We start from the raw sequence: 43,524 nt of genomic DNA, 5'->3' as shown, positions 1-43,524 counted from the left end.
CGAGACGGTGCCCCCCGTGGGGCTCGAACCCACGACCTTCGGATTAAAAGTCCGCGGCTCATGCGTAGTCACCCCTCCGTGGATCGTTGTAATTGCGGGCAAAAGTCCACATCTTCGAGGGTGCGACAGCGGTTGCGGTAGCCGTACGGGTAGCCATTGCATGCGCCGCTCCAAGCGGGCGGGGTAGCCACGCGCCGAGCTCCCGCGCGCGTTGCGCCTCTGCAACAGAGTCGCGCCCCGCCCAGTATGACGGCTCACCCCTTGACTCTGCACCATATGACGTCATATACTAGGGGCATCGGGACGGACCCGATGGGAAGACCAGGAGGACGCGATGATCGCCTACCGCATCCAGAGCCGCAGCCGGGACATCGCCGACCTGCTCGACGCCGAGCAGCAGCTGTCCTTCCCCATGGACGGTGACGACGACCAGGTCCGCCACGGCGTGTCCGGCTGCGAGACCCTCGCCGACCTGGCGGCCTACATCGCCTGCTACGCCATCCAGGCGGGCGACCCCGTCCTCGTCGAGATCGAGGGCCCCGAGTCCGACGACGAGCCCTGCGACGCCGCCGACGGCGAGGTCCTCATCCTCCCGACCCGCGCCTCCATCATCGAGGACGACGAGGCGTTCTTCACCCTCGTGTCCGACCTGGTGGACCTGCACTGAGAGCAGGGGCTGACCTGCTCTGACCTGCGGGACATCGCCGCCGACCGCATCTGACCAACCCCCGGGGAGGGCGATCCACACGCCCACCCCCTCCCACCGACGCCGAGAGGACGCACATGACCGCCACGACGACCGCCTACGAGCACGAGGCCGTGAGCGAGGACATCGGCTGGAGCGTCCTCGTTCTCCGCCAGGCGATCCGCCACTACGACCTCCGAGCCTTCTTCTACGGGCGGCGATTCACCCAGACGGGCGACGCCAGCTACGAGGCCCTCCAGGCGGAGGCCGCGGACACCGCCGACCACTACCGGGTCACGCTCGCCGGCATCATCCGCGAGCGCGGGCCGTGGGCGCCGGTGCTCATCTGACCGAACCCCCGGGAGGGGCGGGCGCGTGGCCCGCCCCTCCCGCCATCACCACGCGCCCCACCGGGGCGCAGGAAGGAGACAGGACATGAACCCCGCATCCAAGGGTGACATCGCGGCTGCTCTGCGGCGCTGCGAGGACGCCCGCGCCGCCCTCGACGCCGCCGCCGCCGAGCACAGGGAGGCCATGATCGACGCCCTCGACGCCGGCGCCCCGAAGTACCGCGTCGCCGACGCGGCGGGGGTGACGCCCCAGACGGTCTACGGGCTCCTGGGATGGAAGCGGACCCGGTCGTGACCGGACGGTAATGCGTCGACCTCTTGCGACCGCACCATATGACGTCATATGCTAGTGGTGTCGGGACGGACCGACACACAATCGAAAGGACCACCAAATGAACCCCACCTACATCACTCGCCAGGACGCCATCGAGCGCGAGATCATCGCGGTCCTCGACGCCGCCGGCGGCGAGACCAGCAGCAGCGACTACGACGTCGAGGCCATCGCCGACGAGGTCCTCGAGGCTGTTGGCCAGGGCGTCAACTACGGCTACACCGTCGCCGTCAGCGAGGACGAGTACTGGGCCGCCGTCGCCCGGCACGCGATCGTGACGGATGAGCAGCCTGCGGAGGCGACCGACAGGACGGCCGCCGCCCTGTCCGACCCCGCCGTCGCCCGGGCCCTTGAGGGCCCGGTCCGCCTCGCGTGGTCGGGTCCCGCCGTGGGTGACACCTACCAGGTCGGTGCGGCCGGCACCGACCGCGACGAGTGGGCTGTCACGCTCGAGGTGGCGGACCCCGACGACACGGACTCCTGGGTTGCCGTCGAGAGCATCAGCTCCATTCCCCCGGGGTGCTTCCCCGGGCACTGGGACGACGTCTTCACCGACGGCTTCACCGGGGCCCAGGGTGACCCCACCACCCCCGAGCTCTACGCGGCGGCTGAGGACCGGCTCCTCGCACGCCTCGGCATCAGCCGTGACCGGCTCTCCGAGACGGTCACCCCGTGGTGAGACACGACAATGAGGCCCCCGCACCACGGATGGTGCGGGGGCCTCACTCGATTGGTGTCACACCCTCAGGGGGAGGACGGTGTTCGGGGCGGAGCAGATCGCGCCGGCAGCGCCGCGCGCCCACCCGGTCTCGACCTGCTCCCGGCTGCCCGGGATGTGCGCGACGACGGGCTTCCCGGTCGCGGTCAGCGCCTGCCACACCTCGGCGGGCGCGTCCCACTCCATCGACAGCACGTCGATATCTGAGTTGGTGAGCATCGCCTGGTACCAGGCCTCACCCGCTGACGCGGCGTAGGCGTACGCCCACGTACGGAAGCCTCGCTCTCGCCACAGGCGGAAGAGCCAGTCGGCGTCGCCGGCGAACTTCAGCAGCACCCGGCCCCGATAGGGGGCGAGCAGCTCGAGGTACTCGTCCAGCCGGTCGCCGGCCCGGTACTTCGGGTCGAACACGACCGTGTGCGTGCCCCCGTAGGTGGCCAGGAGCCAGTCGAGGGTGACCGGCCGCGCCGACTCCGGGAGCGCCGCCTGGACCTGCTCCCAGGTGAGCGTCGCCGGGTCGACGTCGCCGCCACCCAGGCGCGCCATCGTGCGGTCGTGGTGGCCGATCCACACGCCATCCAGCGTGCGGGCCGCCGAGAACTCCAGGGCCGGGCACCCGTGCGCGACGGCCTGGGTGTAGGCGCGGGCGGTGTGCTCGACCCACGACTGTGAGCCGCCACGATGGGCGACCACGAACCGCGGCGCGGCCAGGAGCGCGTCCACAGTAGGTGCTCCGGAGGGCATCACACCGGCGCGGGTCACCGGCACCTCCCGGGCCCCGTCCCACACGGACACCGTCGCACGCTGGCCGTCGACCTCAGCCCACGGCAGCGCCTCCTCGGCTACCAGCCGGACCGCCGCCCACGCCTGCGGCCCCGTCACCCCTACGGGGGCGGCCGACACGATGCCGGCCCGCAGCGACGACCACGACGCCGCCGTCGACGCCTCACCCGCGATGACCACGGGATCGGCCGGCCACTCGGTGAGCGCCGTCGCCGATGTCGCGTGCTGCTGCGAGACCAGCAGGGTCGGGCCGTCAACCGCCGGGACCGCCCCGGCCCACGCGGTGAGCGTGTGCGACACGATCCCGGACAGGATGATGAGAGCGCCCCGCTGGCGGGCCGCGTCGGTGGCGTTGTCGGACCACCACTGCACGCCCTGTGTCTCGGACGGGTCCGTCACGACACGGGAGGCGATGTAGCCCGAGCGGCCGCCGGCCGAGCCGGTGTGCTGCCCGGTCCACCCCTCCGGTGGTCTGGCTGCGGTGTCCCCGAACTGGGAGCACATGACGATCAGGGCCAGGTCACCCGCCTGCGACACCGCCGACAGGGCGTTGAAACTGCCCTCGTTGGCTTTCACGGTCGCCACCGCGTGGGACCGCACCGTCACCGCCACTGGTCACGCCCCCGTACGGATGACGACCGCGCCCGACGGCGTGCCCGCAGGGAGGTCGGCGCCCTCGGGCAGGACCACCATCCCCGCCCCGGACACGGCCGCGGCCGGCCGGGTGTACGGGATACCGAGCACGCCACCGACCAGGGCGGCGTGCTCCTGGTGCCCCGCGACCGTGAAGTGCAGGTCGTCCGTGGCGAGCAGTCCGCCCAGGTCGTTGGTCGGCAGAGACGTGGCCGCATAGTGCTCAGCGGTGTCCGCGAAGACCACACGGTCACCCCTCGAGCTGACGACCTCCCTCATGACCGCCCGGTACTCGGCCCACGAGTGCGCGCGGCCGCGCATCGTGGCCGCCTCCCACGCCGACAGCACGACCACGACCGTCGTCGTGCTCGCGCCCAGGGCCGCGTCCACAGCCCGCGTGAGCCCCCGCCGGTAGACGTCGAGGCTGACACCGGTCAGGCAGTCGTTAACGCCTACCTGGATGGTCACGACATGGGGCTGGAAGCGTGCGGCCAGAGCCACCAGGGGATCCGGGAGGAACGTGCCGGCGGTCGAGCCGCCGAAGCCATGGTTGACCCACTGCACCCCAGTGGCGGCGGGCTGGAGCGTCGTCGACGCCGTGACCGAGTCGGCGGGCATCCGCTGCGCCGGCGAACCGCACGCGGCCCTCGACAGCAGCGACGGCCACGAGTTGACCCCGCCGGTGCCTGCGCTGGTGCCGTCAGTCTGGGAGTCACCCCACGACATGACACGCACCGGCGTCGTGGCCTGCGCCGGCCACAGTGCCGCCACGGACGGCACCGGCTGGAACGGCGGGGTCTGGAAGCGCCATGCGGGGTCGCCCGCGAGCGCGTCGACCGCCACCGGGACCTCCCGGCTCCCGTCCCAGTACGTCAGGTGGTGCGGGCGGTCGACGGCCTCGATGACCGGCGGGACCTCCCCGGGGATGGGGTCGGCCTCCGGCCACTCCAGGGTGATGGACGTGACGGTCCCCTGGGGGAGGCTCATCACGACGAAGAGCTCGATGTTGTCGCCGCCGCCGAACTTGCTCCGGGCGGTCTCCAGATGGGTCGCCGTGATCGGGACCTTGACGTCGAAGGGGCCGGTCTTGAGGGCCGGCCAGCCGAAGACCGTATCGCTGCCGGGGGTCGCGTAGCCCGTGCCGGTGGCGCGGTCGAGGCCGGCGAAGCGGGGGGCGGGGGTCCCGTCCGCCGTCGCCATGTTCTCGCCGACGATCCGCAGGTACGCGGACCCGTCGGTGGGGACCGACGAGAGGGGCACGCCCACGTCGGTCGTGGCGGGCGACCCAGACGTGTCGGACGCCCCCCGGAATGAGCGGATGAACTGGCCCGCCGCCGTCGTGGTGATCGTCGATGTGGCGTCGGCGTCGTAGGTCCACTTCGCCGACGCCTGGGAGGCGTAGCGCCAGCCGGTCGGCCAGGCGATCGCTGTTTTCGTCGCCATCACGCGCCTCCTCGGATGATCAGGCCCGCGGGCGTGCCCTCCGGCACGTCCTCGTCGTCGGCCAGTGTCAGCATCGCGCCCCCTGCGCCGGGCGGACCCGGCTCACCGGGCGGGCCAGCCGGGACGGCTGCGACCGCCCGAGCGATCGCAGCGTCCGTACCAGCCCTCGTGTAGGCGGTCACGCTCACGGAGCATCGCCTCCTGTCGTCTCGATGGTGTAGGTCAGGCCGTCCTCGGACAGGACGGCCATGTCGGTAGTGAAGAGCTCGCCGTCGACGGCGGCGGGCTGCACGTACGTCAGGCCGTCCGCTGAGACGACGACGGCGCCCGTGTGCCCCTGGTCCGTGCTCAGACCGAGCAGCCAGCCCAGCGACACTGTCCCGTCGGCGGGCAGGGTCACGCCGGCCCGCCGGACCACGACGGTCCCCAGGCACGCCGTCACGTCCCAGACCACCCCAGCGGGCGCCAGGACCTCTAGGTCCAGGCGCCCGCCGGCGTCGAGGGCGGCGGTCACCGGCGCGGCCACCACCAGGTCGCCGGCCGACACCGCTACCGGCGGCGACGGCTCCAGCCGCACCCACCCCGGCAGCGGCACCCCAGCAGGGGAGACCACGCTCCCCACGATGCGCGTCATACCTCACCCCTGCTCATCGCTGTCGTCGTCAATGTCAGTGGCCGCGCGCCACCACCGGGGGAGCACGGACTCGATGACCGTCGGCGGCGCACCATGCTCGATCGCGAGCCGGGCCACGGCCGCTAGGGCGATCTGCATATCCGCGATCCTGCGGAGCAGCCGCTCACCCTCGGTCTCCTGGGCGCGCCGCTCACGACGCGCCTCACGTCCTCGCGCGATCAGGGCCTGCGCGAGAGTGGTCGCCAGGGACGACGTCGCCACTGCGATGACGACTGTCACCCATGCTGGCATCACTCGGCTGCCTCCTCTCGCTCGATGGCCCTGGTGATCGCGTCATCTGTCAGGACGACCTCTACGGCGGCCCGCCGCTGCGAGCGCCGTAAAGGCGTGTCCGGCTCATGACCGGGCGTCCACCGCATCGGCCACACCCGCGCCATGCGCACGCACAGCATCAGGCACATCGCGACGGTCAGCAGCGTGGGGTACCCGATCCAGTGGTCTGTGGAGATCACCCGGATCATGTCGACGACGGCGATCGTGCCCAGCCCGACGGCGGACAGGCCGAGTGCCGGCCCCTCCAGCCATGCCGCGCCGGTCCACGCCGCTGGCACACCGAGCACGCCGCCCCCGATGAGGACCACGCACCCGAGGACGACGTCGGGGGGAGTGACCCGTGGGGAGGCCAGGATGGTGCCGCCCATGACCACGAGACACAGGTAGGTGATGATCATGAGCGCGGTCACCACCCGCGGCTCGTGCAGGGTGTCCCACACCCGTCCTGGCCACCCCATGGTGTCAGCCCTCGGTGGCGGTGGCGATCGCGGTATCCGCGTGCCGCGGGTCAGCGACCGAGGTCAGGACCGACAGGACGGCCGCGGTGGCGGTCACGCCGAGGGCCTGCGCCCAGTCGAGCTCCCAGATCACCGCGCCCGGGACGACCAGGGCGGCGAGAGTCTGGGCAGCAGTCTTGAGGGCGCGCTCGGCCGCACCGGCCGCCCAGGTCTTCGTGTACGCGGTCATGTCAGTTCTCCTTGGTGGTGGTGGTGATTCCGGCCGCGCGCGCGGCGCGGGCCTCAGCTGAGAGGGCCTCGACGGCCTTGGTGGCGGCCGTGGCCTCGTTGATGGCGCGGCCCTGGTTCGTGGTGGCCCACGCCACCTCGGTGCGCAGGGACGTGGTGCCCTTGGCACCGCCGGCGCGCGCGATGGGCTCATCGAGAACTGCCTTGGCGGTCGCCGCAGCGACTCCCGCGATGGCGGTGCCGAGGTCGGTAGCCGCCTTCTCGGCGGCCGTGGCCGCGTTGATCCCCCGCCCCTGGTTCGCCGTCATCCAGGCGATCTCCGTGCGGAGCGTGGTCGTCCCCGTCGGGCCTCCCTGGCGCTTGATCGGGGTATCCAGGATGGTGTCTGCGATCTCTCGCGCAGTGGGCATGTCGTCCTCCTCTGTCGTGATGGTGTCTGCCGGCGGCCGCAGGATGTGCGTCCACCGGGAGCTGGCGGTGTCCGGGTGACCCCAGTAGCCGATGATGCGGGTCTCGCCCCCGGTCTGGTCACCTGGCGTCCCGCCGAGGGTCGCCCCCCGCTCGTTGATCCACGCCTCAGCGACCAGAGAGGTACCGATACCGCGGATATCGCCCACGTACATCGCGACGTGACCAGGCTCCTTGAGCAGCACGTCCCCGGCGTGCAGGGATGCCCCCCTCGACCACGGGATGCTCTGGTATCCGGCGGCGGTGAGGATGCCCCTCAGGTTCCCGGTCCAGGCGTCAGGCCGGTAGGCAGGCAGGTAGCCGGCCCGCCACGCGGCGTAGGCGATGCTGGATGAGCAGTCCGCGTCGACCGCGGACCCCGGGGACGTCACGAGACGCGTGATCGAGTGCCGCGCACTCCCCTGGGAATAGCCCACATTCCGGTTGACCATCGCATCAACCATGTAGTTGATGGAATCCTGAATCCGTCCCATCCTCCTCCTTCCATAGGTAAACCCCGCGCCCGAATGGCACGAGGGACGAATGTGATTGTCGGGGCCGGTCAGTAGGCGGCGACGCGCTCCACCGACAAGCCCGCAACCTTGCGGTCGACCGACGTCGCGATATCCTGACGATTCCGCAGCTCTACGGTGTTACCAGCCTGGAGCTCGGTGACAAATGAAAGCGCGAAGCCGACATAGTCTGCGCCCGACGGCGCGGCACCCTCGACCGACCGCCCATCCATCGACCCATTCGTCGCCACACCGACACCGAGGCGGCCGGTCGACGCCGACGGGCACGTCGTCTTGATGAAAGCCTCGATTCGATAGAGCCCCTTATAAGGGACGACGAATCCTGATCCGTTCCATGTCACTCCACCAACACGAATAGGAGAGGCTGTCTGCCACGCGACCGGATACCACGCATTGGCCGCAAGTGCTGCGGTGCCGGCCCACGCGATCTGGCCGGCGACCTGGTCGGGTGCGTAGGCCCATGCGGAGCCGTCCCAGTGGGCGGTCGCTCCGATGTCGGTGCGGCGGACCGTGAGGACGCTGGACGGTGAGGGGGGTATGCCGGCGTCTGTGAGCGCCCGCACGAGCTGGTTGGCGGCGTTGAGTGACCCGGCGGTGGCGACCGACGGGATCGACAGAGACAGGTCGAGGAGTGACTGCCTGGACGCCTGGTCCGTGCCCTCGGGGACGCGATGGCCGCGGGCGTCGGTGATGGTCATGCCGTGTCTCCTGTCTCGGCCGGCACGTCAGCCGGCTCGTCGTCTGTGATGGTTGTCGTCATGTCGGCGATGAGCTCCGCGAGGGTCGACTCGTGCCATGTGGTGTGCAGCCAGATGTCGGCTATGACCGACCCGCATATCGGGCACACGCTCCACCCGCCGGCGCTCATGCGAGCGCCTCATAGGTCAGGGCCAGGGACATCGACGCCCCCGTCCCGTGGACGGCCCCATAGCTGGCACCGACGAGAGCCAGCCCCCGGCCGGCCATCAGCCCGCCCGCGAGCGCGGTGATGTCGACCTGTGCGGTGGCGGTGCCGGTGATGGTGACGCCGGCGGTTGTGCCTGAGGGGGCGGGGCCGGCGGTGGTCTTGTCGGCGCACTGGATGATGGCGGTCCAGCTTCCGCGGTTGGAGCCGTTGCCTGTGAGGGTGAGGGTGGCGCGTGTGATCTTGGATGCTGCCAGGGCGGTGATGCGCTGGCCGTAGGTGGCGAGGCCGGTGCGGGGGATGCCGGCGAGGGCGCCCTGGTAGAGGTCGGTGCGGCCGCCGTAGCGGCCGATGTTGAGTCGGTCCCATCCCTGGCCGGCTGTCCAGGTGCCTGACCACTCGGGGGTGACTGTGGCCGTGCGGACGACGGTCACCGGGTCCTCGCCCTGCGTGGGGGGGGCGGTGGATGCGCTCTCGAGTGGCTTGGTGGCGGGTCCGAGGACGTGGACGGGTCGGCCTGTGCCGGGGTCCATCAGGACGTGTGCTGTGGTGACGCCTGTCCAGACGGAGGCGGTGGCTGGGAGCTGGACGGGGTCGGCTCCGAGGATGGAGACGGAGACCTGGGTGCCGTCGGTGGATACGGCGGTGACCTCGGCGATCATTACCTGGGCTCGGTCGGCTCCGGAGCGTGGGGGCTCGTCCCGGGGGGCGGTGTCGAGGAGGTCGAGGACTCTCGTGCCGGCGGTCATCGTGACGTCACCTCCACGTCGGTGCGGGCGGTGCCCTCGTGGGTGAGGGGGATATCGACGGAGGCGACGACGCCGCGCATCCGTAGCGGGGCGGTGCCGGCGTCGGGGGAGACCCGGAGGTCGACGACCTCGTCGAGGCGTATGGACGGGTCGGGGGTGTGCTCGACCGGGATAGTCCAGGATCGTCGGACTGAGGTCTCGAGCATCGTCACAGCTGCGGACATCGCCGACCGGGGGGACGTGATCAGGGGGGATGAGAAGAACCTCGTGACGACGCCGTAGGGTCCGCTGGTGGCCATGGGGCCGGTCCGCTGGTCGACGACCGCCTGGAAGGTCGGCTGGCCGGAGTCTCCCTGCTGCTGGCCGCGGGCGACGACCCGGTTGTAGACCTTCTCCCGCGACTCGGTTCGCTTGGCGGCGATGACGGTGCCGCCCTCGCCGTCGGTCATCGTGCGGGACGGTGCGGCGCCCTCGTCGACGGGGGGGAGGACGTAGAGGACGCCGTCCCTGCCCTCCCGCAGGCGGGCGGGCCAGGCGTCGGCGATCTCGAAGAGGGCGTCGATGCGGGACTCGCCCCATGTCATCGACGTAGGGCACGCCCGGTCCGTCAGCCTCGGGTCGACGACGAGCCCCATGTGGCCGCCGAGCAGGCGGCGCATCTCCGAGGCCAGCGTCCCGCCGGCGCGCGGCACCGTCGGAGAGGTGAGCCGGTCCTCTTCGACCCGCTGGAGCAGGCTCTTCCCGGACACGGTCACCGTCCCGCGGGACACGTCCGATCCCGTCACCAGGAAGGCTCCGGCCGGCTCGGTGTGCCGCAGGCCCGTGACCAGCGACTCCACCTCGATCGTCACCCTGAGGACCTGTCCGAAGCAGGCCAGTGGGGACTCCGGGGTCGTCGGCGTGAAGTCGCGGGCCGGCTCGTCCTCAGAGACCGACCCCAGGCGGGGGACCGTCAGCGACAGCGTCCCCTGCACCTGCTGCGACGCCGACCACGACACCGACCCCGACACGACCGGCACCCGCCCCAGCCAGCGCGACCCCAGCCAGGAGTCCACGCGGGCGCCGTAGACGAAGCTGTCACTCAGCAGGTTCGCGGGGATCATCCCCCCACCTCCTGCCACAGCACACGATCGAACTCGTCCCAGGACATGCCCATGTCGTCGACCTGGTCCCACGTGCGCTCGGCGGCATCGAGCTGGTCCCACGTCGACGTCGGCACCACACGATCAGGCTCCGGCACCCCCACGACCGCGGCCTTGAGCGTCCACACGCGCTCCGCCGCGTCGAGGCGGTCAGCCCTCGAGTGCGACATGTCCGTGAGGACCAGGACCGTCACCAGCGGCACATCGCACAGGGACCGCGCGCACTGGAAGCACTTGGCAGGGTTGTGGAAGAGGATGTTGACCTGCGGGCGGGCGGCCACCGCCGCCATCGCCCTCGTGTGCTCCCCCTCGGTCCGGGCCGTCAGCGACAGTGTGCCCGCGCCCATCGCCGGCGCCATCACCACCACCGGTGTAGGGCGCCCCGGCACCTCGTGCACCGTCACCCTGCGATCTACCGCCCGGGCGTCCGCTCCCTGCCACAGCAGGTCCACCACGGACCCGCCCGTGACATCCGTGAGCAGCGACCGGCCCGACCAGCGGCGCACCACCGGCGCAGACACCGCGCTGGACGACGCCCCAGGCCCCCACGTCACCCTGTAGGTGACCGGGACGTTGACGGGGGCCAGGGAGTCACCCAGGACCACCTGGCCCCCGTCCGACACGCGCACCCCGGCGCGCACCGTCCACCTCGAGGATCCGGCCTCACCCGACACGGTGAAACGCTCACCGGCCGGGACCGTGCCGGCCTCGACGACGACCTGCACCAGGCGCGCCTGCCCGGCAGGCACAGAAGCGATGAGCCCCATCAGCGACCCCTCCCACGCAGCTGCTCAGCACGCCGGGACACCCCAGCCGCCACGACCTCGATGTGCGCATCGAGGGCCTCGCCGTCACCGATCACCAGCCGCACCTCCGCGCCGTCGAGCAGGTCCGCGGAGTTGACCCCCTGAGCCGCCAGCGACGAGACATCCCGCCACTGACGCGCGGTGAGCACAGCCTCACGGGCGCCGGTCTGGTTGACCGCAGCAGTCACACCCGGCGGCAGCCATCCGCCCCGGTCGTACTTCCTGCCGCCGTAGCGGCCCGCCGTCGGCGTCCCCCAGACCGCGGTCTCACGGACCGTCGTCCCCGGCTTGGGCGCCTCGACCATCCGCCCCAGCCCCGACACGATTGCCACGTGCCATGCCGGCGACCCCCAGAAAAGCAAGTCACCTGGAACCGCCGACCCCACCGACACCGGCGTTGAGCCCGCCTGGTATCCCGCGGCGGTGAGCCGCGGCCACCCAAGCCCGAGCTGCTGGGCCGACCAGTAGACCAGGCCCGAGCAGTCCACCCCCGGAGGGATCGAAGACCCACCCCAGATGTAGGGCACCCCGATGGCCTTCCGGGCGGCACCCACCAGGCCCGATGACGACCCCAGCCCCGACTCCTCGGTCTTGGTCTTGAAGATGTTCTTCAACGACTCAAAGAGAAGCGGCGGGACCGACTTCATGGCCTGAGCCCAGAATGACGACCCCATCTGTCCGAGGAGCGCCTTGGCGGGGGCGATCACCAGCTCAGCGACCGCACCGAGCGGGTCAGAGACGATGTCCGCGACCGCCGACGCCGTCGACGACACCCAGTCAGCCGCCGCCTCGAAAGTGTCCGAGACCGCGCCCCAGATGCCTCCGTCAGCGAAAGCCACCTGGCCGCGCCTGCGACCGAGGTCACCGATGTTCGCCAGGCCCCGCCCGCGCCACGCGTTGACGCGATCCAGCCAAGGCTTGCCACCGAGGGCGCGCAGCGCGTCCGGACGGATGATCCCCTCACCGCCCGACAGCTTCAGCGCACCACCACCATCCGGCGAATAGAAGTGATACACATCCCTGCCCGGGGTGTATCCCGGTGTCATCGTCTGCCACTGGCCGCCGGACGCGTACCCGGCGATCGCCTTCACGTCAGGCAGCCTCAAAGAGAGGCCGACCTTCTCCGCGATCGTGTCAAACGCCTTCTTAATACCGTCTTTATATACGGTATTAATGACGAAGTTGACCGGCTTCGCCGCGTATTCCTTGACCTTATCCATGGCAGCCTTCACGCCGTCACGGAAGTTGTCAAATCCGTTCTTCGCGTTGTCAATCGCCGACTTGATCTTCGGGAAGACCGTGTCCGACAGGAAATTGATCACCGTGGATATCGTCGTCGAAATGCCCTGGAACGCGGGCTGGACGACATTACGCCACAGCCACGTAATCACCGGGCCGATGACGTTCTGGAACATCCACTTCCAGCCCTCGAGGACCGGCTTGATGACGAAGTTCCAGGCGAACGATACGATCGCCCCGATACCCTGGAACGCGGGCTGGACGACATTCCTCCACAGGAACAGGAATATCGGCACCAGGACGCCCGTGATGAACGACCACAGCGCCGACAGCGCCGGGCCGATGATGTTCACCCACGCGGACTGGATGAATCCTGCGATCGCCGTCCACACGGGCTGGACCGTTCCCGTCCAGAAGGCCGACAGAGCGGGCGCCAGCGTCACCGTCACCCACGACCACAGCGCCGACAGCGCCGGGAGGATGTAGCTGTTCCAGGCCTCCGACACCGCCGCCGAGATCGCGGCCCACACGGGCTGGACGGTTCCCGTCCAGAAGGCCGACAGAGCGGGCGCCAGCGTCACCGTCACCCACGACCACAGCGCCGACAGCGCCGGCCAGATGACGTTCACCCAGGCGTCATGGATCGCCGTAGCCACCGTCTGCACGGCCGGCCAGATCACGTTGGACCACGCACTCGACACGCCCGGCGCGAGCACGTTCACGACCCAGTCCCATACCGCAATCGCGGCATCACGGACCCTGAAGAGGATGTCGACGAACGTCGAGTCCTCCTCCAAGCCGAAGATCGGCCCGGTGAAGTCACCCTTGAAGAGAATGTCAATGATCCCCTGGATGCCCGGCATGAGCGTCCCGGAAATCCACCCCCACACCGTCGCGATCGCCGGCTGGATCGTGTCCTCCCAGACCGCCTTCACTGCACGGCCCATCTCCTGGACCTTCAACCGGAAGTCCTCATTACGCTGGTAAAGCAGGATCAACCCCGTCACCAGGGCCGCAATAGCCGTGATGACAATACCAACGATATTCGCCTTCATCGCAGCATTCAGCCCATGCTGCGCAAGCGTGGTCGCCTGAATCCACGCCTTCACCTTCGTGAGGATCGAGAAACCCGTATACGCCGCAACCGCCACAGTCACGCCACCCGCGAGCGCGAGGATTTCCTGCTTGTGCTGCTTGATCCAGGTGAACGCGTTCTCGAAGCCTGTTGCGACCTCACCCATTGCGGTGGTGACGGCGGGCTTGACCCAGTCGATGAACTCCTTGAAGCCGGATACGAGGGTGGCCTGGAGGTTTCCGGCGGCGCCCTCGATGGTCTTCGTGGAGCGTGCTGCGGCTACGGCGGTCTCGTCGGAGCCGAGGCGGAGGACGGCGGCGTTGAACTCCTCGGCGGTGATCTCGCCCTTTTCGAGGGCCTCGCGGAAGTTTCCGGTGTAGGCGCCGGCCTCGAGGAGGGCCTGCTGGAGCTTGCCTGAGGCGCCGGGGATCGCGTCGCTGAGCTGGTTCCAGTTCTCGGTGGTGAGCTTGCCCTGGCCGGCGGTCTGGGTGAGGACCATCCCGACGGAGGAGAAGGTCTCGGCGGACCCGCCGGCTACGGCGTTGAGGTTTCCGGCGGCCTCGGCGAGCTGGTCGAAGCCGTCCACGCCGTTTGCGGCGAGCTGGCTCGTGATGCTCTGGATGTCGGCGAGGTCGTAGACGGTGGCGTCGGCGTACGCCTTCGCGGACTCTGTGAGGCGCTCGATGGTCGCGCCGTCGAGGCCCGCGAACTGCAACGTGGAGACGAACTTATCGGTGGCGTCTGAGGCGGTGATCGCCTCGGACGCGAAGCCGCCGATTCCGACGGCGGCCGCCATGGCGAGGAGCGGGCCGACGGCGGAGCGAACCATGCCGGACATGGCGGATGCGCCCCGGCCGGTGCCGGTCAGGGCGGTGTCGGCTTCCTTGGCCTCGCGCTCGGCCTTGTCGAGGCTGCGGGCGAGGTCGTCGAGGGCGGGGTCGGCCTGGGCGATCTCGCGCTTGGAGCGGCCGGTGGCGCGGGCCAGCTCGGTGACGGCCGTGTCGGCGCCCCGGCTGGCCTCCTCGAGCGTGCCGAGGGCTCGGGAGTGCTGCGCGGCGGCGTCGTCGGCGGCCTGGTTGGCCTTGGTGGAGCGCTCGACGGCGGCCTTGTGGGCGGCCTCAGCGCGGGCGACGTCGGCGGCGGACGTGGCGGAGCTCTGGCGGGCGCGGTTGAGCGTCTCCTCAGCGGAGGCGGCGGCCTTCGCGGCCGTCTCCTCCTCCTTGCGGGCGGCCTCCAGGCGGCCCGCGGCGGCCACGACCTCGTCCTGCGCGGCGGCGAGTGCCTTCCCGGCGGCGCGGGCCTCGGCCTCGAGGCGGGCGGTCGACTTGCCCAGCGGGTCAGCGACCGCGGCGGCGACGTCCTGGCCTGCCGAGCGGGCGGCGCGCGTGAAGCCGGCCGCGAAGCTGCGGCCGGCGTCCGCCCCGGCGGCCGGCATTGACCCCTTGACGTCGTCCGTGACCGCCTTGAAGAACCCCTTCATGGAAGGGACTACGTCAACGAAGACGGTGCCAGCCTTGAAAGCCCCGGCCATGGGGCACCACCACCCTCCCGTGTGCTGGTGCCCCACGACCGGGGCCTATCCGTCGTGTGTCACATGGCCCACGGCGTCATCGCGGCGATGACATCGTGGGCCGCGGCGAGCGTGCGCTCCTCACGGACCCGCTCAACCTCGGCGGCTACCGCCGTGACGGGCCGCGGGTAGCGCTCGTCGCCACCGAGGGCGGAGACGATGAGGTCGAAGATGTCCTGGAGGACCACCACGACGGGCGTCTGCCCGACCAGCGACCCACCCACCTCCGCCTCGTCGTCCTCGGCGTCCTCAGAGGCGATGACCGCCTCAGCGAGCGCCTCGACCCGGGACCGATCCGAGTCGTTGAGGATCGCCGAGACCGTCCGTGAGGACGCCGGCAGCCCATCGATGAGCGCCAGGAGGAACGTCCACCGCCGCTGCCGGAACAGGGCGGGGGCGTCCCACCCCCGGTCTGCGAGGTCCTGGGTGACCTGCCTCTCGTGCCGTGTCAGGCAGTCGCAGAGGCGCCGCCTTCCCCCTGGTCACCCAGGAAGGACCCGTAGTGCTCCTGGACCGTCTTGAGGAGTGCACTGGCCTGGCGGGCGGTGAGGTTCTCGAGCAGGGCCTCGGCGTCGTCCGCGTCCAGCCACCGGCGGAAGATGCCAGAAAGGGACTGCGTGGACTCCAGGTCCGCGGCGAAGGCCTCGAGGTCCTCGACGCGCATCTCCATGGGGTCCGGGAAGCTGATCCGCCGGGAGCCGATCCCGAAGGTGAACGGCTCCGGGGCGGCCGCCGCGTCCATCTTCTCGAGGGCGGCCAGGGTCAGGGTGGGCTTGACATCGCTCATAGTGGTCTCCTGAGTCGTCAGTTGGTGGTTGGTCACGCCTCAGCGGCGGGCTTCGGGGCGGGCTTGGCGGCCGGCTTCGGGGCCGGCGTCTTGTCGACGTCGGCCTTGACGGCAGGGGACGCCTCCGTGGCCTCCTCCCACCCGGAGACGCGCAGGGTGGCGATCTCCGCGGGAGCGTCGGTGACCCGCTCCAGGGTCACCTCCATGCCAGTGGCGTCCCTGATCGTCTTGGTGAATCGGGTCATGTCTGGTCCTCTCATCGCGATGTGTTCGTGGTCTCTGTGCGGTCTCCCATGGGTGGGTGCCGCCCTGGCAGCGGGGAGACCATCCGCTGCCAGGGCGACGTCATCACTCGGCGCGCGTGAAGCCGATGGCGTCCAGGTGCCGGCCCGCGGCCGTGCCACCGAGGTAGTGCCTGCACGGCGTGCCGACCTCGTTGTCCGTGAAAACAGACAGCTCCAGGTCGAATTTCACGGCCTCGTCGGGCTTCCACGCCTCCTCGGGGATCGTGGAGAGCTTCACGCGCGGGAAACCGCGGCCGACGATCCACTCGTCATCGGCCGGCCCGTCGGCCATGACCGCGATGAGGCGGAGCTCCTCGATCGCCGGCAGGGGCGCCTCATCGAAAACGACCTCCGCGGTCGTCTTGTCCGCCTTCAGGGCCGACAGGTCTACCCCGTAGACGAGCTCCTGGAGGTTCTTCCTGAAAGGCTCCAGGACCGTGAACTTGATCGTGCGGGGGGCCTTCACGATGTCGGTGCGGACCGCCTCCAGGTAGCCCAGAGCCTCGACCTCCTCGATCGAGACGTCCGTCGAGACCGTGAAGCCATCCTTGGTCATCATCCCCACCGGCCACCAGCCGGCCGGCAACTCGGTCAGCTGACCGGCACCCTCCGTGATCGCCGTGGGGAGGTCCACCGTCCGGGGCGCCATGAACACAATGACGTTCAGGCCCTTCCGGATGTTGACATCCTTGTTGTGCTTCTTCTTCTGCGCCTCAATAGTCGTCGCAGCCATTCTTTTGTCCTTTCGTTCAGTGTCGAGGTCGATATGTGATGTCGAGGGTGACAGGCACGACCTCGACCGTCTCGAAATAGGGGCGCACGCCGCCCACCTGCGTCACCGTCACGGCGTCGACATACCCCTCCGACGACGCGAGCGGCTTGTCGTCGACGGCGTCGACCAGCAGCTCAGCCAGCGCCTGCGCGCCCGCCTCACCCCGTGCCGACGGCGTCACCGCGTACACGTCGACCGCCACGGTCGACGTCCGGTCGATGTCACCCAGGGCGGACGACACCAGGGACACATGCACCAGAGGCATCGGCCCCGACGTGAAACTGGGGTCGAGGACGCGCGTTGTAGGTACCCCCGTCGCCTCGGTCACGGCCTCACGGACCGCCTCGACAGGGTCAAGCCACCTGCTCACCGGCGCCGCCCCCCTCGAGCGGCCCGAGCCGCCTTCGTCGCCGCCAGCTCACCCAGGACGTGCGCCCCAGGCACAGCACTGCGGACACCCCCCGCGCCAGTGGCCTTCCCGGACATGTGCCCGAACTCGGTCGCCGCCGCGTGCGGCGCGTCCGTTGTCACCCGACCAGACGCCCTCCGGGACGCCCGGCCACGAGCGACGACCGTCGCCACCGTCGACTCCACGGAGAACGAGGACGCCAGCTGGCCGGTGCGCCGCGGTGACCTGCGCGCCGCCTCAGCAGCCACGTCCTGGCCAGCGGCCAGCATCGCCGCCTGCATCGGCTGAGACACCATCAGCGCCTCTACCCCAGCCCGATCAATCTGCACACGGACCGTCACCGGTCACCTCCTCGACAAGGCGGCGACCAGGCCCATCGGCCAGGCCGCCGGCGTCTCCTCGACCATCCACGCGCCCGCCAGCGGGTGCGTGTCCGGCACCTCGACGATGTCCCGGTGCCTGACAGGAGCCCCCGGCGGGGCGTACAGCACCGCTGTGTCCGACGGCGCCTCCGACGTCACCGCGGTCGTCATCCCCAGGGCCGCGCTCGACCCCGGCACGACATGACAGTCCTCGACCGTCACCGGCCCCGAGGTCGGCACCAGCAGACCGTCCGCGTCCCGGTGCACCGGCCCCGTCACCGTGACCGGCGTCCGCCACTCCCTGTGGCTGCGATGACGCGGCCACCGCCCAGGCGGGGACATCCCGTCACCTCCTCGGGCGCATGCTCACGGAGAAAGCCGCCTGCCGGCGGCGCCCCCGGCGGATGCCGAGGAGGTCCTTCTCCGTGTCCGTCACGAAGAGCTGCCCGGGGTCAGCCCCGCCGTAGGTGACCGACGTCGTCAAAGGCCCAGTGGTCTCCGACGTCGACCGGACCCCCTCGGGATTGGACACCACCCGCAGGACCATCGCGACGACGACGTCCTGCACCCGGTCAGCGAGGTCCGGGTCACGAGCCGCACGGTCCCCCAGGGACGGTGACAGGCCCCGCAGGAGCCGCTCAGCACGGCCGATCAGCCCCTGCAGGACACTGTCCTCAGGCAGGTCCTCAGGGTCGAGCAGCCACGCCCCCCGCACCGCCTCAAGCGACGTGAGCGCCACGACCAGCGTCCCCCTCGGCCGCCAGCTCATCGCCGATGATCAGCAGCAAGTCCGCCTTCGTCGTGGCCCGCCCCAGGTCCACGCCATGGGCCTCCGCCCACTCGCGAATCTGAGCCACGGTCCACGCCTCGCTGGGCACCTCACCCGGCGCATCACCCTCGCCGGCCGACTCGTCACCGCCCCCGTCCCCGACGACGCCGTCGTCGACGTACGCCGCGGGGTTGGTGACCAGAGCCGCGTCCTCGTCACCCAGGACCGCCCCGGCCGGGAGCATGACGCTCCCGGCCGGACGGTGGATGACCACGTGACTGGTCAGACGCTTCATCTCACAGGACCTTCGCGGACATCGAGAGGTTGGCGTTGGCCAGGACGGGGAGTGCGATGGCGTCGACGTCGATCGACACCGTCCGCGGGGTGCGTGAGGCGCGGTCGAGGGACGCGACGATGCCGGGCTGCTCGTCGTCCGGAATGCCCATGTCCGCCTCAGAGGCGGCCAGGGTCTGCCCCCACCAGGTCGCACCGAGCGGGGTCGGGGCCCCGGAGAAGGCGTCAACGGGGGCCGGCAGCAGCAGGACCCTGTCCTCGGAGAGGACACGCACCTTCTTCCCGCCCGAGCTGGTACGGCGGTCGTAGATCGTGAGGGTCGGCAGACCCTCACTCTCGAGAACCGAGTTGACGACGTCGAGCGACGCCGCCCGGGTCGATCCGTCCACCGACAGCACTCGGAAGTCGGCGTGCTGGCGCATGGCGCGGGCGATCTTGGAGGAGACCACCAGGGCGCCCGGCCGATCCCCGTTCAGGTCGGCGTAGGCGTCCGCCCAGGCGACCAGGTCGTCCAGAATCTTGGCGCCGGTGCCGGACCAGACGGCCGACGTCGTGACCGTCATCGACGGGTCGCGGCCGAAGTCGTCCTCGACCTTGAAGTTTGCCTGGTCGATGGTTGCCTTGCCGGTCTCCAGGACCGTGCCGCGCATGCGCTCGGTGCGGTCGGAGACACCCTGCACGGATCGCAGGGCCTCACGCAGGACGACGTCGCGCAGGACCTCGTCGGTCGCGTTGCGCGCCCGCAGCTGGGAGTACTCGGACACCGGCTTGACCGACCCGAGGGCCGGCAGCTCGATGATGATCCTGCGCGCCTGCCCGCCTGAGATCACCTCAGGCTCGGCGTCGAAGGCCCGGTACGACGCCTCGTCGACCAGGCCGGCGTCGCCGGCGTAGGTTTTCACGACGATGTCGTGCACCTCCTGGTTGGGTAGGAAGGTGGCCAGGAAGCCCTTCGCACGCTCCGTCGTCTCGTAGGCCTCGCGCACGTAGCCGGTCAGCTCCGCCGGCTCGATCAGGTCAGTCCAGAGTGCCATCGATCAGCCCTCCCTCGGGACGTAGGTGCAGGCGGTCAGGTCGTCGGCGGGCGCCGGGATCGCGAAGCCCGAGTCGGGCAGGAGCGCGACCTTGACGCGGACGCGGTCGACGACCGGGACCGCGAGCTTGCCGGCGTCGGCAGGCTGGTCGGTCAGGATGAAGCCGCTCAGCTTCTCCTCACCCCCAGACCCGCCAGAGACGTAGGGGACCACCTTGCTGCCCTTGGTGGCGACCGCGGTCCCTGAGGGGATGATCTTGTCAACGACCCGCGCCGTGAAGTCGGCGGGGTCGATCGTGACGGTGCGAGCACTGTCGATCCCGTGCAGGGAGCCCAGCCACCGCTGGTCCCCAGGCGAGGAGTGCTCGATCTTGAGCTTGGGCATTGCCCATTCCTTTCGTGTCGGAGTGTGTGTCAGTCGCTCTTGGGGCTGGGGCTCCCGCTGAGCGCCCGGAAAGCGGCTCGGCCAGCGGCCAGACCCCCGCCCTTGACGCCCTCGGTCGAACCACTCCCGCGAGCGCGGCGCGCTCCGGGTCCCAGCGCCCCGGTCTGTCTGCTGGCGGCAGCGGAGTCCCTCCAGGCCAGGAGGGCGTCGGCTGCCTTGTCGGCCTCCTCGCGGGTCGATCCCGTGAGGAACGCGACCGGCACCCCCTTGGTGGCGGCGACCTCGGCGCGCATCGCGGCAGCCTCGGCCTGAGCGGCGCGGGCCTCGGCCTGAGCCAGGCGGTCGGCGGCGCGCTCCTCGGCGCTCTTGGACGCCTCGGCGGCCTCGTCGAAGGCGGCCGCCTTCTTCTTGAGCTCCTTGTAGTCGCCGTACTTGGCCCGCTCACGGGCCAGGCGGTCGCCGATGATCCGGTTGAGCTCGTCCTGCGACGCAGGGGGCGTCCACGCGGGCTTGGAGTCGTCCGTCGTGGTGGCCTCCGTCGTGGACGAGGGCGCCCCCGCGGAAAGGTCCGCGGCCGGCGCGGTCACGAAGCGAGTGAACTTGGGGATGCGGGCTGACGTGCGCTTCATAGTGTCTTCCTCTGATCGAGTGAGTCCGAGCCAATGCCGCGGCTCGTGGTGCGGAAACCTGTCCCCGCCTGAGGGGCGGTGGTATGATGTGAGGTGACACCCAGTGGGCACTCCTGATACTCGGGAGGGACGCCGCTGGGTGGTCTCATGCCGGCTGAAGTGGGATCGCGGTCATCCGCGTTCCGTTGTTCGAGAGCACCAGGAGGTGCTTGAGCCGGTACTTCTGGCGGCCGCGGTTGTATCCGGCCAGCTGCTCGCTCAGCCCGTCCGACAAAGACGCGTCGCCGATGTCCACGATGAACGCGTCCTTCGTGAGCGGGTCCGTGGGGTGCCGCGCTGCTGATGACGAGGCTTTGAGGATTCTGGAACGAATCTTGTCGTAGTCCGCAGGGGCGGACTTGAGCTCGACCTGCACCCGCTCGGACCCGATGTTGAGCCACATGTCGTTGCGTGGGGCGCTTTTCGCTCTTGGAATCCACTCGACGTCTTCTCCCAGGTCCATGACCGCCTCCATAGAGACGACCTCGTGGCCCTTGGCCGGCTCACCGTGGAAGTCGATCCCGTTCACCTGGGCTCTTCGCTCCCAGTAGTCGGCGTCGGTCTCCCCGGGGCGCCTCTTCACGGCGCGCCCCTTAGCCCTGGCGCTGGTCATGGTCGCTGCCTCGCTGCGCCTAGCAGCGGCGTCCGCCCTGCGCTGGCGGGTCTCATACGCGCTCCAGTCGTCGAGGGTGACCATCTTGGTGGGCGACTGTCGCTTCAGGTCGGCCAGGATGCGCTCCATGCCGGCGACGATGGGGGGCACCCCGTGCTTTGGGAGGACCTCCTGGACCATGCAGCCGCAGTTGTCGTGATAGCGGGACCCGGGCGGCCTCTTCCCCCGCTTCCGGCGGCCGCCGCCGACCGTGAGGGCGGCGTCCCGCGACGTGTAGACCGCGCCGCGGGATGCCAGCATGAGGCAGAAGGCGCAGCAGCCGGGGCGTGGGACCCGGCACCATCCGGTGCCGGCGAGCGCGGTCGACAGCTCGACCGTGTCGCGGGAGGAGTTGCGCAGGTGACGGGTGGTCGAGATCGCCGCCCGGCGCAGGACCGCCTCGGGTGTCTCGCCGGCCTGAGCCCACCCCGCGATCGCCTCGGCAACCTCCATGGTGATGGGGTCGATGACCGTGGGCGCCTCGAGGTCGTACTGGCCTGCGGTGGCGCGGGCCATGACCATTGTGTCGGCGGCGTCCTGGGCTGCCAGGGTCCCCCACTCGGTGTTGACGTGCCGGATGATCCACGCGAGCTCTGTGCGGCTCATCGTCGGGTTGTCCAGGACGGCCCGCTCCAGGGCGGTGACCCCCTGGACGGCGATCTGCTCCACCTTGACCCTGTGGTCGTCCCAGATGGCCAGAGGAGACGCGCCTGCCACGCGGGGCCACCTCCCTAGCCGATCGGGGCACCGTCGGCGTCAGTGCGCGCCGTGGCGACCTCCTGCGCCAGCGTGCTGCCCGATGCCGCGGCGCTCGCCAGGGACGACAGCGTCTGCTGTGCCCGCTGCGAGGCCGCGTCGGCCATCAGCCGGGAGATCGTCCCCGCGTCGAAGCCGAGCTGCTCGTAGGTGACCTCGGACTGGGCCGGCAGAACGCCGGCAGCGACGAGGCCCATCACGGACTGCGCCTGAGCTGCCTTCGTCGGGGTCGACGGGTCACGCCACACGGGCCGCAGCCCGGACATGTCGTCCGGTGGCACGGTCGTGTCCCGGGCCGCCTGGACCGCCAGGAGCGCGATCTGCGCCCACGGCCCCGAGAAGTCGGCCTGCGCGTCCTCGACAACGGCGATCAGGTCAGCCTCGGCGGCCTTGATCGCGTCAGCTGATGACGGATTGTCCTGGACGATGCCCAGGAAGTTGAGCGGAATGGACGTCTCGCCGGCGAACATGGCCGCGACCTGCCGCAGCTCGGCGTTGTGAGGCTCCATCGACGCCTGCTGGAACTGGCCCGCGACGGGGTTCGTCTCCGAGACGTGGTCGTTTTCGTCGATCGGGCGGGACGCCACCATCAGGTGGCCGATGACCGCCTCCCAGCCTGGCTTCAGCTCCCCGGTCTCCGGGTCCTCAAACGCCTCCATGTCGGCACCGAGCAGGTACCGCTGCGGAGCGGAGAAGAACTCCGCCGATATTTCGGTGCGCAGCAGCGTGCGGGCTGCGTGATCGGTCAGACGCATCACCGGCCGGGTGATCCGCGACCGACCGAACGGGCGGGCGCCGTCGGCCTGGTAGGGGGCGAGCACTACCGGCACCCGGCCGAAGCCGTGCGGCAGCCGCTCGGCCTGCCAGGACGCGGTGACGGCGTCGCGGAAGACCTCGACCCGGTCCTGCCGGGTCCAGAATGTCATAGCGAGGATCGCCCCGTACTCGCTGCGCTCATCGATAGTGAGCGCGCAGGACAGATCGCGGCGGCGGCGGTCCCACTCACCGGACGCGTCGTGAGCGGAGTAGACGCTGATGACCGCAGGCGGCTCGCCGGCGGCCGTGTCACCGACCGTCACCGACACGAAGGCGCACCCCTCGCACAGGGCCGCCACGGTCGCCTGACGCACCGAGGACCGCAGCCGGTTCAGATCGAGCACCTCGGCGACCTCGTCGTCCATCTGCGCCCGCCCCGGGACCGCGAAGCCCTCGAGCCGGGTCCGGGCGGCCACGACGTTGCACGTCTTGGCCGGCCACCCCAGGACCGGCATGAGGTGCTCGTACTCGGGTGGCACCGCAATCTGGATGTTGCGGGCCTGCTCCTCGCCGTCGTAGTAGCGGCGGCGCAACCGGTTGCGGCGCCCGTGCCTGGCGATCCTGCGCAGGACCGCACGGAACACCTCGAGGTCCTCACCGAGAGCCAGCGCGACCTCGAGGTCACGCGACGGGTCGACCAGCCAGGTCACAGATGTCACCGGAGCACCCCCCCTCGACGACGACGGCGCCTTGACGACGCAGCACCCGGCCGGACGACCTTCCCGGAGTCCAGGGCGATCTTCGCACCCAGGCGGGCCCCGACCATGCACACGGCCAGGTCGACCAGCTTGTCGGAGTCACGATTGACCTTCCCCAGCGTGTGACCCCACTGGTTGGGGCGCCGCTTCGCGTTGTGCGCGTGCACCCGTAGCGTCGGATTCCCGTCATGCGGGAACGGCGTCCCCTGCTCGGGGTCGTCGATGTCCATTGCGGTCCTCATCGCCATGTCAGTGAACTCCTGGTTGCGGCGCACACCGCCCCGGGCGCTCATCCGCATGTCGAAAAGGACTGCCGATCCGCCGGCCCCCGGCGTTGCCCACACGGCCACCTTGTGCCGCAGGTCCCGGTGCCAGCCGTCGATGTACTCACCCCAGTAGAGGGCCTCGCTCGTGTCGTCTTTGGCCGGGGAGGGATCGACCCCGAACCACGCGACCCTGTACCGCTCGAAGGCCTGCCGGACGACGGCGTCGACCTCCTGGCGCGGCGCCAGCCAGTCCTTGCCACGGTGACCGTGAGGCCGCTGCCACACGCCGAGCACGAAGACGTAGCCGTCCTCCAGGCGGCACCCCACCAGCCCGGTGGCGTCCTCACTCTTCGAGCAGTCCAGGAACAGGGCGACCTTGTCGCCCTCGGCCAGCTCGCGCGGCGACGCCATCGCGTCGAACCGCGCCGGATCGATCCAGGAATCCTCAGCGGCCGCCAGCCCGTTGAAATAGAACCGGATGGAGTCCGACACCGCGGTGCGGGTGTCGAGCATCTCGTCCGAGATGCGCTCCAGGTCCGACCACCTGGCATCGGAGTACGCCGCACGGAGCCCCATCATGCGGGACTCCTCGTCGTAGATGTCGCACGACGGCGGCGCCTCGATCGAGTCATAGAGGATGTCGCGCCGCGGCGCACCTGGCCGCTGCTGCGCCTGCCACGCCAGGTACGACTGCTCGGCGACCGAGTCCTGCCCGGCCATGTGCGCATTGGTCAGCTCGAGCACACGCGCCTGAACATAGGCTGGTGACTTCCCGACATTCCGTCGCGCGACCGCAGCGACCTTGTGGCCACCGGACGCCGACGTCATGTGATGCGACTCGTTGAGAAGAACCGCCGTCGCCGGCGCCCCCTCCGTCGACTTCTCCGACGCCGTCAGCAGCTCGATGCGCCCCGACGACGTCACCGTCCGCATCAGCCCCGCGTCCACCCCGTAGTCGTTCGCGAGCGCGTCGGTGATCATCCCGTTGGCGACTTCGAGGACCTCACGGGCCTGAGCGAGGCTGTTCGCGGCGATCTGGACCTTTGACATGGCTCGCTCGACGCCGACGGGCAGGCCGTTGGCGTCGAAGCCGTCGAGCTGGACGGGCCCACACGCCTCGGCCCATGACAGTGCCGCGGCCGTCGGGTCCTTCCCGGTACCCTTCGCGCCGCGCTTGACCCCGGAGCGGTAGATGAAGCGTCCGGAGGCCGGGTTGATGGCATACCAGAGGTAGATGAATCGCTTCTGGCCGACGGTGAAGCGCCAGGGCTCACCGGTCAGGTGATGCACGAGGTACGCCTCCGCCCAGGCGATCACCTGGGGACCGAGGGTCGGAGGCAGGAGCGCGAGCCGGTCGGCGTGATTCCACGGCAGGCTCGGGTCACCGGGCCACGGGAGAGTCATCCACGCGCCCGTGGACTCGTCGACCCAGTAGCCCGGGGGCATCTCGTCAGGTGAAGTCGTGGACCGCACTGGAGATCGGGGTCACGGTTGCTACCGGGGCGTCTGGGGCTGGGGCGGGCGCGATCTCCCAGCGCAGCCTCAGCAGCGACCACGGGGTCAGTCCGAGGCGGTCGGCGTAAGCGACGGCGAGCTTGGCGGCCTTGTGGTCGCCCAGCTCAGCCCGAGCCTTGGCCCGGCAGTAGCCGGCGACCTCTCGCGTCCACTGCATGGCCTCCCAGCGGGTAGCCATCGGCGTTGTCCACGCCCGGGTCCATATCTTGCGCTCGAGCTCGGCGGCCGCCCTGCACTCAGCGGTGATCTGAGCCGCGGTCCCGCGCGCCCGGGTAGCCCGGTCGAGCATCCGGTTGCGACGGCGACCATCCGACTCGGCCTCCGCCTGAGCCTCCAAGTTTTCAGCCACCGACACCCAGTAGTCGGCCACGGCCTCCTGCGGGTCCGGCGGCAGCGGCCACGTCGGCGTCCGCCCGTGCCGGCCATCCGCCGGCAGGCTCACCATCCCCGGCGACGCGTTCCGCCGAGCTCGAGCACTCGGATGCTTCGGGACCGGACCAGAGGGCATCACACCCTCCCTCCGTCACGCGACACACCCACAGAAAACGGCGCCATACCAACGAAAAATGGTGGCACCAAACTAGTGCCATCCATATTGACGAAACCCGTACACGGTTTGAAGCCCTATGCCAGCCGTGGCCGGGCCCCCGGGCCCCCCTGGGGGGATACCCCGGGGGCCTCCGGCTCTCCGGCCGGCGCCCCTCAGACCAGGCCCGGGTGCGGGGTCGGCGGGCGGAGCCTGGACCGGCGCTGCCTGCCTCGGGCTGCCTCACGCTGAGTCTTCTGCATGTGACATGAGCTGCATGCGGCTTGCCCGTTGAGAGGATCATACATGGCTCCGCCCTCGGCGACCGGCACGACGTGGTCGGCCTCGGTCGCCCTGTGCTGGCAGCCCGGCATGGCCAGCTGGCAGACGAACCGGTCGCGCCGCAGAACCGCGGCCGCCCACCGGCGGTGCGCGGCCGTCGACGTCCGCGACACGCCGCGCCTCCACGCCATCGACCCACCCCCCCGCCGCCATCGATCCCCACCCTCGCCCACGGTCGAGGGCCCCGGCCGATGATGCGGCTGGGGCCCTCCGGGCACAGGTGTCCTGCTGTCACCGAGGATGCAACATGCCCTCGGTGTGTGTCCAACCACTGCGCGCATCATCGGCGTGTCGCGCCCGTCGACGACGGCCAGCGAGGAACGCCACGCCCTCCCGGGCCATGACGTCATCCCACGCCACCCACACCATGCGCCCCACCCGCTGGGTCCTCACGTCCCCCCGGGCCCACCACGACTGGAGGGTCCGGTACCCCAGCCCGGGCACGCGCTCGAGCGCCTCGTCCGCCGGCACCCACTCGACACCGTCCGGCCCGGTGACGCTCACGCCGCCTCACCCTCGCCGGCATCCGCCGTCGCCACCGCCACCGCCCAACGGCGCGCACGGGCCCAGTCATCCTCCGACAGGACACGGCCGCACACCGACAGCGTGCACCGCACCAGCCGGTCAGCCCCGACGACCGCCGGCGGCACGACCACCAGGGACAGGCACCCACACCCCGGGCACCGCACGTCAGTGACCCGACGCTGCGGCTCCTCCACCGGGAACCGACGCGCTGCTGAGGACGACATCGACGCCAGCTCCTCGAGCATGACCGGCGCCCACGACCGGGTGGCCACCCACTCCAGGTGCGGGACCAGCCACCCGACCACACGCCGCGTCGCCCCCCGGCCCGCCAGCCCGACAGGGTCCCCACCATCGGCCGTCCACCGCGTGCCACCCCGAGGGACCCCGACACGCAGCGACGCCTCCTCGGCCACCTCGAGCGCCCACGACACCAGCGCCGCGTGCAGGTCGTCCGCCTGCACCAGCGCCTCACCGTAGAGCGCCCGCTCACTCGGCCGCGACGACGCCTCCCCCACCGACCGGCGCCCCGACGGCGACGACGTCGACGGCTCGGCCACATCGACCAGGTGCTCCACCAGAGACGGCAGCGTGCGCACCGTGGCCTGCAACCGCCCCCAGCACCAGGCGCACAGCACGCCCTGCACCGCAGGCCGAGGCAGACACCCCCAGCACTCGACCACCGCACCATCGTCGCCCGGCACCCACCCCGAGCACCCCGGCGCATGGTCACCACGGACCACGCACCCCGACCCGCAGCCGCTCACGCCCCGTCCTCCCGGTCACCGCGCAGCCCAGCGAGCTTCTCAGCCCGCCACGCCTCAATCATTCCGAGCTGAGCGAACAGCGTCCCGCCCGACTCGAACAGCCAGCCGCCGAACATCTCATCGTCCGACGTGTCAATGCTGGCCGCCTCGGCAACGCACACCCACGCACCCGGCATCATCCCCGGCATCTCATCCGCCAGATGATCCATGAGCGCCGACTCCAAAGCCTCCCTCGTCTCGCAGATCATTCGATCTCCTCCTCACAAAGCCTGCACGGAAACGTGTCCCCGTGGATGTCACAAGTGCTCTTCCTCCGACGCCCCCTTCGACGCCTCCTCCCCCTCGGAGGGCTTCCTGACCGGACCTCACCAGAGCCCTCACCCCAGCGATCCGACCCCTCGCCCTGGCCCTGCCTACGGGCCCGTACGCGCGTCGGGCGCACACGGGCCCGTGCGCGCGCCCGTACGCGTACGCGCGCGCGAAGGGCCGCCGGCTGGGCTGGCAGGCTCGGCCGCGACGAAGTCGTCGAACGCGAGCCCACGGCTGGCAGGCTCACGATCGACAGGCTCACCGACGACGGCCACGGCAGCTCCACCACCAGGCACCCCAACCCCCACGAGGCCGTAGGAGCCATTCTGAGCGCCGTTCTCGGCACCCCTGGTACCTGAGTGCATGTCGCCCCCAATAGCCCCGTCACGCGCCTCCTGGGTGGCCAGAACGGGACGTTCCGGCCCCCAGGTAGGCACACCGCTCCCACCCCCCACAGGCGAGTGCGGCTCGACGAGCGCAGGCACACTGCTCCCACCCTCCACAGGCGGGGCCGAATCTGCGAACCCCTCGACAGGGCGCGATCCACGGTCCCCAACCGACGGCGGGGCCGAATCTGCGAACCCCTCGACAGGGCGCGATCCACAGTCCCCAACCGCCTCGTCACCACCCCCCGACGGCGACGACCACGCCATCTCGAGCAGATCAGCGGGCCCCTCACCAGGGCGCGATCGATGCTCGGCACGACGAGCCAGCGCCACCGAGTGCGGCGACGTCGGATGGAAGCTCATCCCCGCACGCGAGGCAGAGCGATTGCCCTTCGCCCGATTGCAGGCGCGGCACGCGACGGCGACACCGTCGAGACCCATAGCCCGACCGAAGACGTGATCCATCTCCGGCGCCCGATCACCCTTCCGAGTGTCCCGGAACACGAGCTGCTGACAATAGACGCACAGCGCCCTCTCGGGCTCCCCATCATGCGCCCGAGGCAGACCATCACGCGCCCACATCGCATCGTGGAGGGAAGCGTCCTTCCGCTCCGTCTGCAACGCGCGACGCGCCCGATCCTGCTCACCCGTCCGCTGCGACCAGTGCGCCCAGTCATGGAAAACCCATGATCCCTCCGGAGGAAGGTCGCACCGCTCACAACAATGAGACCGATCATGCCACAGACCCGCCTCAACCAGAATCTCAGCCATCCGCAACACGCGCGGATCAGGCATCACGGCGAACAGATCGAACCGGTCAAACCGGCCGTCCTGATACGCCGACCGCAGCCGGGACCCCATCAGCACCCACAGGTAGCCGGCGGCGAGCGCGTCGATGTCTCCCGACAGGCCGCGTCGGACCAGAGCCTGGTGCTTGGGGTGCACGTGGGCCTGGTCGTCGACCACGAAGAAGCTCATTGGGTCTCCTGCTGCTCGTCAATCGGTTTGTGTGGCTGGCTGGCGCTGGGGGTGGGGGAGGGGCTCTTGCCTGGGGGTTGGGCGTGTCCATCAGTCGTCCCGCTCCCCGCGGTTGGATTCCCCGGTGAGGGCTGCGATGGCTTCCTGCACCTCCCGGACGCCGGCGGCGATGGCCGGCATCATCGACGCGATGTGCCCCACGACTGCCGCCAAGGCACCCCCGAGGGCGGCGGACATCGCCTTGACGCAGTCCGAGCACATCTCAGTGCCCCTCACCTGGGCCTCCGACACATCGGGCAGCTCGAGGAACAGGTCGCGCGGGTACGGCACCGGCTTGGCGTCCGGAGGTGCGCACATGCTGACGACGGCCAGCTGGGGCTCCTGGTCTGACCCCACAGTCCTGATGACGTGAGCCAGTCCCCGCCGGCAGCGACTCACCCGATAGGTGGTCATCTCACGCCACCCCCCTGTAGAGGACGGCCACCGGGAACGCGAGGCTGTCCTCCGTCTGCGCGGTGCCGGTGAGGTCCATCAGCAGTCCGCTGTTTGCGACCACGACCTGCACCCCGTCCGCGTCCCGCAGGACCGACCCCGCCGGGAGGCCCGCGAGCCCATCGGCGTGCAGCGCCAGCTCGAAGGCCGGCCACCCCAGCCGCAGGAGGTACGTCGACAGGGCGCGGGTCACCCCGGACGCCCGGAGCCACAGGCCCACCAGCGGCGCCTCACCGGTCAGGAACTGGTCCAGTACCTGGTCCAGCGCCCTCTCGGCCTGGCTGCGCTCACCCGGCGCAGGACCGCCCGTCTCATCCATACTCATTGCTGCTCCTCACATGAAGTCAAAGATCGTCGTCTGCCGCGAGGGCCGCCTTGGTGCGGCGCTCGCTGGTTGTGTTGTCGTGTCCTGGTGGTCGGCGAGGGCGCATGAGCACCACACGCCGACCTCGTGGTGGAGGTCGAAGACTGCTGGCGCCGTAAGGTCGAGGAGACGGCGCGGGCTGGTGATTAGGCTGGATGCCCGGAGTGGCCTCTGGTCCTGTCGTGTCATGCGGCCGCGGGACGCCGGTCCGGGCCCTTCGCCTTCGCACTCCTGGTGCTCGCCGTGGTGGCACGCCAGGCAGACCACCCACCGGCAGGGGTCCCGGTGGAGGACGAGGGTGCGCATCTTGGGGAGCCACGCGTGCTCCCGCACCCATGTGGCCTCCTCGGCTGTCATGGTCGGCCCCTCGAGCTCCCTGCTGCTCGCCCACAGGACCGCCACACATCGGGCGCACACGCGGTCCTCTGGTGGCCCGCTCTGGCGGCGGGAGACCTCCGCGAGGATCTCCGCCCTCGACGCCGGCGGCGGATCGCACGGCGCGTCGCGGTCGTCGACGTCGGCCACCCGGGCGCTGCGGCACAGCGTGCGGCTGTACCAGCCCGACCGGTACCGGACGATGTCGGCGATGTGGCTCGTCTGGTCGTCGAGCTGGCACACCGCCCACCCGATGTGCACCTCGCAGCCCGCGAAGAGCTCCGGGTAGTAGGCCGGTCGCGACCCCGTCCCGCAGACGGCCTGCTGGTGCACGGCGGCGGCGTCCCGCACCCACCCGCGCTCGGGGTGAGAGCGCACGGCCCCGCAGGCCGGGCACGTCCACACCCAGCCGCGGCCCCCGGGGACGACCCCGGTGGTGGCGCGCTCCTTCTGCGCTGTGGCGGTCATCTGGTCACCGGCCCACGTCCAGCTGCTTCCCGTTGCGTGGCGTCCTGTGGGCGCTCACAGGATCACCCGCCACAGGCCCACCAGGGCTGCCACCCCGAGGGACACCACGAGGGCGCCCAGGAGGGCCAGGGTGACCACACCGAGGGCCTTCCCGACGGCCGCGCTGGCCCGCTGGGTGCGGTTGGTCCAGACCGGCTCTCCCGGCCCGCCGCCGGCCGTGCGGGGGCAGCCCGTGCAGGAGCACCCCTCGCAGGCTCCCCGGGCGCTGTTGGTGGGGTTGTTGACGGGGTTGTTGATCGCCTTGCTCATGGCCTCTCGATGTCCTCTCTGTGCTGTCAGTGCTGTGATGGTCAGAAGGGGGGCTCGTCCCCAAAGCTGGTCTGGCCCGGCATCACGGCCACCCATCCGTCCTCCGTCGACGGCGGCTGCTGGGGCGCCTGCGGCCGCGCGACCGGCCCTCCCAACGGCTCCGTCAACCGCCCCTGCGGCGGGGACGCCGGCGGGGCCGACTGGTCCCACACCGAGGTCCCGGTCGCCGCCGTCGACTGGGGCGCCCCCCACTGCCCGCCCCCACCCTGGGGCGACCCCTGGGCCTGGCCGCTGCCCATGCGGGTCACCTGAGCGCGCGCGTACCGCAGGGACGGGCCCACCTCGTCAACCTGCATCTCCACGACCGTGCGCTGCTCGCCCTCACGCGTCGTGAACGACCGCTGGACCAGGCGACCCTGGACGATCACCCGCGCGCCCTTCACCAGGGACTCGGCGACGTTCTCGGCCGCCTCACGCCAGATCGAGCAGCGCATGAACAGGGTCTCCCCGTCCTTCCACTCCCCAGAGGCGCGGTCGAAGGCGCGCGGCGTCGACGCCACCGTGAACGACGCGACCGCGTTCCCCGACTGCGTGAACCGCAGCTCCGGGTCCCCAGTCAGGTTCCCCACGATCGTCACGACCGTTTCGCCCGCCATGTCAGTGCACCTCCAAAGGCTCGTCGTCCCGCAGGCACTGCGGCACCCTGCTCTCCTCGATCACCAGCCACCCCGCCCGCACCGCGAGCGCGAGGGCGGTCCCCATGACCAGGGGCGGGATGACGGCGGCATAGACGACGGCGACGGCTGCCGCGGCCGTGATCTTGCTTCTGGCGCTCACTTGGCGCCCTCCGCTCGGAGGCCCTCTGAGGAGATCGGGGCGCACGCATCAGTCAGGACTCGTGCGAGCCAGGCGGTTGCCATTGTCGCCGTTTGGATGAGCTCCGCACCCAGCTCTCCGGCGTGCCCGGTGGGCGTGTGCGCGTCGGGAGTGCATGCCCTGGCCACCTCGCCCACCTCCTCCAGGAGGATGTAGGTGCGGTCGTCGTCCGACATCCCCTGGTTGTAGGGCGTCATCCCGGAGTGCTTGAGGTGCGCCCTCTCGTACTCGGCGCGCACCCTGCACCAGATGTCCGCGCCGTCCACCTCGAGGACGCTTGCTGCCCACTGAGCAGCCAGGCACGCGACGAGGGCGAGTAGCGTCTGCCGGCTCCTCATCTGGAACTGCGGCCTCATACCCGCCTCGGCCGCCAGCTTGGTGATGACGGTGAGCCTGTCCCGCGTGGTCATCTTGTCGATGTCCCACTCGTCTCCGGGCCTGGACGCGTTCTTGATCGCCTGGTCCAGGACAGTTGAAAGCGTCGCCTCGCGCGAACTGTTCCTGCTTCTCATCTCTGGTCCTCAGCCCTTCTGAAAGATGCTGCTCATCGCACGGTTGGCGGCCGCGCGCGCGAAAAGGGAGCAGTCGGTGATGACGATTCGGTCGTAGTCGACGTCGGCTCCCACCGTGTCATCAGCCTCCTCGGTGGCGACGTCCACGAGGAGGTCACCGACAGCCTCCTCGATGGCGGCTCCGGTCCGCTGCGTCCGGCAGTCGCAGGCCTCCTCACGGAGGAGGTCCCCGGACTGGGTCTCGAGCTCCTCGACCCATCCGGCGATGAGCCCAACAGCAGCCTCGATCCCCTCCAGACTCCGCTGCCTGGTCCACAGCGTGGGCCTGTCGCTTGACCTGATCTCGGCTGACAGCGCGAGGATGATTGCCCTCAACCTCACCCCCGAATCGATCTCCCCCGGCCGAACTCGGCTCGGCTGGCTCTCCACCCGGCTGATCACCCGGTCCCAGTCCTCAGGGGACGGGTCCTCGCACTCCTCGTGCACCAGCCACGACAAGGCCGCCGCCAGCGCTGACGCCACGGCGTCAAGCAGGCGGTCCGAGTCGGCCCACAGGTCCGCCTCCGGGGTCGACAAACCCGCCGCGTAGCCGATGGCGGCCATCACCCGCTCCAGCGACCCGCGCGGGCCGTGCAAGGCGCAGGCAATGATCCCCGGGTGCCGCAGCGCGCTCGACTCACTGCGCGTCTCCGTCATCGTCATCGTCATCATGGTCTCCATCTCCATCTGTCCTCTCGTGTCTTCTGCTTGGTCGGGTGCGACCTTCAGGGCTTGTCGTTGCAGCCGCAGATTCCGGCCACTGGGTTGTAGCGCTTGCCGCAGGAGGCGCACTCCTGCACCTGCTCCGGGTGGTAGTCGCCCCTCCGCGGGCGCCGGCGCGCCGCATAGGGGTTCGCTGGCAGCGGGTCCGACCCGCCAGCGGTAGCCGCCTTGGTGAATGTCATGTTCGTGTCCATCACTTCTCCTCGTTGAGGTCGAATCGTCCGGTCGTGAATCCGTCGATAAGGACCTGCTGCCCCAGACCCGTCACGCGCGGCACCCACCGGAGGCGGGACCCGCTGCGCGTACTGACCACGTGCTCGACGGCGCGCACGTAACCCTTCTCCAGCGCCCACTTCGTGGGCCGGTTCCACATGTCGCCCTGCGACCGGCACAGCCACCCGTGGGCGCGCAGCCACCGGAAGAGCTGCACCTGGTTGCAGGGGATTCCCTCCTGCGTCAAGGTGTCCGCCACTGCCTTCACCAGGACGTCCCCCTCCGACTCCGACACCGCCCGACCCAGGCGCGTGTGCGGCGCATCCGCCTCCACACGAGCCGCGAGCGCGGTCGCCTGCTGCTCGGCGGCGGCGCGGGCTGCGCGCTCCTCCTTGAGGGACGTCGCCAGGCGGATGATGAAGTCAGGGTCGGTCAGCGCCTGCTCGGCTGCCTGGGGTGTGAGGTAGCCGCCGTGCCGGCGGATCGCGGGGAGCACCTCGCCGGTCACCCACTCCTGGAATCGCACGGCTTCGGGCTTGTCCGACCGCATGACCACGGCGTACATGCCGGCCTCGGTGACAGTCGTCATCTGCTGCACACCGCCGGGGGTATCGATTCGATCGATACCCTTCATGGAGTCGGTGAGTCGCCGGGCGACGTCGGCTGCGTTCCTCACGGACAGTGCGCGGCAGAGGTCGGCTAGCACGAAGCGCGGCTCTCCGTCCGCTCCGATGACGGTGCGGACCTCGACGTCGTCGAAGGTGAACGTCGTCGGCGTCGCGATGGTCTCAGTGGTGATGGTCGTGGTGTTCACGGCTGGTCCTCCTCGTCTCGGTAGCCGTTGAGCAGGGCGACCAGGTCCCGGAGGGTGAGGGTGACCCACTGGTCTCCGGGGGTGGCGACCCCGTGGCGCTTGTGCACGACGAGCCCGGCGAGGGCGTCGTCGTTGCCTCGCTCGATCTCCGCCTCGTCCGCCCACGCCGCCAGGGCGGGGCGGGCGGTGTTCTTGCACTCGATGACCAGGCGCTCGCCCTGGTGGCGGACGCCGGCGATGTCCCCTCGGTCCTGCGCCCCGGTGCGGGCGCGACGCTCGATCCGGTCATCGCCGAGGCTGTTGCGCAGGTAGTTGGCGACCTGCGACTCGAAGCGGGTGCCGGCGGTGCGGGCGGATGCCCGGGAGCGGGGGCGTGACGAGCTGTTCATGCCGCCTCGCCCCCGTCGGGCCCCTCGTCGGGGGAGGAGACGGTGTCCATCTCGTGCAGCCAGGCCGACAGGTCTGCGACCAGGGCCCGCTCATCCGACCGGTGCCCCTCCCGGGCGCCCACGGGCGCGCCGGCGATGACGAGCCCCATGAGGACCCCGGTTCCCGAGCCGACGTAGGCCCGGTCGTCCGCCTGCACCGAGGAGGTGCCGTACGCCTGCGTGCTCCCCAGGAAGAGCAGCGGGCTGTCCGCGTCCCCCTGGGCGATGACGAGGTTCCCGCCCGTCGTGACCCGCAGGGGCAGGCCCCCGAGCTCCTTCGCTGTCGCCGCCCACTGGCGCATCCGGTCCGCCGGCATGAGCGCCGTCGCCACACCGGCCAGCGGCTCAGCGCACGCCTCCATCACCATCCGGGCGGCGTCCTGCCGCTCGAGGCCCTCCTCGGAGAACCACTCCGGCTGGGTGCGCACCCGCACCGACGCCCCCGGCCACAGGCCGGTGACGTCCGTGACCGACACCGTCCCGCAGTGGTCGTCGACGACGACCTCCGCCCGCGCCCCCTCGTCCTCGTGGCGGCCCCTCGTGTCGTGCACGCGGCCGATCATGCGAGCCGCCCGGACAGTCAGGTCGACGTCGACGACCTCCACCAGATCGGGGGACGCATACCCCGCACCGCTGGTGACGTCCGCCTCCGCCAGGAGGACCGACGCCACCGCGGCGGACACCCCGTCCGTGGCGACCACGGACAGGCGCATCCCCACCATGTCGACCACCAGACGCACCCGCTCCAGGCCGGTGCCGGCCTTCTCCGGTCCGGTGTGCGGGACCACCGCACGCACGGCGCGCACCAGGTGGTCCATCGGGCACACCACCCGAGCCTGCGTCGACGTCGATGCCTTCGTGCTGCTCACAGCTGCTCCTCCTGCTCCTGTCCTGCGGACGCCGGCGCGATCACGCCGACCTGCTCGAGCGCCTCCACCAGAGGCGCATCCACTGCGACCACGGTCATCTGGTCGTCAGGGTCGGGGAGGAAGTGGTCCCACTGCTCTGGGGCCGCCCCCACGAGGGCCGGCAGCAGAGTCCCCAGCCACCTGGCCCCCGACTCGACCCGCTGCTCTTCAGCGCGGATGCGCGCCACCGTGTCCGACCGGCCAGCCCCCGCGGACTCCGCGGGGGAGACCGAGGCCACCGTGAGGACCACCGTCACCGGGTCGAGTATCGACGAGTCCTCTACCGAGATCGTGAGCCTCATCGGGGGTCACCCCCCTCACGGGCGGCGAGCATGTCCAGCATCGACGGCGTCCCCAGGGGGTCCTCACCGGACACCTCCGGAGCCGTCTCCGCCAGCAGGCGGCGAGCCTCCTCCACGCACCTGCGGCACGTCCCCGGCGCAGACACCAGCGCCTCCACCCCCTCACGGGAGAGGATCGCCGGCTCGACCGCCGCCGCCACGTGCGCCTGCGACCCACGACACAGGCGGGCGACATCACAAACCCAGTGCGGCGGCTGCTCGAGCTCGGCCGCCCGCTCCAGCGTCGGCCCCACCAGACGCGGCTCCCCGACCGACGCGACGTGCGTCACCGGCAGCCACGACGCAGACCACTCCATCAGCCTGATCCCAGGGGCGCTCACGCCTTCACCCCCAGCCGGTAGAGCCAGTCGGCGATGATGCCGGCAAGCTCATCCGACGACGCCGCACGACCAAGCTCCACGTGTCGCAGGCCGCAGGCGTCGTCGTAGCCGGCCTCGACGTCCGCCCACCCCGGGCCGCACTCGATGGTCAGCCAGCGGCCCGTCACTGTGTCGACTATGACCGTGTTCCCACGGCGCTGGACGGTGGTCCTCGGCCACAGGCGAGTCGAGTAGAGGATGCCGGCGGCCAGCACCGCCCGCGGAACCACCCACTCCAGGGTGTCCCCCACCGTCGCAGTAGCGTCCTGGCCCGTGTCCTGTGTGCTCATCACGACGCCTCCCTCGTGTCCGTGTCGTCCGACGACCGGCTGGCCGTCGCCCTGTCCGTGCTGGCGACAGCGGCGAAGAGCCAGTGCTCCAGCGGTCTGACCGGCATGCCGAGCTCCTGGGCCCAGGCCGCCTCAATCCGCACCCCCGGGACTCCCGCCACCCGTCGAGCAGCGCGACGCCGTCGCACTCCAGCAGGAGGTGCCCGGTGGCGCGCATCCACATCCGCCAGTCGTCGTCGCCCGGGCGCCGACACTCGCGAGCGGTCTTGACCGGAAGGTGCGCCGGGCTGACCGGCTCAAACCCCGCCGACCTGAGCGCCCGGCTGGCGGCCAGGAAGTAGACCTTGTAGTCGATCACTCCCGTGATCGGGCCAGCGATGTACAGCCGCCTCGTCGTCGTGCGCGGTGTCATGAGCCGTCACCCCCGCCCCACAGGTCCATGACCTGCTCCGAGAGACGCCGCGCGATGGTCTCGCAGTGCCTCTCCTCGATCTCGACGCCGACGGCCCGCCGGCCGAGGTTCCGGGCGGCGACGAGCGTCGCCCCCGCACCCGCGAACGGGTCGGCGACCACCCCCGCCGGGCAGCGGGCGATGAGCTGCTCCATGAGCCCCACCGGTTTGGGGGTCGGGTGCCCCAGCCGCCCCTCGGCGTCGGCACCCCCCCCACTGCCTGCGTGGTCGTGATCACCGACCCGATACGGGGCAGGCCCGTCGCCTCACGGTCCCACCCGGACCCGATGACGTGGATGTCCTCAAAGTTGGGTCCCCACGGCATCGCGAGGTCACCCATTCCCGTCGTCCCGGCCTTGTGCCAGATGAGCCGCTGACGCTCACCTGCCGGCGGGGTCACAGACCACCGGCCGAACACGAGACCAGGACGCTCCGCGCCCCACATGTCGAGCACCGCGTCACGACTCGTCGTGTCCTCATCGCCGACGATCAGGTCGAAGGCCTTCCGTCGCTGCCCCGACTGGAAGCTCATGCCGTAGGGCGGGTCCGTGACGAGCACGTCCGCCGCCACCCAGTCAGTGATCTCCCGGCAGTCGCCACAGAAGAGCGTCACCATGTCGTCCTGGTAGAAGGGTGCGGTCACCGCGACGCACCCCCCTCACGGCGCCAGCCACGGCGCAGCAGAGCCGCGGCGATCACGCGCGCCTCGTGCTCTCCCATCGCGTGCGGCGAGACCGTGCGCAGGTCGTCGACGAGGTCGGCGAGCATCCCACTCATGCCGCCACCCCCTCGCCGGAGGCCTCCGGCACCACGACGTCGACGTCGGCCGACGCGTGCCCCAGAGCCGACGCCTCAGCCGGCGTCGCCTGCCGCACCGGGATGCGCACCCGCATCACCGGCGCCAGACCATGCGTGATCCCCTCACGCACCGGCCGGCCGATCGCGATGAGCCCCAGCTCCCGCAGCTTGGCAGCCGCGTCAGCGACGATGTCGGCCTCCATGTGCCCGATGGACACCCCCTCCATCAGGAGAGCCCGCGCGAACACCAAGGATCCGCGCATGGTCGGGATCGTCGCCGTCTCCGGGCGGGCCTCCAGGGCCCGCCGGAGCTCCAGCGGGGCCTCCTCGACGTGCACCAGCCACGCCATCCCCCCACCAGCAGGGCGGGACAGCCGCTGCGGCAACCTCGACAGCAGCCACCCCATGGCCTCCAGATGGTCCATGAGGTCGGCTGTCGCCTCGACCTCGAGGTGCTGGGACGGCACCCCCGGGCACACCATCGGCCACTGCCACACGAACGACGCCCGCGGGCGGGCCTCCGTGTCAATCGTCGCCCCCGCAAGAGCCGGCGACGACGGCACCGCCGAGACCGCCTCCCCGCGGCTCTTGGCATTGCGCTTCACCGCCTCATAGCAGGCCGCGCACATGCCCCGGCCGACAGCCTGAACCGTGCCCGCCCACTCACCGACAGGCTTGCGGCGGATCGGCCGCATCATGCGCCCACACTCCACGCAGGGGACAGGCCCCCGCGCCCAGTCGATCCTGGCGCTCACTCCGCCACCCCCTCGGCGCCCGTGAGCGCCTGAACCAGGGAGGCCGCCACCAGGGCGGCACCCACCAGCAGAAGGCCCGTCGTGTGGCCCGTGCGCCACGCCAGGACGGTCTCCACCGCCAGGGCCACCACAGCGGCGACCACCGTCACCACCAGGGCCAGGAGCCGGGCCGGACGCCACAGCTCCGGTCCCCGCAGACCCGCCACCAGCCACAGGCGCCCCCCATCGGGCTCCGGCGCCACATGACGCCCCCGCGCCACCGTGCTACTCTCTTCCATGAGGTCTTCGACTCCTCTCTATCCCGCCCCGCCGCGCCCATCGCGGCGGGGCACTCTCTTGCTGTCTTGACCGCGGCCCGTCAGGCCGCGTCCACAGAGCGCCGCTCCAGGCGCTCCAGCCACATGTCGAGGTCCTGGGGCCGGACCAGTCGAGTCCGCTCACCCACCTCGACCGCCGGGAGGTCCCCCGTCCGGATTGCAGCGAGGACCATTCGGCGCGGCGCCCCCGTCAAGCGGACGACCTCGTCCACCGACAGCGTCCGCGGCGCCTCCACCGCACCCGACACGAGCAGCCCCTCGAGCCGCTCGACCCGGTCGGCGAGCGCCTCCACCGCACGCACCAGGCGAGCCAGCTCCCGCCCCTGGGACGACATGCTCACCGCACCCACCCCCACATCCGCGCCTGCTCCTCCCACTCCGGGAGGGCCCGGGCCGCGTTCGCGAGAGTGCCCGCCTCGATAAGCGCCAGACCAAGATCGAGCGCCCGGAGCGGCTCCAGGGCGATCACGCCTCCGACGACGGCGGGCGTCTCAACCCGCACCGCCGGCAACCCCGACCGCCGCGTCAGGACAGGCATCACCGTGCTGCGACGCTCACCACCGAGGGACACGGTCTTGACACCCATGCCCGTGGACACGAAGCCGGTCAGCCCCGTGTCGTCTCTGGCTGGCCAGTCCGACGGTGTGCCGGGCGCGGCGTCAGAGCTACAGGACGCCACGCCCGGCACCGGGCCCTCCCCGGCGGGGCCAACAGCAGCCACCACCACAGCGGACGCGGGGTCATCACTTCCGCGCCCCTCACCCGCCGGGGAGGAGTCATCACCAACGCCGCCGCGCAGCAGACCGACCAGCCGGTCGACCTCCGCCTCGTCCAGCGTCACGCACACCGGGGCGAGCCCCGGATTCTCAGGACGGATATCCACCGCCGTCACCGTGACCGGCGCATCGGGCGCCGCCACGCGCCGCACCTCAACGGTCGCCCCCAGGACCTCGAGCACCCCGCCCGCCATCACAGGACCCCCTCCACGCCAGCAGCCCGCGAGCGCGTTCCCCTCTTGTCGCGGGTGAACTGGGGCGGGATGAAGGTTTCCGGGTGCACGCCGATGGCCTCGGCGATGGCGAGGAGCTCGGAGAGGGTGAAGTCCCTCTTGCCGGCGACCTTGCGGTTCAGGGTCGGGTAGGGGATTCCCGTGGTGTCCGAGATGGCCACCTTGGTGAGGCCGGACTTGGCGATGGCTGTGCGGATCGCCTGGGCGGTCCACTCGGTCGCGTTGCTCATATGAGTACTGTAGATGCTTGATCGAGCAACGCGGGGGCTGAAGTGGTCTCAGTTTGGTAACGACATTGCTCAAATGAGCATGTAGACTGGTCCTATGGACAGAGGAGACGCGTTCGCCGCCTACGTCGGTGCTGAGCTCAAGGGATTCATCAGCTCGCGAGGGTGGTCCGCCGCTGCCGTCGCGAAGGCCACGGGGCACTCGGCATCAGCCCTCAATCGGTGGCTCAACGGCAAGCAGTCCCTCCCGCTGGCGGTGCTGCTCGAGGCCAGCGACGTCCTCGGCATCGATCCGCGCGACGTCGTCGCGCGCGCCTACGCCCGTCTCGCTGAGGAGGGCGTGGTCGGTACCGGTTCGGTCACGGCGCTGCCGACCTCCCGGCGTGTCGGGCCGGCGATGGCTACGGTCGGCGACGCGCCCGGATGGGGTGAGGACGTCGTCGCTGACGACTCCGTCCCCTACGCGGCGCACATCGTCGAGATGAGCGCCGCCGATGAGGCGGAGATGATGGAGGAGTCCCCATGATCGATCCCGTCGACCGCCGCGAGTCCGCCCTGCTGGCCGTCGCCCACTCCTACGGCGTCACGGTCCACAGGGCGGACCTGCTCCCAGGGGAGCGCGGCCGCTTCGAGGCTTCCCAGTCACGCATCCTCATCTCGCGTGGACTGACCGTCGGCCAGGAGGTCGCCACCCTGGCGCACGAGGTCGTGCATGCCCGACGGGGGGACGACGGCCACCAGGAGGCCGCCGTCGAGCGCTTCGTCGACGAGGAGGCCGCGCGCCTCATCATCACCGCCGCCGCCTACCGCGACGCCGAGCAGGTCGAGGGCCCCGACCTGTGGGGCATCGCCCGCCACCTCGACGTCACGCCCGGCCTCGTCCTGGCATGGCAGCGCGCCGCCCGACGCCTGCCCGCCATCCTGGCCTCCTGACCCGAGACCCTCACTGCACGTCACTGAGCCCTCACTGATCATCAGTGAGGGCTCAGTGACGTGCAGTGAGCTGCTGTCAGCCGCGGCGCAGGGTCTCCACCTGGGCGACGAAGCGGTGGGCGGCGGCAGCCTTCTTCCGGTCCACCATGAGCGTCACGAAGGCATCCTCGGCCTCGACGGTCAAGTACACCTCCCCGCCAGTCTTCTTCTTCGCGGCCCACGCGAAGACCCCGAGTGCCACCAGCCGCGTGGCCGTCACCCGCGCCTCAAGTGCCGACCCGCTCTCCACCCTCACCGACGTGATCGACTGGAGCGGGATCACCCGCTCCACCTTCCGCCTGACGCGGTACTCGATCCGGTCCTGATAGAGGGTCAGCCCCCCGTCCACGCTCACAATGAACGCGATGATCTTGTCCCGCCTGCCTGCCATGGTCCCCTCCTGACTGTCCATGCCACGGCACCCTCGCCGCAGCACGTCTCCATGCTACGAGCCCCGTCGGACGCCAGCTCCCAGACCATGGTCACGATCACGCCACCACCACCCGCCCGCGAGCGCGACGGTGGCGGTGGCGTGGGCGGTGGTCCGTCATCGATGAGGCGCCGGCGGCGTCCCCGGGCTGGTCTGGGCGGGCTGGGGGGGGAGCGGAGATTATCCCGGGAAATGTGCCCGAAAGCCGGATTTTTCCCGCGGCTCCTGGGTGCGCGGCTGGGGTGCGGTCAGAGCAGGTCGGATGACGCCTCGAGGGCGGCGGCCGTTACCCTCCTGCCGGGGTGCTGGTATCGGGCCGTGGTCAGGGCCTGGGTCTGGCCCAGAATCTCCTGGGCGGTGCGTACCGGCACCCCGGCCTCTAGGAGCAGCGTCGCCGCCGTATGCCGGGCCGAGTGCAGGCGCATCGGCGGCAGGCCCTCCTCGGCGAGCGCCTGGCGCCACGCACCCCAGTCGCGGCGCGGGTCGACCGGGACGCCCGGGGCGGCCTCGAAGACGAACCGCTCCGGGCTGCGGCGGTCGAGGTGGGCGGCCAGGCCGTCGGCCACCACGCGGGGGAGTCCGAAGGCGCGGTGCGACCCCGTGGTCTTGGGGCGCAGGAGCCACAGGCCGCCGTGCACCTGCTCGGCCTCCAGGTGCGCCGGCACGGGTGCCCGGCGATCCGGGCAGTCGGCGCCCCGGCCCCGGCCGCACGGCCACCCCGCCGGCGACCGCTCCCCGCACCTGTGCTCCCACGTCACGCGCCTGACCTCCCAGGCGAGCTCCACCCACGGGTCTGCCCCGAGGTGCAGCAGGTCCAGCGTCATCCCCAGCGCCTCACCCTGCCGCACCCCCAGCATGAGGGCCACCGCCCACCGCGCCCAGTCACCACGCTCCCGGCGCCCCTCCAGGAACCGCTTGGCCTCCGCGGTGCTCATCGAGCGCGGCGGCACCCTCGACGAGGGCGGCGACCGTACCAGGCGCGCCGGGTTCCTGGCCGCCGCACCCTCACGCTCTGCCGCCCCGAGCGCCGTGCGCAGCACGCGGTGGACCTTCGCCGCCGTCGTCGACGACGCGCCCGTGGCGGTGACCCGCTCATGGAGCCGGCGGACATCACCCGGGGTCACCCGATCCAGGCGCGTCCGACCGAGCGCCGGCTTGATGTGCCGCTCCGAGACCGACCGGTAGTCCGCCGTCGTCGACGGCTTGCGATGCGGCGCCACGTCCCTCGCGATCCAGAGGTCCATCCACTCGCCGACCGTGAGAGGCCGCCCAGACGTCACGTCCCCCGCACGCTCGACCTCCACCTGGACCGCGCGCATCCTACGCAGCGCCTCGGCCTTCGACCGGGCCGTGACCTTCTTGCGGCGACGCCGGCCCGTGACCGGGTCGGCCGGCAGCTCCACCATGGCCACCCACCGGTCCCGCGCCTCGTCACGGAAGACCGACCCCTCGCCCTTGCCTCGCGACACCCTCCCGCCCCTCCCATCGGCACGCCCACCGAGGCACCGCGCCCCGCCGGGTAGCCATCATGGTAGCCATTGCACGGCGGATATAGCGGACATAGACGACTCTAGCGTCACCGGCAACAGTGGGCTTTCGCCGCGATCCCGGACTTCTCGTTGGTGCCCCCCGTGGGGCTCGAACCCACGACCTTCGGATTAAAAGTCCGCAGCTCT

The 43,524-nt window shown here is 70.7% G+C and carries 62 protein-coding genes and 2 pseudogenes; 6 read left to right on the top strand and 58 right to left on the bottom strand.

Features of this window, described 5'->3' with window-relative positions; translation table 11 throughout:
- Positions 1-334 precede the first annotated feature (334 nt).
- From Q4C85_RS08725 to Q4C85_RS08710, 4 genes are all read left to right on the top strand, one after another.
- Positions 335-667, top strand: coding sequence for a hypothetical protein (locus Q4C85_RS08725; RefSeq protein WP_303141356.1), 333 nt, complete (start codon positions 335-337; stop codon positions 665-667).
- A gap of 116 nt (positions 668-783) precedes the next feature.
- Positions 784-1,035: a hypothetical protein gene (locus Q4C85_RS08720; protein ID WP_303141355.1), complete on the top strand. Its 252-nt coding sequence runs from the start codon at positions 784-786 to the stop codon at positions 1,033-1,035.
- Between the two features lie 85 nt (positions 1,036-1,120).
- Positions 1,121-1,330, top strand: a complete 210-nt coding sequence (locus Q4C85_RS08715) for a hypothetical protein (RefSeq protein ID WP_303141354.1) — start codon at positions 1,121-1,123, stop codon at positions 1,328-1,330.
- A 97-nt stretch (positions 1,331-1,427) separates the two neighbouring features.
- Positions 1,428-2,045 (top strand): hypothetical protein, encoded by a 618-nt coding sequence (locus Q4C85_RS08710; RefSeq protein WP_303141353.1) that lies wholly within the window; start codon positions 1,428-1,430, stop codon positions 2,043-2,045.
- 57 nt (positions 2,046-2,102) lie between these two features.
- Here Q4C85_RS08710 and Q4C85_RS08705 read toward each other — a convergent pair whose 3' ends face one another.
- From Q4C85_RS08705 to Q4C85_RS08450, 55 genes and pseudogenes are all read right to left on the bottom strand, one after another.
- Entirely contained in the window at positions 2,103-3,443 is a 1,341-nt protein-coding gene (locus Q4C85_RS08705; RefSeq protein ID WP_303141352.1) for a glycerophosphodiester phosphodiesterase family protein, read from the bottom strand.
- Positions 3,444-3,482: 39 nt separating this feature from the next.
- The gene (locus Q4C85_RS08700) at positions 3,483-4,943 is read right to left on the bottom strand and encodes an SGNH/GDSL hydrolase family protein (RefSeq protein WP_303141351.1); all 1,461 of its coding nucleotides are present in this window, start codon (positions 4,941-4,943) and stop codon (positions 3,483-3,485) included.
- Between the two features lie 184 nt (positions 4,944-5,127).
- A complete protein-coding gene (locus tag Q4C85_RS08695) occupies positions 5,128-5,577 on the bottom strand; it encodes a hypothetical protein (protein WP_303141349.1) in 450 nt (149 codons plus the stop codon).
- A 3-nt stretch (positions 5,578-5,580) separates the two neighbouring features.
- Complete coding sequence (locus Q4C85_RS08690) at positions 5,581-5,868, bottom strand: hypothetical protein (RefSeq protein WP_303141347.1); 288 nt, start codon at positions 5,866-5,868, stop codon at positions 5,581-5,583.
- A complete protein-coding gene (locus Q4C85_RS08685) occupies positions 5,868-6,368 on the bottom strand; it encodes a hypothetical protein (protein ID WP_303141346.1) in 501 nt (166 codons plus the stop codon). Before Q4C85_RS08685 ends, Q4C85_RS08690 begins: the two co-directional genes overlap by 1 nt.
- A 4-nt stretch (positions 6,369-6,372) precedes the next feature.
- A complete protein-coding gene (locus Q4C85_RS08680; RefSeq protein ID WP_303141345.1) occupies positions 6,373-6,597 on the bottom strand; it encodes a holin in 225 nt (74 codons plus the stop codon).
- Position 6,598: 1 nt separating this feature from the next.
- A complete protein-coding gene (locus Q4C85_RS08675) occupies positions 6,599-7,537 on the bottom strand; it encodes a hypothetical protein (protein ID WP_303141344.1) in 939 nt (312 codons plus the stop codon).
- Positions 7,538-7,605: 68 nt separating this feature from the next.
- Positions 7,606-8,274 carry a hypothetical protein gene (locus tag Q4C85_RS08670; protein WP_303141343.1) on the bottom strand — a complete coding sequence of 223 codons (669 nt, stop codon included), beginning with the start codon at positions 8,272-8,274 and terminating at the stop codon, positions 7,606-7,608.
- Positions 8,271-8,444 carry a hypothetical protein gene (locus tag Q4C85_RS08665; RefSeq protein ID WP_303141342.1) on the bottom strand — a complete coding sequence of 58 codons (174 nt, stop codon included), beginning with the start codon at positions 8,442-8,444 and terminating at the stop codon, positions 8,271-8,273. The genes Q4C85_RS08670 and Q4C85_RS08665 overlap by 4 nt, the downstream gene beginning before the upstream one ends.
- Entirely contained in the window at positions 8,441-9,229 is a 789-nt protein-coding gene (locus tag Q4C85_RS08660; protein ID WP_303141340.1) for a hypothetical protein, read from the bottom strand. The genes Q4C85_RS08665 and Q4C85_RS08660 overlap by 4 nt, the downstream gene beginning before the upstream one ends.
- Entirely contained in the window at positions 9,226-10,332 is a 1,107-nt protein-coding gene (locus Q4C85_RS08655; RefSeq protein WP_303141339.1) for a hypothetical protein, read from the bottom strand. The genes Q4C85_RS08660 and Q4C85_RS08655 overlap by 4 nt, the downstream gene beginning before the upstream one ends.
- Positions 10,329-11,138 carry a hypothetical protein gene (locus Q4C85_RS08650; protein ID WP_303141337.1) on the bottom strand — a complete coding sequence of 270 codons (810 nt, stop codon included), beginning with the start codon at positions 11,136-11,138 and terminating at the stop codon, positions 10,329-10,331. Before Q4C85_RS08650 ends, Q4C85_RS08655 begins: the two co-directional genes overlap by 4 nt.
- Positions 11,138-14,971 (bottom strand): tape measure protein, encoded by a 3,834-nt coding sequence (locus Q4C85_RS08645; RefSeq protein WP_303141336.1) that lies wholly within the window; start codon positions 14,969-14,971, stop codon positions 11,138-11,140. Before Q4C85_RS08645 ends, Q4C85_RS08650 begins: the two co-directional genes overlap by 1 nt.
- 110 nt (positions 14,972-15,081) lie before the next feature.
- A complete protein-coding gene (locus Q4C85_RS08640; protein WP_126382432.1) occupies positions 15,082-15,285 on the bottom strand; it encodes a hypothetical protein in 204 nt (67 codons plus the stop codon).
- Between the two features lie 224 nt (positions 15,286-15,509).
- Positions 15,510-15,848 (bottom strand): hypothetical protein, encoded by a 339-nt coding sequence (locus tag Q4C85_RS08635; protein WP_303141333.1) that lies wholly within the window; start codon positions 15,846-15,848, stop codon positions 15,510-15,512.
- A gap of 32 nt (positions 15,849-15,880) precedes the next feature.
- Positions 15,881-16,093, bottom strand: coding sequence for a hypothetical protein (locus Q4C85_RS08630; RefSeq protein ID WP_303141331.1), 213 nt, complete (start codon positions 16,091-16,093; stop codon positions 15,881-15,883).
- A gap of 103 nt (positions 16,094-16,196) precedes the next feature.
- Positions 16,197-16,865, bottom strand: coding sequence for a hypothetical protein (locus Q4C85_RS08625; RefSeq protein WP_303141329.1), 669 nt, complete (start codon positions 16,863-16,865; stop codon positions 16,197-16,199).
- Between the two features lie 16 nt (positions 16,866-16,881).
- Positions 16,882-17,232 carry a hypothetical protein gene (locus Q4C85_RS08620; RefSeq protein WP_303141327.1) on the bottom strand — a complete coding sequence of 117 codons (351 nt, stop codon included), beginning with the start codon at positions 17,230-17,232 and terminating at the stop codon, positions 16,882-16,884.
- Positions 17,233-17,270: 38 nt separating this feature from the next.
- On the bottom strand, positions 17,271-17,582 hold the full coding sequence (locus Q4C85_RS11815; RefSeq protein ID WP_368501442.1) for an HK97 gp10 family phage protein: 312 nt from the start codon (positions 17,580-17,582) through the stop codon (positions 17,271-17,273).
- A 75-nt stretch (positions 17,583-17,657) separates the two neighbouring features.
- Entirely contained in the window at positions 17,658-17,942 is a 285-nt protein-coding gene (locus tag Q4C85_RS08615; protein ID WP_303141326.1) for a hypothetical protein, read from the bottom strand.
- Between the two features lie 79 nt (positions 17,943-18,021).
- Positions 18,022-18,414, bottom strand: a complete 393-nt coding sequence (locus Q4C85_RS08610; protein ID WP_303141325.1) for a Gp19/Gp15/Gp42 family protein — start codon at positions 18,412-18,414, stop codon at positions 18,022-18,024.
- A complete protein-coding gene (locus Q4C85_RS08605) occupies positions 18,395-18,739 on the bottom strand; it encodes a hypothetical protein (protein WP_303141324.1) in 345 nt (114 codons plus the stop codon). Before Q4C85_RS08605 ends, Q4C85_RS08610 begins: the two co-directional genes overlap by 20 nt.
- Before the next feature lies 1 nt (position 18,740).
- Entirely contained in the window at positions 18,741-19,772 is a 1,032-nt protein-coding gene (locus Q4C85_RS08600; RefSeq protein ID WP_303141322.1) for a major capsid protein, read from the bottom strand.
- A gap of 3 nt (positions 19,773-19,775) precedes the next feature.
- Positions 19,776-20,156 carry a hypothetical protein gene (locus Q4C85_RS08595; protein ID WP_303141321.1) on the bottom strand — a complete coding sequence of 127 codons (381 nt, stop codon included), beginning with the start codon at positions 20,154-20,156 and terminating at the stop codon, positions 19,776-19,778.
- A gap of 29 nt (positions 20,157-20,185) precedes the next feature.
- A complete protein-coding gene (locus tag Q4C85_RS08590) occupies positions 20,186-20,785 on the bottom strand; it encodes a hypothetical protein (protein WP_303141320.1) in 600 nt (199 codons plus the stop codon).
- 145 nt (positions 20,786-20,930) lie between these two features.
- Complete coding sequence (locus Q4C85_RS08585) at positions 20,931-22,193, bottom strand: hypothetical protein (RefSeq protein ID WP_303141319.1); 1,263 nt, start codon at positions 22,191-22,193, stop codon at positions 20,931-20,933.
- 14 nt (positions 22,194-22,207) lie between these two features.
- A complete protein-coding gene (locus Q4C85_RS08580) occupies positions 22,208-23,707 on the bottom strand; it encodes a phage portal protein (protein WP_303141318.1) in 1,500 nt (499 codons plus the stop codon).
- Positions 23,704-25,458 carry a hypothetical protein gene (locus Q4C85_RS08575; RefSeq protein ID WP_303141316.1) on the bottom strand — a complete coding sequence of 585 codons (1,755 nt, stop codon included), beginning with the start codon at positions 25,456-25,458 and terminating at the stop codon, positions 23,704-23,706. The genes Q4C85_RS08580 and Q4C85_RS08575 overlap by 4 nt, the downstream gene beginning before the upstream one ends.
- Positions 25,459-25,462: 4 nt before the next feature.
- Entirely contained in the window at positions 25,463-25,897 is a 435-nt protein-coding gene (locus Q4C85_RS08570; protein WP_303141314.1) for a hypothetical protein, read from the bottom strand.
- A gap of 332 nt (positions 25,898-26,229) precedes the next feature.
- Positions 26,230-26,427: an HNH endonuclease gene (locus tag Q4C85_RS11810; protein ID WP_368501441.1), complete on the bottom strand. Its 198-nt coding sequence runs from the start codon at positions 26,425-26,427 to the stop codon at positions 26,230-26,232.
- Positions 26,428-26,895: 468 nt separating this feature from the next.
- Positions 26,896-27,555, bottom strand: coding sequence for a hypothetical protein (locus Q4C85_RS08565; protein WP_303141313.1), 660 nt, complete (start codon positions 27,553-27,555; stop codon positions 26,896-26,898).
- A 125-nt stretch (positions 27,556-27,680) separates the two neighbouring features.
- Positions 27,681-27,932, bottom strand: coding sequence for a hypothetical protein (locus Q4C85_RS08560; protein ID WP_303141312.1), 252 nt, complete (start codon positions 27,930-27,932; stop codon positions 27,681-27,683).
- 1,515 nt (positions 27,933-29,447) lie between these two features.
- A complete protein-coding gene (locus Q4C85_RS08555; RefSeq protein WP_303141311.1) occupies positions 29,448-29,753 on the bottom strand; it encodes a hypothetical protein in 306 nt (101 codons plus the stop codon).
- A gap of 58 nt (positions 29,754-29,811) precedes the next feature.
- The gene (locus tag Q4C85_RS08550; RefSeq protein ID WP_303141310.1) at positions 29,812-30,174 is read right to left on the bottom strand and encodes a hypothetical protein; all 363 of its coding nucleotides are present in this window, start codon (positions 30,172-30,174) and stop codon (positions 29,812-29,814) included.
- A 9-nt stretch (positions 30,175-30,183) separates the two neighbouring features.
- Positions 30,184-31,056: a hypothetical protein gene (locus Q4C85_RS08545; protein ID WP_303141308.1), complete on the bottom strand. Its 873-nt coding sequence runs from the start codon at positions 31,054-31,056 to the stop codon at positions 30,184-30,186.
- A 54-nt stretch (positions 31,057-31,110) separates the two neighbouring features.
- A complete protein-coding gene (locus tag Q4C85_RS08540) occupies positions 31,111-31,365 on the bottom strand; it encodes a hypothetical protein (RefSeq protein ID WP_303141306.1) in 255 nt (84 codons plus the stop codon).
- 41 nt (positions 31,366-31,406) lie between these two features.
- A complete protein-coding gene (locus tag Q4C85_RS08535) occupies positions 31,407-32,021 on the bottom strand; it encodes a single-stranded DNA-binding protein (RefSeq protein ID WP_303141304.1) in 615 nt (204 codons plus the stop codon).
- A gap of 1 nt (position 32,022) precedes the next feature.
- On the bottom strand, positions 32,023-32,202 hold the full coding sequence (locus tag Q4C85_RS08530; RefSeq protein ID WP_303141303.1) for a hypothetical protein: 180 nt from the start codon (positions 32,200-32,202) through the stop codon (positions 32,023-32,025).
- Positions 32,199-32,753, bottom strand: a complete 555-nt coding sequence (locus Q4C85_RS08525) for a hypothetical protein (protein ID WP_303141301.1) — start codon at positions 32,751-32,753, stop codon at positions 32,199-32,201. The genes Q4C85_RS08530 and Q4C85_RS08525 overlap by 4 nt, the downstream gene beginning before the upstream one ends.
- A 9-nt stretch (positions 32,754-32,762) precedes the next feature.
- Positions 32,763-33,356: a hypothetical protein gene (locus Q4C85_RS08520; protein ID WP_303141300.1), complete on the bottom strand. Its 594-nt coding sequence runs from the start codon at positions 33,354-33,356 to the stop codon at positions 32,763-32,765.
- Positions 33,357-33,517: 161 nt separating this feature from the next.
- A complete protein-coding gene (locus Q4C85_RS08515; protein ID WP_303141299.1) occupies positions 33,518-33,697 on the bottom strand; it encodes a hypothetical protein in 180 nt (59 codons plus the stop codon).
- Between the two features lie 11 nt (positions 33,698-33,708).
- Entirely contained in the window at positions 33,709-34,542 is an 834-nt protein-coding gene (locus Q4C85_RS08510; protein ID WP_303141298.1) for a phage antirepressor KilAC domain-containing protein, read from the bottom strand.
- Entirely contained in the window at positions 34,539-34,931 is a 393-nt protein-coding gene (locus tag Q4C85_RS08505; protein WP_303141297.1) for a hypothetical protein, read from the bottom strand. The genes Q4C85_RS08510 and Q4C85_RS08505 overlap by 4 nt, the downstream gene beginning before the upstream one ends.
- Positions 34,928-35,839 (bottom strand): hypothetical protein, encoded by a 912-nt coding sequence (locus tag Q4C85_RS08500; RefSeq protein WP_303141295.1) that lies wholly within the window; start codon positions 35,837-35,839, stop codon positions 34,928-34,930. The genes Q4C85_RS08505 and Q4C85_RS08500 overlap by 4 nt, the downstream gene beginning before the upstream one ends.
- On the bottom strand, positions 35,836-36,180 hold the full coding sequence (locus Q4C85_RS08495; protein WP_303141293.1) for a hypothetical protein: 345 nt from the start codon (positions 36,178-36,180) through the stop codon (positions 35,836-35,838). The genes Q4C85_RS08500 and Q4C85_RS08495 overlap by 4 nt, the downstream gene beginning before the upstream one ends.
- A complete protein-coding gene (locus tag Q4C85_RS08490) occupies positions 36,177-36,536 on the bottom strand; it encodes a hypothetical protein (protein WP_303141291.1) in 360 nt (119 codons plus the stop codon). The genes Q4C85_RS08495 and Q4C85_RS08490 overlap by 4 nt, the downstream gene beginning before the upstream one ends.
- A 20-nt stretch (positions 36,537-36,556) precedes the next feature.
- Positions 36,557-36,889 carry a hypothetical protein gene (locus Q4C85_RS08485; protein WP_303141290.1) on the bottom strand — a complete coding sequence of 111 codons (333 nt, stop codon included), beginning with the start codon at positions 36,887-36,889 and terminating at the stop codon, positions 36,557-36,559.
- Positions 36,890-37,040: 151 nt separating this feature from the next.
- A pseudogene (locus Q4C85_RS11805) lies at positions 37,041-37,301 on the bottom strand (DUF4406 domain-containing protein); the annotation flags it as partial.
- The gene (locus Q4C85_RS08480; protein ID WP_303141360.1) at positions 37,298-37,528 is read right to left on the bottom strand and encodes a site-specific DNA-methyltransferase; all 231 of its coding nucleotides are present in this window, start codon (positions 37,526-37,528) and stop codon (positions 37,298-37,300) included. The gene Q4C85_RS08480 and the pseudogene Q4C85_RS11805, both read right to left, overlap by 4 nt.
- A 451-nt stretch (positions 37,529-37,979) precedes the next feature.
- Positions 37,980-38,117 carry a hypothetical protein gene (locus tag Q4C85_RS08475; protein ID WP_303141289.1) on the bottom strand — a complete coding sequence of 46 codons (138 nt, stop codon included), beginning with the start codon at positions 38,115-38,117 and terminating at the stop codon, positions 37,980-37,982.
- The gene (locus Q4C85_RS08470) at positions 38,114-38,743 is read right to left on the bottom strand and encodes a hypothetical protein (protein WP_303141288.1); all 630 of its coding nucleotides are present in this window, start codon (positions 38,741-38,743) and stop codon (positions 38,114-38,116) included. The genes Q4C85_RS08475 and Q4C85_RS08470 overlap by 4 nt, the downstream gene beginning before the upstream one ends.
- Before the next feature lie 146 nt (positions 38,744-38,889).
- Positions 38,890-39,171, bottom strand: a complete 282-nt coding sequence (locus tag Q4C85_RS08465; RefSeq protein WP_303141287.1) for a hypothetical protein — start codon at positions 39,169-39,171, stop codon at positions 38,890-38,892.
- Positions 39,172-39,251: 80 nt separating this feature from the next.
- Positions 39,252-39,545 (bottom strand): helix-turn-helix domain-containing protein, encoded by a 294-nt coding sequence (locus tag Q4C85_RS08460; protein ID WP_303141358.1) that lies wholly within the window; start codon positions 39,543-39,545, stop codon positions 39,252-39,254.
- Positions 39,546-39,547: 2 nt separating this feature from the next.
- The gene (locus tag Q4C85_RS08455) at positions 39,548-40,168 is read right to left on the bottom strand and encodes a hypothetical protein (RefSeq protein ID WP_303141285.1); all 621 of its coding nucleotides are present in this window, start codon (positions 40,166-40,168) and stop codon (positions 39,548-39,550) included.
- An 11-nt stretch (positions 40,169-40,179) separates the two neighbouring features.
- Positions 40,180-40,449 carry a helix-turn-helix transcriptional regulator gene (locus tag Q4C85_RS08450; protein ID WP_303141284.1) on the bottom strand — a complete coding sequence of 90 codons (270 nt, stop codon included), beginning with the start codon at positions 40,447-40,449 and terminating at the stop codon, positions 40,180-40,182.
- A 94-nt stretch (positions 40,450-40,543) separates the two neighbouring features.
- Here Q4C85_RS08450 and Q4C85_RS08445 point away from each other — a divergent pair, with 94 nt between their 5' ends.
- Both Q4C85_RS08445 and Q4C85_RS08440 read left to right on the top strand, forming a co-directional pair.
- Positions 40,544-40,972 (top strand): helix-turn-helix transcriptional regulator, encoded by a 429-nt coding sequence (locus Q4C85_RS08445; RefSeq protein ID WP_303141283.1) that lies wholly within the window; start codon positions 40,544-40,546, stop codon positions 40,970-40,972.
- Positions 40,969-41,379 (top strand): DUF6782 family putative metallopeptidase, encoded by a 411-nt coding sequence (locus Q4C85_RS08440; RefSeq protein ID WP_126382397.1) that lies wholly within the window; start codon positions 40,969-40,971, stop codon positions 41,377-41,379. The genes Q4C85_RS08445 and Q4C85_RS08440 overlap by 4 nt, the downstream gene beginning before the upstream one ends.
- Before the next feature lie 76 nt (positions 41,380-41,455).
- Here the strand turns inward: Q4C85_RS08440 and Q4C85_RS08435 are convergent, their stop codons facing one another.
- The 3 genes and pseudogenes from Q4C85_RS08435 to Q4C85_RS11800 form a co-directional block, all read right to left on the bottom strand.
- Entirely contained in the window at positions 41,456-41,830 is a 375-nt protein-coding gene (locus tag Q4C85_RS08435) for a hypothetical protein (protein WP_303141282.1), read from the bottom strand.
- 266 nt (positions 41,831-42,096) lie between these two features.
- Positions 42,097-42,783: a tyrosine-type recombinase/integrase gene (locus Q4C85_RS08430; RefSeq protein WP_303141281.1), complete on the bottom strand. Its 687-nt coding sequence runs from the start codon at positions 42,781-42,783 to the stop codon at positions 42,097-42,099.
- Positions 42,784-42,957: 174 nt separating this feature from the next.
- A pseudogene (locus Q4C85_RS11800) lies at positions 42,958-43,167 on the bottom strand (hypothetical protein); the annotation flags it as partial.
- Positions 43,168-43,524: the final 357 nt, after the last annotated feature.

The sequence above is a fragment of the Actinomyces sp. genome (assembly GCF_030524025.1).
Classification (GTDB): domain Bacteria; phylum Actinomycetota; class Actinomycetes; order Actinomycetales; family Actinomycetaceae; genus Actinomyces.
The sequence above is the reverse complement of the archived record's forward strand: the minus strand, read 5'-3'. Positions and strand labels throughout refer to the sequence as shown.

Bases quoted from the DNA above. Each gene is read 5' to 3' on its own strand.
- Q4C85_RS08575 (WP_303141316.1), bottom strand. From the start codon at position 25,458: ATGCCCCCGGGCTACTGGGTCGACGAGTCCACGGGCGCGTGGATGACT.
- Q4C85_RS11815 (WP_368501442.1), bottom strand. From the start codon at position 17,582: ATGCTGGCCGCTGGCCAGGACGTGGCTGCTGAGGCGGCGCGCAGGTCA.
- Q4C85_RS08595 (WP_303141321.1), bottom strand. From the start codon at position 20,156: ATGCCCAAGCTCAAGATCGAGCACTCCTCGCCTGGGGACCAGCGGTGG.
- Q4C85_RS08560 (WP_303141312.1), bottom strand. From the start codon at position 27,932: ATGATCTGCGAGACGAGGGAGGCTTTGGAGTCGGCGCTCATGGATCAT.
- Q4C85_RS08520 (WP_303141300.1), bottom strand. From the start codon at position 33,356: ATGGCCGCCATCGGCTACGCGGCGGGTTTGTCGACCCCGGAGGCGGAC.
- Q4C85_RS08550 (WP_303141310.1), bottom strand. From the start codon at position 30,174: ATGAGTATGGATGAGACGGGCGGTCCTGCGCCGGGTGAGCGCAGCCAG.
- Q4C85_RS08665 (WP_303141342.1), bottom strand. From the start codon at position 8,444: ATGAGCGCCGGCGGGTGGAGCGTGTGCCCGATATGCGGGTCGGTCATA.
- Q4C85_RS08540 (WP_303141306.1), bottom strand. From the start codon at position 31,365: ATGAGCAAGGCGATCAACAACCCCGTCAACAACCCCACCAACAGCGCC.
- Q4C85_RS08460 (WP_303141358.1), bottom strand. From the start codon at position 39,545: ATGTCGTCCCAGGGGCGGGAGCTGGCTCGCCTGGTGCGTGCGGTGGAG.
- Q4C85_RS08715 (WP_303141354.1), top strand. From the start codon at position 1,121: ATGAACCCCGCATCCAAGGGTGACATCGCGGCTGCTCTGCGGCGCTGC.
- Q4C85_RS08695 (WP_303141349.1), bottom strand. From the start codon at position 5,577: ATGACGCGCATCGTGGGGAGCGTGGTCTCCCCTGCTGGGGTGCCGCTG.
- Q4C85_RS08445 (WP_303141283.1), top strand. From the start codon at position 40,544: ATGGACAGAGGAGACGCGTTCGCCGCCTACGTCGGTGCTGAGCTCAAG.
- Q4C85_RS08465 (WP_303141287.1), bottom strand. From the start codon at position 39,171: ATGGAAGAGAGTAGCACGGTGGCGCGGGGGCGTCATGTGGCGCCGGAG.
- Q4C85_RS08475 (WP_303141289.1), bottom strand. From the start codon at position 38,117: ATGAGTGGGATGCTCGCCGACCTCGTCGACGACCTGCGCACGGTCTCG.
- Q4C85_RS08645 (WP_303141336.1), bottom strand. From the start codon at position 14,971: ATGAAGGGGTTCTTCAAGGCGGTCACGGACGACGTCAAGGGGTCAATG.
- Q4C85_RS11810 (WP_368501441.1), bottom strand. From the start codon at position 26,427: ATGCCGGGCTGCCAGCACAGGGCGACCGAGGCCGACCACGTCGTGCCG.
- Q4C85_RS08490 (WP_303141291.1), bottom strand. From the start codon at position 36,536: ATGGAGTGGTCTGCGTCGTGGCTGCCGGTGACGCACGTCGCGTCGGTC.
- Q4C85_RS08535 (WP_303141304.1), bottom strand. From the start codon at position 32,021: ATGGCGGGCGAAACGGTCGTGACGATCGTGGGGAACCTGACTGGGGAC.
- Q4C85_RS08505 (WP_303141297.1), bottom strand. From the start codon at position 34,931: ATGAACAGCTCGTCACGCCCCCGCTCCCGGGCATCCGCCCGCACCGCC.
- Q4C85_RS08430 (WP_303141281.1), bottom strand. From the start codon at position 42,783: ATGAGCACCGCGGAGGCCAAGCGGTTCCTGGAGGGGCGCCGGGAGCGT.
- Q4C85_RS08720 (WP_303141355.1), top strand. From the start codon at position 784: ATGACCGCCACGACGACCGCCTACGAGCACGAGGCCGTGAGCGAGGAC.
- Q4C85_RS08600 (WP_303141322.1), bottom strand. From the start codon at position 19,772: ATGGCACTCTGGACTGACCTGATCGAGCCGGCGGAGCTGACCGGCTAC.
- Q4C85_RS08655 (WP_303141339.1), bottom strand. From the start codon at position 10,332: ATGATCCCCGCGAACCTGCTGAGTGACAGCTTCGTCTACGGCGCCCGC.
- Q4C85_RS08660 (WP_303141340.1), bottom strand. From the start codon at position 9,229: ATGACCGCCGGCACGAGAGTCCTCGACCTCCTCGACACCGCCCCCCGG.
- Q4C85_RS08525 (WP_303141301.1), bottom strand. From the start codon at position 32,753: ATGAGAAGCAGGAACAGTTCGCGCGAGGCGACGCTTTCAACTGTCCTG.
- Q4C85_RS08515 (WP_303141299.1), bottom strand. From the start codon at position 33,697: ATGACATTCACCAAGGCGGCTACCGCTGGCGGGTCGGACCCGCTGCCA.
- Q4C85_RS08680 (WP_303141345.1), bottom strand. From the start codon at position 6,597: ATGACCGCGTACACGAAGACCTGGGCGGCCGGTGCGGCCGAGCGCGCC.
- Q4C85_RS08670 (WP_303141343.1), bottom strand. From the start codon at position 8,274: ATGACCATCACCGACGCCCGCGGCCATCGCGTCCCCGAGGGCACGGAC.
- Q4C85_RS08650 (WP_303141337.1), bottom strand. From the start codon at position 11,138: ATGGGGCTCATCGCTTCTGTGCCTGCCGGGCAGGCGCGCCTGGTGCAG.
- Q4C85_RS08590 (WP_303141320.1), bottom strand. From the start codon at position 20,785: ATGAAGCGCACGTCAGCCCGCATCCCCAAGTTCACTCGCTTCGTGACC.
- Q4C85_RS08710 (WP_303141353.1), top strand. From the start codon at position 1,428: ATGAACCCCACCTACATCACTCGCCAGGACGCCATCGAGCGCGAGATC.
- Q4C85_RS08625 (WP_303141329.1), bottom strand. From the start codon at position 16,865: ATGGCTGCGACGACTATTGAGGCGCAGAAGAAGAAGCACAACAAGGAT.
- Q4C85_RS08545 (WP_303141308.1), bottom strand. From the start codon at position 31,056: ATGACCGCCACAGCGCAGAAGGAGCGCGCCACCACCGGGGTCGTCCCC.
- Q4C85_RS08725 (WP_303141356.1), top strand. From the start codon at position 335: ATGATCGCCTACCGCATCCAGAGCCGCAGCCGGGACATCGCCGACCTG.
- Q4C85_RS08700 (WP_303141351.1), bottom strand. From the start codon at position 4,943: ATGGCGACGAAAACAGCGATCGCCTGGCCGACCGGCTGGCGCTACGCC.
- Q4C85_RS08440 (WP_126382397.1), top strand. From the start codon at position 40,969: ATGATCGATCCCGTCGACCGCCGCGAGTCCGCCCTGCTGGCCGTCGCC.
- Q4C85_RS08485 (WP_303141290.1), bottom strand. From the start codon at position 36,889: ATGAGCACACAGGACACGGGCCAGGACGCTACTGCGACGGTGGGGGAC.
- Q4C85_RS08495 (WP_303141293.1), bottom strand. From the start codon at position 36,180: ATGAGGCTCACGATCTCGGTAGAGGACTCGTCGATACTCGACCCGGTG.
- Q4C85_RS08675 (WP_303141344.1), bottom strand. From the start codon at position 7,537: ATGGGACGGATTCAGGATTCCATCAACTACATGGTTGATGCGATGGTC.
- Q4C85_RS08605 (WP_303141324.1), bottom strand. From the start codon at position 18,739: ATGAAGCGTCTGACCAGTCACGTGGTCATCCACCGTCCGGCCGGGAGC.
- Q4C85_RS08635 (WP_303141333.1), bottom strand. From the start codon at position 15,848: ATGAGCGATGTCAAGCCCACCCTGACCCTGGCCGCCCTCGAGAAGATG.
- Q4C85_RS08630 (WP_303141331.1), bottom strand. From the start codon at position 16,093: ATGACCCGATTCACCAAGACGATCAGGGACGCCACTGGCATGGAGGTG.
- Q4C85_RS08685 (WP_303141346.1), bottom strand. From the start codon at position 6,368: ATGGGGTGGCCAGGACGGGTGTGGGACACCCTGCACGAGCCGCGGGTG.
- Q4C85_RS08450 (WP_303141284.1), bottom strand. From the start codon at position 40,449: ATGAGCAACGCGACCGAGTGGACCGCCCAGGCGATCCGCACAGCCATC.
- Q4C85_RS08435 (WP_303141282.1), bottom strand. From the start codon at position 41,830: ATGGACAGTCAGGAGGGGACCATGGCAGGCAGGCGGGACAAGATCATC.
- Q4C85_RS08690 (WP_303141347.1), bottom strand. From the start codon at position 5,868: ATGCCAGCATGGGTGACAGTCGTCATCGCAGTGGCGACGTCGTCCCTG.